The organism is Streptomyces sp. NBC_00568 (assembly GCF_026341855.1).
Classification (GTDB): domain Bacteria; phylum Actinomycetota; class Actinomycetes; order Streptomycetales; family Streptomycetaceae; genus Streptomyces.
In genome coordinates, this window is record NZ_JAPENW010000003.1 from 1 (window position 1) to 40984 (window position 40984).

Sequence of the window (40984 nt, forward strand, 5' to 3'; positions counted from 1 at the left end):
CGACCCCGAGGCCGCGCACTGGCGTCGCGGCGTCGAGGCCGCAACGCGGTGGCCGCGCGAGACCGCAGCGTCGAGCCGCGGATACCTTACGTCTTCGTAGTCCGGAGGAGTGGGACAGCGCGGTGGGCGGGTTTCCGCTGGAGCGCCGGCTGGCAGACGTACGGCGCTACTACGCACGTTGGAGGCCAAGCGCGTCGTCGAACTTGAGGGCCGGGCTACCCCGCCTGCGCGGTTTCCCCGACCGGGCGCAGCGTGCTCTCCCGCAGCTGGTCGCGGAGCCACATCGCCGGTGAGGGACTGGGGCGGCACGGCATCCGCGGACCCGCGATCCTCAAGGGCTTCGAGCACGGCAACAGTGCAACTGTCCGTTGAACGGCATCAGGGTGCCCGGGGTGCGGCCACCAGCTAGCTCGCGCCGGAGCAGATACCGGACGGTGCAGGGGCTCGTTGGCCGTGTGTATCGACACCAGACAGGAAACCAAGTGGGAGCGATACGGGTGCCGCCGTTCCTGGGGCGGACCGTGAGCGGGAGGCGGGCGCGGTGCCGGTGTTGCGGGTGGTGCCGCTGGCGGGTGAGACGACGTGGTCGTTTCTGCACCGTGTCGCGGATGCCTACGGGCTGCAGGTCAGCAACCTGAGAGCGTGGTGGCGGTGGGAGAACCCGGTGCCGCAGGGCTGCGGCGTGCGCCCGGACGGTGAAGTGCTGCTCGATGCGGCCGCACAGACGCAGGTGGCCGCGTGGTGCCGGATCCCGGCGGGGCATCTGGCGCGGGCGCTGCCCTCGTGGGCAACCGGACCCGAAACGGTAGCTGGCCGGGACGCGGTCGGAGGCGGGGATGGGCGGGGGTGGGCGCGATGGCGGATGGGGGCGCTGGAGTGGGGTCCGGTGGCCTTCGCCTGCCGGCTCTGCGCCGCCCGGCGCGGGACCAATGGCAGGCCGGTGTGGGCGTACCGGCAGCCGTGGCGACGCCGGTGTGGGCGCCACGGCCGGTGACTGTCCGCAGTCAGTGACGGACATCCGCTGGAGTTCGCCGATGTGAGCTTGCTGGGTGGCGAGTTGGCGCGGGCGCAGCGTCGGTGGGGGCGGGTGGAGACGGCTGCGCGGGCGGCGGATGCGGCGCCGGGTGAGGTGTTCGCGGCTGGCGCGGTCGGTGGTGTGCCAGTGGTGGGAGTCGCAGGAGTTCTGGGCGCGGGAGGTCGTGTGGGGGCCGCGGCTGGACCGCGTCGTCGAGGCGACGCGTGGGCGGTGCGGGGGTGTGGCGGGATGGGGTGATGCGCAGTGGCGTCTGCTGGCCAGGGACGTGGTGGTGTTCCCGGAGGTCGTGGCCGTGGCGGCAGCTCTGGTCGATGCGCGGCTGGTAGGGCAGGTGGGCCGGCAGATGAAGGGTCTACTGCGGGATCGGGCCGGGGTGGAGCCGTTCGCGAAGGTGCTGGGCGAGCGGCTGGACCGGCCCTGGCTGGCCACGGTGGAGACGGCCGGTGCTCCGGGGCCGTTGGCACGGTGGGTGGCCGTGACGGCCCGCGAGCAGCGAAAGCCCGACGGGGCGCCGGCACTGCGCGGGTTCAAGGGGAAGTGGTCGGTGCGTGCCCCTCATCAGCCGGTGGAAGTGGGAGCAGGTCTGCTTGAGCTGGCCGCCGGGTCCTCCCCGGCCGATGACGGCGGGCCGGGTGAGGCTGCGGCGGAAGAACGCTCGAACAGGCAGCCGTCTGGCGGGCCTGGCTGGGCGTTGCGGCAGCGGGAGGCGGAGCTGTTCGCCGACGGGGTGGAGCGGGCGCGGCGTCATGTGGAGCGGTTCGGGCATCTGGCTTTGGCGCACACCGAGAAGGGGATGGTGGACGGGTTCGATCTGGGACGGTGGCTGGCCCGCCGGCGTGCCGAGGCCGTTTCCCTGACCGCCGACCAGACGGCGCAGCTTGCGCAGTTGGATCCGTGGTGGAATCCGCCGTGGCCGGTGGGCTGGCAGCGCTTTTGGCACCGAGTCCGGCGGTATGCGGGCGAGCACGGGCCGGTACACGGCGGGGACAACCTGGACGGGCTGCCGCAAGGCTTGCAGACCTGGCTGCGCCGCCAGATCCTGCAGTACGAAAAACTGCATCCCGGCCAGCAAGGCCTGCTGGCCGAACTCGGCCTCACCGCACGGGAGGTCGAGCGGTTCCGGACCTGGCCCGCAAGGCGCCGTCACCCCGGCGAAGCCCTCGCCGCGGCCCAGACCTATGCGGCGCGATTCGGGCATCTCGCGGTGACCGGGGCCACCGTCATCGACGGAATCGCACTGGACGCCTGGCTCAGCAGCGCACGCCGACGCCAGCGCACCACCGGCCGGCCCACCCGGCTCGGAACCCGCTTGAGTGCACTCGATCCTTGGTGGAACCCGCCGTGGGCGCTGTCCTGGCAGCGGATGTGGTGGGCCGTCCACCACCACCTCAACGGCCTCCCGGACGGGTCGCAGTGGTGGCCCGACGCACCCGGCAGGGAAGGCGCTGTGGCGTGGCTGCGCGAGCAGCACGCCCGCGCCTCGCTGCTGCCCGGCCAGCAGCAGCTCGTCGCCGACCTGACGCCCGTAGCCGGTGACGGGCCGGTGTGGCGGCCGCGGATCAGCGACCAGGCCTGGCACACCCTCGCAGACCTGCTGCCCTCCCGGCCGGCCGGCGATCGCCGGTACCGCAGTGAACGGGAGATCCTCGAAGCCATCATCCACATCGCCCGCACCGGACGGACGTGGCCCCACATCCCCGAAGAGCTCGGGAGTTTCGCGACCTGCCGGATCACGTTCAAACGCTGGCGCGCCGACGGCACCCTCACCCGAATCTGCGAAGCGAGCCTGCCCGAAACCGACGCCCCCTGGCAGCAGCAGCTCACCGCCTACATCGACCGGCCGGGACCATGAAAACGCCCGGCCCCGGGCCGGAGCTTGTCCGGTGAGGGAGCCGGACACCGGCCGGGCGGCGGCAGGGACAGCCCGCGACGTGCGGGCGGGTGAGGTTCCCGGCGATCGGGCGTGCCGGCCTCGCAGGGCGTGCCACATTGCTCTGGTCGGAGGGCGGGCGAGGGGTGTCGGGGAGAGCTGTGGAAGCAGGGGCGTTGCGGACCGTGCCGCTGGCCGGGGAGCTGACCTCTGACAGCGGGGATTGCCGTGGAGGAGGTCGCCCGGTGGACGGGGATGCCCGCTGACGCCGTGATGGACATGCTGGCCAACAACCAGGAGGACGGTGGCGGCTGACGTCCGGCCGGTCGCATCACGCGGCTGGTGCTGGGCCGCCTGTCAACCGTGTAGCTCACGCGTTCCCCGTTGGGATCCAAAATCCGGGAAATGCCCCTGCCAGCGGACGGATGCGGCTTGGGTGAAACAGGTGAACGAGGCGGGGACGACCGGGCCCGGGGGCCGGGTGAAGCGAGCGAGGACAGACGGGGTGACAGGGTTCGAGGCCTGCTTCCTCGACCCTGTGGGGCAGAGCGTGCAGCAGCGGTGGGCCGATGCGGTGCTGACGGTGGCCTTCGAGGACCTGCCGCCCGTCTCCGCGTTCCCGTCGGTGCCGGGACGGCGGTGGGGGCCCGGCCTGTGGTGGTCTGCCACGACCGGCCGCCACGTGGCCGCCGGCTCCAACGCGATGCGCACCCAGCTGATGCTCCTGGACCGCGACCCGGAGGTGGTCGCACTGGCTGGGTGCCCGGTGCGGCTGCTGTGGCACACGCCCCGCGGGCAGGCCCGCTCCTGGACCCCGCAGCTCTTCGCCCGCTACCGCGATGGCACCGCACTGCTGGCCGACTGCCCCAGCCATGTCGACGCCATCGGCGAACGCGCCCTGAAAGCCGGCGAAGCGATGGAAGCGGCGTGTACGGACGTCGGCTGGACCTACCGGCGCCTTCAACCACCAGACGAGGTCTTCACCGCCAACCTGAAATGGCTGGCCGGCTACCGCCACCCCCGCAACGCCGGCCAGCCCGGTCAGAGGGCCGCTGTGCTCGAGGCATTTTGCCGGCCGCGGCCGCTGATGGAGGGCACCGAAGCGGTTGGTGACCCGATCAAAGTCCTGCCCACTGTTTTCCATGCTCTGTGGCACGGACAGCTGACGACATCACTGGAGAGGCCGCTGCACGAGCGGGCCGTCGTCACCACCAGGCGGCTGGGTGGGAGCACTGACACCAACCCACCGGCTACGGCAGGACACCTGCCCCCGGGCAGGAGCGAGGGCGGGGGTGAGGCGAGTCGGGACAGCGGTGCGGCCACCTTGGCCGCGGCCACACGCCCGGGGCCGGCGCCGGACACTGCCCGGGGCGTGCCCCAGGTCAGGGCGTTGGGCTGTGGAGAGGTCTCGTGAAGGGCGAGCGGCCGGTGGTGGCCCTCGGAGCCCACGTCCGCTTCCGCGGCAACCAGTGGCACGTCGTCGCCCTGGCGGAAGGGCGCCTCCACGCCTCCACCTCGTGAGCGAGGACGGTAGCGAACAGGCAGTGCTCGCCAGTCATCTCTTCGCCGACTCCGACTTCGCGGTCATCGGCGCCGCCCCACCCCAGGCGGTCCCGCGGTGGGGCCTGTTCGAGACCGCACCAGCCGCGGCACGCGAGAAGGCCTTGGCCTGGCAGCGGCACGTGAGGGAAGTCGAATGCGGACTGCCCGACGGGCCCGCGAGCAGCAAACCCGTGCGGCCCCCGTACGACCCGGCACGGTTCACCCTCGCCGAGCGGGAACAGGCCAAAGCCAAAGAGCTGACCGCGGCCGGCTTCGGCCGCGTCTCACGCCACCACGGTGCAGCGGATGCGGCTCGCCTACCGCAAGCAGGGTCTGTGGGGGCTGGTCGACCACCGGTCCACGCGCAGCCCAAGCGCCACGGGGCGGCAGGACGAGAGAGTGGTCGCCGCGGTGAAGGAGGCACTGCACCAGCGGCGCGGCCGGTCCAAAGGCACCATCAGCGCCCTGTTCCACCTCATTCACCACATTCTTGAGGACATGCACGGAAAGGGCGTCGTGCCGGTGCCCTCCCCGGCCACGCTGTACCGGCTTATCGACCAGCTCGCCGGGCCCGCCGACCATCCTGCCCGGCGGGTACGGACCGGGCCCATCACCGAGGACGGACGCGGCCTGACTCCGGCTGTCGCGTTTGGCCCGGTGAGCAGGTCCAGATCGACACCACCCGACTCGACGTCCTCGCCCGCTACGAGGATGGCACCCTCGCCCGGCCCGAACTCACCATCGCCGTCGACGTCGCCACCCGCGCCATCCTCGCCGCCGTCCTGTGCCCCGGCGCCACGCAGGCCGTGGATGCGGCCCTGCTGCTCGCGGAGATGGCCGTTCCTCATCCGGTCCGGCCCGCCTGGCCGAACGTTCTGCGCTTCGCCCACAGCCGGCTCCTGCCGAGCGAGCGGCTCCTCGCTCTGGACCAGCGTCTTGAGAGCGCGGCCGCCCGCCCGGTCGTCATCCCCGAGACGATCGTCGTCGACCGCGGCAAAATCTTCTGCTCCAAAACGTTCAACGCCGCCTGCGAAAGCCTCGGGATCAGCGTGCAGCCGGCCCCGCCGCACGCGCCCACCGCCAAAGGAATCGTCGAGCGGACCTTCGGCTCCATCAACACCCTTTTCTGCCAGCACCTGCCCGGCTACACCGGATCCGACGTCACCCGCCGCGGCCGCACCGTCGAACGCGAGGCCTGCTTCACCCTGACCGAGCTGCAGGACCTCCTCGACGAATGGCTCGTCCACTACCACCACCGCCCCCACGACGGACTGCGCCACCCCGTCCTGCCCAGGACCGCGCTGCCCCCCCACCAGATGTGGGGAGCGCTGGTGTCGGTCGCCGGGTATGTCCCCGTGCCCCTGACCCGCGACGACTACCTCGAACTCCTGCCCGTGCGCTGGCAGGCCATCACCGAACACGGCATCCGCATCAACCACCGCACCTACGACCACGACGTCCTCGCCCCCTACCGCGGACAGCCCTCCCCCCACGCCGGGCGGGGCGGGAAATGGGAGATCCACACCCATCCCCACGACATCCGCCAGATCTGGCTGCGCCTGCCCGACCACACGTTCGCCGAGATCCCCTGGATCCACCGCGACCACCTCCACCGCCCGTTCAACGAGCAGACCTTCCACCACGTCCGCAGCCACCTCACCCCGCACGGCGACCCCGACCAACATCAGGCCGACCTCGCCGACGCCCTCGACCAGCTCATGCGCCGCGCCCGCACCGGCCACGCCATACCAGCCGAAACCCGCCTGATCACCCGCATCCCGAACGCCCGGACCCCCCTGCCCCCACCGCGCCCGGACACCGGCAGCCTCGACCACACCGACGTGGACCCGGACCCGGACCCGGGCGCGGACTGCGGCCCGGGCGCGGACGCGGAAGAGGGAGAAGAGCACGGTGCCGGCGGCGCCGCCGGCATGCCCTATACCGGACTCGGTCTCTACGACGCCGAAGCGGAGGCCCTGAAATGGTGAACACCCACAGACCGCCCGCAACCAGCAGCCTCAACGCCGACCGCGTCAGCACAGGACCCCGCACCGGATCGGCCGAGCTGCCCAGGCTGCAGGAACCGTACGGCGAGGGCACGGCAGCGGGGTGGCCGGTGACCACCTGGCAGGGCTGGCAGCACTTCGCCACCACCCCCCTGCCCCAACCGCCCCGGCCCGGCGAGGCACCCCGCAGCCGCGAGACGCGGCTCGCCTACCACTCCGCGTTCGTCACCGTGAGAACACCGGCCATCGACACCCTCGCCCACCAGGTCCGCACCCTGATGATCCTCGGCCGCCACCAGCAGATCACCGCACGCCCCTCACTGATCGTCACCGGCCCCCCAGCAGCCGGGAAAACCACCGCCCTGCTGCACGTCGGACGCACCTGCCACCTCGCCCACACCCTGCGCACCCCACCACCACCCGGCACCGCCCACACCGCCGTGCCCGTGGCCTACGTCCTCGTCCCGCCCGGCGCCACCGCGAAAACCCTCGTCACCGAATTCGCCCGCTACCTCGGCATCCCCATCCACACCCGCATGACCCAGGCCCAGATCACCGACGCCGTCTGCCACACCTACAACAGCGCCCAAATCCAACTCGTCCTCATCGACGAAATCCACCGCCTCAACCCCCGCACCACCACCGGAGCCCAAGCAGCCGACCTCCTCAAAGACCTCACCGAACGCATCCGCGCCACCTTCGTCTACGCCGGCATCGACGTCACCACCACACCCCTGTTCACCGGCGTGCGCGGCGCCCAACTCGCCGCCCGCGCCACCCTCATCAGCTGCGGACCCCTCCCCGCCCGCACGGGCACCCGCCGCCCCTTCACCGACACCCTCACCGACCTCGAAAACGCCCTCGACCTCACCCACCACACCCCCGGCACCCTCCCCCGCCACACCACCTACCTCCACCAGCGCACCGCCGGCCGCATCGGCTCCCTCACCCGCCTCATCCGCCAAGCAGCCATCACCGCCATCCACAACGGCACCGAAAAAAATCACCAAAACCACACTGGACGCCGTCCAACTCGACCACCTCGCCGAAACCCACCACCACCCCCACACCACCCGCTGAAACAACCCACCCCGCACCAGCCACAACACCCCGGAAAACAAAAAAGAGGGGCCCCCGCGCGCACGCGAAACCCCCAGACAGCCGGACCTCACACCACCCGGTACCGCCCCACCAGACGAAGCCTTGCAGGCCGCCCACAGCACGCCCAGGCCAACACCCCAACCACCAAGGCAACACCGCTCCCCGGCACCACCGCTACACGCGACAGCCCCCAGATCCACTGAGAAACCACACAATCCGCTGAGAAAACACCCCACACGACTGCAGCAGAATCACCTCAAAATCCACAAAAACCCAGCCGGCCGACCAGCTAAAACACCACTCACCAGCCCAAACACACGCCAGCCCTTTACAACCGGACACACGCCCCGACCAGACCGCCGCACCCCCGGCCAGGCCCCAAAGCCCCAGCTCAACCAGCCCGGACCCTCCCCCACCCACCCCCGGCCTGACTCTCAACGAACAAACAACACACCAGGTCAGAAGCATCCGCACGCCAAACACTCCTCCCTGGAACAGACCTCGAGCACAGCCTGCCCATCGGGGAGCCGTGGCTGCCCGGGTCCCACTGCGATCACCTGCTGGTCAGCCTTCCCTACCTCCACGGACCTGACCTCGAGCAGTGCCCACTGCCGGACGGTGATGCCCGCATCCTCTGGGTTCTGCCGGTCACCGCAGCCGAGATGGCATACCGCCGCGAGCACGGCCACGAAGCCCTTGAACAGCTCTTCGGCGAGCACGCGATCGTCCCGACCGACCCAAGGCGTCCATCCGTCGTCTGACCTAGCGAGCTTCTGGGACGCAAACGGCAGCCACGGAGTCCTCCAGTGCCGTCAAAACTCGTCGACATGTCGAGGCACAGTGATCACCGACTGCCGCCCAAAGCCATCAATAGTCGCTGTCCGTTTTCATCAGCGAAGCCAGCGGGCTGATCGCGTTAGGCGCGGCCGGGGTCGGTGTGGCCGGAACACTGCTGGCAACGGTGGTGTCGCAGCGGATGCTGGCACGGGTGCAGGCGCAGCAGTTCGACCGGGAACAGCGCGACGCTCACGCGCGGTGGCTGCGGGACCAGGAGCTGACGGAGTTGTCCCGTCGGCGCGACTGCTACACGGCGGCCAACGCCGCGTACCGCCGTTACCGGATTGCCTTAATGAACTTCCTATGGGCAGTCCACCGCGCGCAGGCCACCCCAGCGGACCGGACGGCAGTCGAGGAGGCCAGGAGTGGTCACCACACCGCCTTCGCGGAGGCGCAGATGATCGCCTCCGCTGACGTGCTCGCGGAACTGGACCTGATGACAAAGGTCCTCGCAGGCGCCCACGCCCGCACGATGCGGCTTGCAGACGGGGTTCCAGAGCCCGACGGCTCGTTCGAGCAGATCCATGCAGAACTGGTCAGGATCACACAGCGCTGGGTGGGCATGCGCGGCGCAATGCGGTCCGACCTCGGCCTGGCCCCCGCCCCGAACGGCACCAACCCCGATCCTGCCGACTGCCTGCCTCCGGCGCCGACGTCGGGACCGCTCCCCGCGCCGCACACCGTATCCGGTCCCGCCTCGAACGGGCCGACGGGTCCGTAGGCCGGGGAGTCCCTCCCCAGTCGGCCTGGCATCATTCTTCGGCGCGGGTCGCGCAACGGTCACTCGCGGCCCCGAGCTTGTGGTCGACCGAGACGCCAGGTCACCTCGTCCCGACGGCTCCGCGGGCGCGGGCCAGCTGGCGCAGCTCAGAGCGCCCCGCCGGCAACCGCCCACACGGACCTGCTCAGCACCCCCTGGCCTTACCCGCCTGGTAACCCGCCGTCAGGTACGAAAGCGGGACAACCAGCCGTCGGCCTTCCGCGCAGACTCCACTGCTTCCTGCTCTTGACGGCGAAGCTTCTGCTCCTGCTCCTGACGCTCGCGTTCATCAGCTTCGACCCGCTGCTCGGCTGCGACGTCCGGGTTCTGGCAGTCCACGCACCTATGCGGGTACGACGGGCGGCTGCTTTAGCCCCGGGGGTTGGCGATCACTTCCCACCGGTCGTCGGTGAACTTTCTTCCGCAGTCCGCACACACCGGCCGCCGCGCCTCCCGATCCGCGGCTTCCCGCTCCTGACGGCGCTGCTCTTCTTGTCGGGCTGCCTGGCTGCGGCAGGCGAGGTAGGCGTCCCGACGGGGATTGCCGACCGCGTCCAGCAGCGGCTGGCGGTGCTCGCGCCCGAAGCGCCAGAAAGCGGGCCCGGCCGGGCTGTGTTCGCGCAGCGACTCCAGTGTGGTCGCCACTATCGGGATGCAGCGGTCGTAGGAGTGGTAGGAGTGGTAGCAGCCCGCCGTGCCACCGGCCCTGCCAGTGGTGGCGGGTCAGGTCGCCCTTCACCGGCAGCGCGACCTCGGTGGCATAGGAGGGCAGGGTGCCGATCGCCCGGGGCACGGGCAGCGGCCCGGGCGGCAGCGACAGCTTCGGCCGGGCCCCCGCGACCAAGTCCAGGTTCGGCTTCGGACGGCAGCGCGATGACCATCTCGTTCACCGTCATCGCGTGCGAGGCACCGAGCAAGCACAGCCCCAGCCCACGGCTGCAACGCCTACGTCGGACTCCCCCCACCCCCGACGACTCCCCCTGCAACAGCAGTCCCGCCACGTCCGCCTGCCGGCGGCCAGCAGTCGGGGCCGATCCTGAGCGTGCTGGGGACCGTGCAGATCAACGGCATCAGCGGCAGCAGTCACCGTCCACGCGAAGCGCAACTGGCCGCGCTCCTCCACTCCAAGCCCGGCCGCAGCGCGGACACACTGTGCTCCGACATGGACCCACTGGCCCCTTGGACGAAACGCACCCTGAACAGCCGCACGGGAGATCTGTGTCGGGCTCTCAGTGACGACCCCCACGGCAATCCCTACGTACCCCGCCGCTCAGCCATCGACGACCCCTACGTCATCAGCGAGCACGTCCTGTGCGACTGGGACAAATTCCAGGCGCTCGCCGAGCAGACGCTCCTCAACGGCCCATCCGACGTAGCCGTGCTGGAGACTGCTTTGGGCCTGGTCCGCGGCCGACCGTTCGGAGCGCACCTGCTGCCCTGGATAGAAGCCCACGCACAGGAGATGATCACCCGCATCATCGACGTCGCCCACACCGTCGCCCAGTGGCGCACAGTCCCCGGCCCCGACCGCGACCTAGTGGCCGCCCGACAGACCGTGTCTGTTGACCTCAAGGTCGACAACAGTGCCAAGCTGACTGGTTCAGGATCGAGCACGCCAGCGGAAACCGCTCGGGCCTGCACACCGGCATCTCACGACTCCAGCAAGACAACCGGACCATCGACGCATCCCAGGAACTGGAGACTCAGCACCTCATCCAGAAGCTGCTGGACTCCCCCTCCGAGCTCGCTGGCGCCAGGTAAGTGACACCAGCGCCCCCTCAACACCCCACCCGCACAGGAGAAATCCACGGGAGCTTGCTGTCGTCTCTTTCGGGGTGAGGATTGAAGCGCCCCCCGGTTTGTCCGCAGCAGTTCGGATCGGACGTCACTACAGACCCTTCCGCCTCGACCAGCAACCCGGTGCACGTGTGCGGTCAGAGCACCGCCCGGGCGAGTGTGAGGGCCAGGGCAAATCTGGGGTCAGTGCTGCCCGATGTGGGGCAGGAAGGGGGGCCGGCGGCCAAGGATGCGGTCATCGCCGCATCCCAGCCTGCCGGTCTGGCAGCGCAATCCAGCACTGGGCCGACCGATCGGACGGCCACAGGGATGCGCTACGCCATGTGGTGCGCGGACCGCGCGGTGGAATGCATGAGATCCACACAAACACGTCGTCAAATCATCGATGGAACCAGAAAAACACAACACTCCCCACTGGAGAGGAATTCAAATGAGCACTCACAGCGATTCCCTTGCCATCATCGTGGTACACGAGGATTTCCTCTTGCGGCAGCGGCTCGTCAAACAGATCAGCGAATGGTGCGACGCGAGCATTTGGGTGGTAGGAGTGGGTGAGCGAAAATTCCGAACTTATATCACACCTGAGGAGCTCGCAATGAAACATGAATCAGGAGGAGATCAGAAGTCTAAGAAAATCATCGCCGTCCTTCATAGTAGCAACCTAAATAGATGGAGTCACCGTAAATACAGAAGACTACTTAAAAAGGCTGGACAACTGGAAACTAAATTTGCACCCCTGCCTGACCGTGGCGACCTAAAGCGGTATCCGGCAGAGAGTGAAAACGTTTTTAGAGATGAGCGCGCCGCGAGAAAGTTTCAGCAGGTCGTCGAAGGCTTGTTCCGAGACTGGAATCCGGACGATGCAGAAGTCACCCTAACAGGAGCGAACGGACCCAAAGCTAGGTATTTGCAGCGATTTATGTTCCTGCACGGAATCCCCTACCGCTGGGTTACGGATGAAATCCCAGAGACCAGAGCATGCTTGAGGGACGGCACTGAATTTCCGGCGACGGTGGGCGAACTATACACGCGCCTGATCCTTGGGAAGCCGCCCTACGATCCAGAGCGACGATACGATCTCGTGATCGTGGGGGCCGGTCCGGCCGGCTTGTCGGCCGGAATCAGCGCAGGCGCAGTAGGTCTAAGCGCCCTCGTGATCGAGCCAAACCGTCCCGGCGGAAGTGCGGCAATGTCCATCAACAGAATCGAGAACTATCTCGGCTTCCCCGGCGGTGTAACCGGAACGAAATTGGCCAAACTTGCAGTCAAGCAGCTCCAGGACGTAAAAGTAGACCTTTGCCCGACAATCACGGCGAGAGAAATCCAGAAGGACAAAGAGAACGATTCCCGCTACATCGTCGTAGGGGTCACCGCAGATGGCGAAGTTGTTCGCCTATCGACCGGAATGATCCTCATCGCTTGCGGACAGAAGCCGGGAACTCTTAGGCACCCCGACACCAGCGAGGATCTGGAAATTCCCCAAGATGTAGAAATCGGGTATGACATGGAGCCGCACGTAGCAAACGACGCTCAAGGAAAGAGCATCCTAATCGTGGGCGGCGGTGACACTGCAGGGCAGGCTGCCCTCCTCTACCTGGAGCACAACTGCGCATCGGTACGACTGGTGACCTACGATTATCCCGACATGGGAGGCGCCCTCTACGAAAAACTGGAAAAGAAAATCAAAATTGATTACAAATCCACCGCGGTCGGGTTCAATCATGAAGACGATGGCCGAATTAGGACGACAATTAGAAGCCTGGGAGACAGAAAAAAAGAACACTCTCATCTAGCCGACAGGGTTCACGTGCTAATCGGAGGCCGACCGAATACCGATTGGCTGGAAATTAGTCCGGTGAAGGTAGACATGGAAGACGGATTTATTCTGACCGACGTCCACACCAAGGACTTTAGGCAGGCTGAGGCCGGGGCCAGTCATGGGGAGCGCCTGGTCTTGCCACATCCCTTCCACACGAGCCAGAAGGGAATCTTCGCCGTAGGCGACGTACGGCGACTCACCCGCCGGCGAGTGGGTCAAGCCGTAGGACAGGGTGCGGCCGCCGTAGGGTCTATGGAGAAATACCTTCTATCAAAGGACGAGAGGAACGGCGGTTACGTATGGCAGCGTGTCCTGTCCTCCGACCCGCCAAGTCTTTGGCGTCGATGGCGCGAGGCCATTTCGGAGGCCGAAAGCAAGAGCTGCTCAGGCACATCGGAGGAGGCCTAGCGGCCGCCCACCGCAGCTCCAACCTCACAGGGCAACACTAAAACCCAAACCGCAGGTTCTCAGCGCAACGGCATTTGCAGCTCGGTTACTGAGGTTGAACTCGGGTTGTCGTAGCCGCTGACAGGGCTTGATCCTCGCGGTACTCCGTTGTCATGAGGTACGCGCAGGGTGGCGGTCTGTCCGACGAACGCCGGCAGTTTCGCGAGGGCATCCGCATGATGGCCGCCGAGCGGTTCGCCGCGGGCGAGCCGAGTTCGGCGATCGCGAAGGAGTTACGGGTCAGCGTCCGGTCCGTCCAGCGGTGGCGGCAGGCGTGGGACAAGAACGGCCCGCAGGCCTTGCGATCAGCGGGATGTGCCTCTCTGCCCCGCTTGAGCGAGGCCCAGTTCGCCCGGCTGGACGCGGAATTGGCGAGGGGACCGGTCGCGCACGGCTGGCCGGACCAGCGGTGGACGCTGTCCCGCATCAAGACAGTGATCGGCCGTCGCTTCCACAAGAGCTACACCCTGCAAGGGGTGCGCAAGCTGCTGATCCGGCACGGCTTTTCCTGCCAGGTGCCGGCCAGACGGGCCCTCGAACGCGACGAGGAGCAGGTCACCGGCTGGGTGAAGGAGACCTGGCCGCACGTGGAAGGACCGCGGCGGCGCTCGACGCCTGGATCGTCTTCGAGGACGAGGCCGGCTTCTCGATGACGCCGCCGGTTGCCCGCACGTGGGCCAGGCGCGGGCAGACCCCCGTGATCCGGGTTCGCGGCCGTTCCCGCCGCCGCATCTCAATCGCCGCGCTGACCTGCTACAAGCCCGGCGAGCGATCCCGGCTGATCTACCGGCCCCGCCGCGACGACGGCCGCCGTGACGCACGCAAGAGTTTCGCCTGGACCGACTACCGCGACCTGCTCATCACCGCTCACGCCCAACTCGGCGGCCCGATCGTGCTCGTCTGGGACAACCTCAACGTCCATCTGGCGTATGGAATGCGGCAGTTCATCGCCAGACAGGACTGGCTGACCGTCTACCAGCTGCCCTCCTACGCACCCGACCTCAACCCGGTCGAGGGCATCTGGTCGCTGCTGCGACGCGGCTGGCTGTCCAACACCGCCTTCACCACCCCCGAACACCTCATCCAGACCATCCGCCACGGGATGAGAAAGATCCAGTACCGCCCCCACCTCATCGACGGATGCCTCGCCGGAACCGGACTGCCCCTCACTCCAACGACTTCATGAGTTCAAGCTCAGTAGTCTTCGCACAGATCTTGCCAGGGTAGGAACGGCACGGGGGTCTCGGGGTCGAGCAGGGAGCGCGGCCCGCCGTCGCATAGAAACGGCGGCAGGCTGCGCGACTGTCCGGAGAGGGGCCGTACGCCATCGGATGCGCGGCGTGATTGCGCAGCCAGAACGTAATGCCGGGGTCCCCTCCCGCCTCACACCCGCTCTGCACCCGGTACAGGTCCTTGCCCGGAGGCAGGTAGCCCGGGCTCGGCGACGGCTTCCTTGCTGACTGCTTGCCATCCGGCGGCGCCGCGGACGAACAGCCGGCTGGGTCGGCGAAGAGCAGGACCGGGGCCACGGCCCCGAAGCGGTATCTCACCCGGTCAGCGGGCCAGACCCAGGCCATCGCCACCTCACGTTCCCTGCCGGCCGACGTCAACGCGTCGGCGGATGCGGCAGTCAGACGCAGTCCCCATGAGCATCCCAGCCCTCAGACCCCACGATCAGGGGGGGGCAAACAGCCTCCAAACCCCGTACACAGGACGACCGTTCGCGTCGAGCGAGCTGGCGTCGTCACCTTCTATTCCTACAAGGAACCAGGGAGTAACAAAGGAACCGGAGAGACACCGCAGAGATCCCCTACCGCCCCTACTACGCCTACGAGGCGACCAACACCGCACACACGGCTCAGACCCCGGCACCTGCGTCATGGGCCTAGGAAAACCAGCGGGCCCACAATCCCGAGCCCGCCGGTCGCACCGAACCGCCAGAGCCGCCCGATCAGCTCCCGCAGCGGCACGCTCCCAAGGGCGAGCCGCTGCATGAGCGGCGTCGGCAAGAGCGCTTTGGGGCGATGAACGGTGCCTCGGCTGCCTCGTCCTGCCCGGTCTCAGCCGCCGGCGCTGCCTCACCGTTCCCCGCCTCGCACCGAGCACCGTAAAACGACTCACGGACCGGCCACGTCGCCGTCTTCGTCCGGGATCAGGGCAAGCAGCTGCGGAGTCTGCGGCGAGAGCCGGCGGAGCAGCAGACAGACAGGAAGTTCGAGGAGCTGGACCGGCGCAGGTGACGGCGTGCAGCTGCCAGGCCGGCCCGCGCGGTGTACCCGATCCGACGTGCCGAACGCCGGAAGGCCCCGTCCCGGACTGATCCAGGACGGGGCCGGAAAGAAAAGGGTGTGGTCGTGAAGGGGCGGTCGCCTACGCGGCGAAAGGCTCCATGAGGCTTCAGCCGAACGATCTTCCTCATGGGCTAGAGGTGAGGCCCGGGGACACTGTCCCCTTCACAACCACGCCCTCCACAACACAGACCACCCCGCAGCCATTCCCGCACCCGGCACGACCCCCAGGACTCGCCTCCGCGGCAGACACGGCCTCGCAGAGGTGCGGAGTCCGTCCCCGGATCCGGGCCCGACGGTGCTGACTCTTCCGGGTGCACGGGGCGGAACGCGGCGTGGAATAGGTGGCTGCCGGGTGGCATGCGATGCGAGCTGCCTTCAAGGACTGCGGTCCTCGGTCGGTCCGGACGGCTGTCTGACGAGAGCTACGAGACGGCCGCCCGACCCCACCGGAGGACCACAGCCGCTCACAGGTCTCGTCGCCTGCGCGACGACCCACTCTTCACCGTCCATCCACCCGTCACCCAGGCCGCTTAACAGACCCGCGCATCCCGCCACCCGTCGATATCCTGCCGGGCCAAGCAGGAAGGCGGGTCCAGTGGGCTTCGAAACAGAACGATCAGCACGCATCATCGCCTTGCGGGAAACCGCCCGGCCCGTCTGGCAGGCCACCGGCGACACGGACGCACTCCAGCAGTACCTCAGCGACAACGGGTGTCACGGAGTCGAAGCCGTATTCGTGACCATGGACCTGCTGATCCGCGATCTCGCCGAAGCCCAACGAGCCTTCCTCAACGCCCCCTGCCGTAACGCCGAACGCAACTTCCACAACGACGCCGTGAACGCACTCGCAGAGGCTGCCGACCACGACGCCTGACAGCACCGCCGGCCGGCAGAGCCTCTCGACTCAGCCATTAGGACTCCACCGACCGCGTGGGCCTGTGTGTGCTCAGGGGCCTTCTGGATGTCGTTTAACCCGCCGTCTGGACCTCAGCGGGCGCTATCGCGGAGGCGCGTTCCAGCCTGCGCATGAGCTGCCACATGACGACGATCGACAGCCCCGCGGCGCAGATGTCCAGACCGTCGCTGAACATGATCTGCCGCAGGGCATGACGAGCCTGGGCAGCACTGACAGCCTTCTTCAGATCCGCGGAGGCACCGCCGTACGCATTAGCCGCGATGAGGACGGACAGCCACCATGCCGTGAGCAGAGGATGCCCTCGACGACGCTGCGGTTCCGGTCGGCTGGCAGCCCACAGGTCGTTGACGAACATCTTGGGTACGAAGAGCTGCGCCACCGGTATCACCCACCCGAAAACCAGCCACGCCCTGCGCCGGCGCTGCCCCTTGCGCCAGAGCACATCCGCGACGTCGCGCATGGTGGCGAGCCAAAGGCTGAACTGGAGCAGAGCCATAACGAGCAGAGCGGTCCGCCAGCCCGTCAGGTTTCTGAAATACGTATCGACCTCGACCAACGGGTTGTCGACGTAAGGCCCCGACGCCAGGGGCCCGGCCAGCAGTTGGTACTTCTGCCACGCTGCCAGCAAGGCCGCGAGGGTCACCAGCGCGAACGCGGCGAGGGCGCCGGAGGCGAACCGGGCCTGCCCGCGCGGCACCCTGATCGATCCGGACACTTCACACCTCCTGGAGACCGCCCGTTCGGACTTCCCGCAGGTCGGCAGCGGATCTTAACCCTCGGGGAAGCGCATGCAACAGCGTCTTTGCAGGTCAAGACCGCAACAAGGAGCTGACATCAACGGCTGACACAACAGGCACGAACGTTGGCGGGCAACGCCGAATCCTTACGACCGCCCATCCCGCGACCACCAGGAGAAGACGAAGGCAATCGAGTCGTCGTAGCAGCCAAAAGCCGTCAGCGCGATACGCGTGCACGTCCGGGCACCGCGCAGAGCACGGCCGCGCCGGGCACGGCGGGTCCGCATGCACTGGCGGGCGCGCTGGCGGCGCTGCAGCACCCGTACGTCCGCCTCGATCACCGCGATCTGGTGCCGCTTGATGTCAAGGACGGCCTCGGCCACGGCTGCCTCGCCGCGACAGCCAGCCAGCCAGCTCCAGCTCTGCCTCGGTGAGGAGCTCCTAGCAGAGTTCCGCTCACCGACGGGCCGGCCCTGTGGCGTCGGCGTGGGGGCTGGCGTTTCAAGGGCCGTACGGCCACTCACCCGTTGAGGCGCTGAGGAACGAAGCTCCGCTTCTTACCCGCGTTCGATGGCTGTGTCCCGGTAGGGGCGGGTGTAGCGGGTGGCGGCGTGAAGGTGAGGCCGAACAGCTCGCATATGATCCGTGCGTCTGCGCTGGTCTGGGCTTCGTCGATGATGCGGTCGTCACGCAGGAGGTGGCTGGAGGCGGGGTAATGCCGGTACAGCCAGGGGCGGCTGACCGGCCCGGTGGACAGGGCGCTGCGGTGGGTGACGAAGAAGTACGGGTTGGCGGTGTGCGGCCAGCGCTGGCTGCGGTGGGTGAGGTAGGCGGCCAGGCGTACACGCACCGGTTGGGCCAGGCGGACGGTGCGGCCCGGCAGGGACAGCAGGCCGTCGCCGAGACTGCGGCGGGCGTCGTCAAGGGTCAGCCCACGGATCTCGCTCGCCCGCACGGCATGGAAGGCCAGCAGCGCGGTGACGGCGGCGCGCGCAGGGTCGGGAGAGGTCAACGCCTGGCGGATCGGGGCGAGGTCGGCGGGCAGGGGGATGGTCGGAGCGGGGGTACCGACGCGGAGGTGGACGGCCGGGTTGGAGGCGATGATGCGCTGCGCTGCCAGGGCGGTGAACACCGCGCGCAGGCCCGAGGCGGTGTGGGTGTGGTCGCTGCCCGTCAGGCGGCAGGCAGCCAGCCGCGTGCGGAGCTGGCCAGCCGTGACGTCGGCGAGGTCGCGGATGCCGGAGTCGGCGAGGCGGGTCAGGACGGGCAGCGCGAAAAGCAGCTGGTGGCGCACCGTGATCGCGGAGCGGGGCCGGCTGCGCGGGGGCCGGGAGTTGTTGCCGTGCAGGCGTAGGGCCAGCCAGTGGGCGAGCTGGCCGGCCATCGGCTCGGGCAGGTGGGCCGTGTTCCGGGTGAACCAGGCGTCGATGGCGGGGGTGCGGTCGTCCTCGGTGAAGCCGCGGGCGGTCAGGAACTCCTGCAGCAGCCGGGTGGGTACGTCGGTCGCGGCCAACTGGTCGATCAGGGTCACCGGGACCGGGGCGCCGGGAGTGTCCTGCACCGCCAGCAGGATCCGCAGGCCCCGCCGGGCCCGGGCCAGGGTGGAACGGGACCAGCCGCGTGATGACGCCCAGGCCGCCAGTTCCTGGTCCAGCCATGCGGCCAGGACCAGATCACGCGGGAGACCACCCGCGGCGGCGAACCTGCGGGGCGGAGGCTCGAACAGAATCAGCTGCCGGTGGCCGAACGGCACCAAGGCTGCCGGCGACGCCGCGGTGGACGGCTCTGCGGTGGACGACTCTGCAGGACGGCCTCCCAGGGGCGGCCGGGATCCGGCTCGGGCGGGACGGCGTTCCTGCGGGCGGGTGTTGGCGAAAGACAGCTGCACCCAGCCGTCCTCGAGGGCGGCGGCGTAGGACAGGTGCAGGTTGCCGGTCGCGCGGCGCAGCCGAGCTCGCTGCAGCCAGCACATCCGGCACACCCGGTCCTGGTTGACGGCGACCGGGCGCTGGCACCACGTACAGGGGCCGCCTGGTCCCTTCCGGGAGAACTTGCGGTGCCAGGCCAGACATCCCCAGCACCGCCATCGCGAGGCGGCGCTGGTCCCCCAGGCGTAGCAGTCCGGGCACGCATCCCGCCGCTCGGGCGAGCAGGGATGGCAGGCGGTGCACAGACCCTGGTGGAAGAAGAAGCCGCTGCGGCCGCAGACCGTGCACGGGGGCGGGGTGTGCGGGCCGCCAGGCAGACAGACGAAGCAGACGTCCATCCTCGGCACGGTGAAGGCCACCGGCCGCACCCCGCAGCCGGGACACAATCGGGGGCGGCCACGGCTGCGCACGAATTCCTTCAACTCCTTTGCCTGGGAGCGGCCTTTGCGGCCCGCCTGCCCGCGCCCAGTGGGCGGGCCTGCGGAGGCGGGGCCCGGGTTTGCGGGCATCACAGCAGCGGCAGCGACGACCGCACTGTCCCCGCCTGCCCGCTCCACCCGGCGTCTTCCGTGCCGGGCGGTGCGCCTTCACCGGCCGGATGCGGGCCGGCCATATCGGGAGGGGCGGCGGCGGTGATCCAGCCGCCCGCCAACGGGTCGGGTGGCTGCTCCAGGACCAGGAGTCCGGCCGGATCGCAGCGCAGCACACGGCACAACACCTCGAGGTCGTCCAGCCGTATCGACACCGGTGCCACGGTGGTGGACCACAGGGCCGACATCTTGCCCGCGCTGATACGCAGCCCTGCCTGCGCCAGCAGACGGCGCATCTCGACCGCCTTGAACACGCCCCGCTCGGCCGCCCGCAGCCGCAACTCCCACCGCACCCTGCCGCCCTCTCCCTCTCCCTCGCCTCTTCGATCCCGCCCCGCCACCCGCCGTCTGCGGCCTACGGGCCGGGGCCCAGCAGGCGATCGGTGAGGCGGTCGTTGGCCTGCTGCCAGCACCGCTCGATCCGCTCGGCGGGCACGTGCACGTACTGGGCCGTCGTCGACAGCCACCGATGTCCCAGCAACGCCCCCACCGCCTCCAGACCCACCCCACTGGCATACAGATGGGAGGCGCAGAAGTGTCTGAGCGGGTGCGGGGTCAGCCGGCCCTGCCAGGCCGGCAGCCACTGTGCGACCGCCCTCGCCAGCCCGTCGCGCAGGGTGACCGCGCAGGCCGGACGCCGCCCGCCATCGAGGGTGTGCAGGCGGCTGGGCAGCAGCACGGCCTGCCCGCCGGCGGGCTCGTCACCGAACTGCGGACGCACCTGCGTCAGCCACCACCCCAGCAGCCGGTCCACTCCGTCGATGGCCGGCACCAGCCGCTGCCGGGGTCCGCTGCCCCGCGCCCCTTTCCCGCACCGCACATGCAGGACCCCGTACGCACCCGAGCCTGGATACCAGTCCCCCACCCGCAGCTGGACCGTCTCGTTGATCCGCAGGCCCACACGCCGCCACAACGACGCCGCCACATAGTCCCGCGCCGCCGCCAAAAACCCGGCACCGGCCGTGCGCGGGAGCTGGGCCCGCCATGCCTGGAAGAGGGACTCGATCTCGCCGGGAGAGGGCGGGATACGGACTCCGACCCGGGCCAGGCGCCGGGGACGGTTGAACTCATCGACCGGACACACCACCGGCCAGCCCGCCGTCTCACGGATCCACCCGCCGTAGCGGGTCTCGACGAACGCGTAGAACCGGTACACGGCCTGGGCCATCTGCCCCCGCGTCTGCGGTCCTGTCCCCCGCTCGCGGGCCGCGACGAGCCAGCCGTCCACGTCCCCGGGCTGGACCTCCCACACCGGACAGGCGGCGAAAGCCAGCAGCTGCTCGACCCACACCCGCTGCTGAACAATCCACCGGTCCGTCACCCCCCGCGCCGCCAGCGCCAGCACGAACTCATCCACCCACGGCATCCCGCCCGCCCGCAGATCAGCGCTCATCCACCCAGCGTGAAACCCCACCGGCCCAGTTCCCGAGGGAAGTTCACAGATGCTGAAGAACCGACCACATCACTGACCTGCGGGACCCGTGCTCTGACCAGCAGCGACCACACCCGAGCGAACCGGACCGATTACGTAGCCGACACCAGCCGAAAGCTCGGGGCTATTGCCGCCCACGCCGGCCTTATCCCTGAGCAGATCCTGGCCCAGCTCGCTGACAAGGCCCGTATGAATGACGACGGCACGGTCACCGTCGAGTCCTTCACCCACGCTGAACAGCGATCGCACGAGCTGGGGTTCTGTGGTGCGCTTGGCGTCGCTCACTCTCGGGCATGTCCGACCCAGGCCTGATGGCGGGACGCGACGTTCAATCCATCGCGCAGGCCGCCCCGCAGGACACCGACGCGTTCTGCCTTCCACAACCTGCAGCCCGTGTTGGTCTCGAACGCCCGCGCGAGGCGGATCGAACTTATATAGAACAGCGCACCTCGCTGCAGGAACTAGGCGTGCAGGGGGCGTAGCGGCTTGCGGGTGGGGTTCGGTGAGACTGAGGATGGTTGTGCGCTGGACGCTCTAGGATGAGTCGGCTGGGGTTGGGGACAAAGCGCCAGGCATCTTTGGCAGAGGCTGTGGGCTCGCAAAGGGGCATCGGCGCGGAAGTTGGAGCGATCGCGCAGTGCACTTGAACAGCTTTAGCGTGAGTGGTTTTCGCTCGTTGACCGAGGTCGCAGACATCCCAGTCCGGAAGCCCACGATCCTTGCCGGGCACAACGATGGGGGCAAGAGCGCCTTGCTGGACGCTCTGGCCTTCCTGCTCGGTAAGCATCCGCTAGCGGAGGACGACCGTACCTATCTGACCATCGACGGAGACGAGGATTCGGCTCCGGTGCGGTGCGAGGAGAGCAGTGTCGAGGGGGCGTTCACTCTGGACGCCTGGGAGCAGGAACAGTTCGATCTGCCCGCACAGGTACGGCTGCGACGCTGTTCCGGTGAAGACCTGGCTTCTCGTCTGGAGGTCTGGGAGCGGATTCCGGCTGATGAGCGGCTGCTCGACCTGTCTCAGTGTCTCGCGCCAGCGTTGAAAGACCTGGTGAAGGAGTTCGGGCTTTCACCCAGTTCCATGCGCAAGCCGGACCTGGAGCGGGCTCTGCGTCAATACGGGCGTGACCATTCCGACTCGGACGGGTGGGTGGGTGCGCCGGCCGGTCTCGACAAGCGCATGCCTCGATATCTGCCGTTCGACAGCAAGAAGCCGGATGATGCCGTCAAGACTGTGTTGGTCGGCCGATTCCAGAATTACATGGCCGATCCAGAGCTCAAGGGCAGGCTCGCCGCAATCGAGGGCGAGGTCCAGGACCGGTTGCGTATCGATGCGAAGTCCTTGTGCGAGCACATCGAAATGCGCTGTCCGGACCTGCAGAAGGTTTCCGTCGAGCCTGACGTCTCCTTCCAGCAGGGGTTCCGGGCTGCGCCACTGCGTGTGGCACGACGTGCTGGCGAAGCGGTGGGGCTGGATCGCACCGGGCTGGGCAGCAACCGTCGTATCTCGCTGGCCATCTGGGAATGGACGAGCGAACTGCTGGCAGAAGAACAAGGCACCACCCCCACGGCGAGCACGGGTGACAAGGCGCCCGAACCGCCGCCGGTCCAAACGATCGTGGTGTACGACGAACCGGACACCCATCTCGACTACACCCATCAGCGCAAGATCATGCAACTGATCCGGACGCAGAGCGATATCCCCAACGTCAGCGTGCTGGTGGCAACCCACTCGATGAACCTCATCGACGGCGTCGACATCTCCGACGTGGTGCACCTGAAGCTGGAGAAGCACCGCACCGTGGTGGAACGGCTCGGCACCGGGCTTCTCGGCGATGCGATCGACGAACACCTGGGGAAGATTGCAGCCGCGGTCGGGCTGCGGAACTCGGTACTGCTGCACGAACGCTGCTTCCTGGCAGTGGAAGGCGAGACCGAACAGCGCGCCTTCCCGCTGCTGTTCCGGCTGTGCGAGGGACTGTCGCTACAGGCAGCCGGCATCGCCCTGTGGGCCTGCTTCAACAACGAAGGCGCCCTGCACCTGGCCCGCTACCTCGCCAAGCAGGGGCGCACGATCATGCTGGTGGTCGACGCCGACAGCCGCAACGTGCGCAAGGGAATCTTCAAGACTCCCAAGCTCACCGAGTTCTTCGGTGCCTATGCCAGCCGCTACGTGAAGTTCCTCGGTGAACCGGAGGATGACGACCCGCAGCAGGAGAGGTACAACGAGCTCGAAGAACTCTTCCTCGACGACGTGTGGGCCCGTGTCGGCAACAAGATCTGGGCCAAGACCGATGGCATCTGGCAGCCTGACGATTTCGCTGCCCTTCGAGGCGAGGGCAAGTTCAGCGAATCAGTCCAGGAAATGCTGCAAGCGCACAGCGAGACCGGTCCCGGCGGCAAGCCCGAGATGATGTACGAGCTGGCCATGGCCCTGGACGACAAGAACGATGTGCCGGACCAGCTGCGAGGTGTCTTCGAACAACTCAGACAGCTAGCAGCCTGAGACGTCCTCGCATGGCCTGGCCGCCGCCAGCCCCGGAAGGGCGCTGGCGGCGACGCGCCCGCATTCGCTCCTTGCGTTGCTCCAATGTCGGAGCTACCCACTCGTGCCACCCCACCGGCGGCTTCCACCGCTGCATATGCTCGCGTTCATCAACCCCGCACCAGCGGCAACCGCTGGGCGCAGGTATCCGCAGGTCAGACCCCTTAGTGGACATTGCCACTCCTTCCCCTGAACACATTCTGCCCGCCACCACTGACATCACCCCGCCGCCTGGTCTCCCTACCGCAACGACGTAGCGACGAGCCCGGAGACGGCCAGTGACTCCCCACTCTCCGACATCTCCCCGAGGGCCGCTCTTCAGGCGTGCTCCCGTTCACTCACGGGTCAAGGCCCTGGCTTGCGTGTCTGGGACTTGGGGCGCTGCTCTGGGTGGGGGGCCGACGGTCGTCGATCGGTCTTCTCTTATCCCCATTACTCGATGGACCGACAAACCGTTCAAGTCTGTCGAACGTGCGTCATGGGGTCGCGTAGCGGGGCTACTCGTCAGGAGCGCAGCGCGGACACGGCGTGAGGGTTCGAAGGTGCACAGGTCGAGGACGCTGGGAGCGGAGCCGGTCGAGGCGGCAAAGATGGGTGGCGACACAGGTGTCGCCGATTCCGAGCGGACCGTGGACGGGAGTCGGGCGGAGTCGCGGTATTGCGGGTGGTACCGCTGGCGGGTGAGGTGGTCGTTTCTGCACCGCGTTGCGGACCAGTTCAAGGCCAGCACCGTCACCGGCATCATGACCGTCCGCACGACACGGGCCGCAGCGGCGCTTGCATCTGGCCTACACCGACCTGCCCCACCCCACCGGCAGCGGAGGACCTCGTGTGTCACTACGGCCCTTTAGGCTGGAATCTGATGCGCCCGTGGGGCGGCAGAACGGTCAGAGGGCGGCAGTGACAGCGAACAACAGCAGGGCCCACAACTGGCAGAGCATCCGGGAATGGGACGGAAGCCAGCATCGTGCCTTTGAAGAACTGTGCTTCCAGCTCCGCACGCCGGCGCCTCCGGGCTGGGAGACGATCAAGACCGCTGCTCCGGACGGCGGCGTCGAATGGTACGACCAGGCCCCCGACGGCAGCGCCGCGCACGGCTACCAGGTCAAGTTCGTCCACAGCATCGAAGACTTGATCCCTCAGGCAAAGAAGAGCGCCGCGACGGTGGGCGAGAACATCGCGAACAGGAAGATCGTCCGACTTGAGTTCCTGACGCCCTTCGACCTTTCCGACCCCACCCCTGTCACCCCGCGTGGAAGGCCACGCACCGGCGCAAGGGAGCGGTGGAACAAAAACGTCGCCACGTGGAAGGAGAAGCTGCCCGGTCTCGCCGACGTCGACATCTGCTACGTCGGTGGTGGTGAGCTGCTGGAACGGCTGACCCGGCCTGGAAATGAGGGACGTCAGTGGTTCTTCTTCGAAAGGCGCGCGCTGGGCAGCGAGTGGTTCCGGGAACAGGTCACGCTCGCTGAGCGTCTGGCCGAGTCGCGGTACACACCCGAGCATCATGTGGCATTGCCGCTTGCTCAGGTGGCGGATGCGTGCGCCCTGCCGCAGGAATTCTTGCGCCAGGGCGTCCAGCGGGCCCGGGATCTGCGGGCCGCCGTTGAGACTTTCCTCGTCGAGATGACGTCGTGGCATAGCCGCTATCCCGCGCCGGACAGCTGCCCGACGCACCAGGCGCTGTCGCAGTGGGTGCTCTCGTGGACGCTTCCGTTGCGGGAGGGCGTGCAGACTTTGGTCCAAGACCTGTCCGCGGTATCGGCGACGTCCGGTTTCCCGGCCGAGCAGGCGGCTGCTGTGGCTGGGGACATGCTGGAGCGGCTGGGTGAATTCAGGAACCTGGTCGATCGGTTCGCCGGGGAACTGCCCGAAAACGCCGAGGTTTCTGCAGCACCTGTGCCGCAGCCGGGCAGGGGTGGCCCGGTGACGGCATCGCAGAGCGTGGCGGCGTTGTGCGAGGGTGCTCTGTCTCGTGCCCGCAGAGCCTGTGAGCGGGTGGAGGACCTGATGCAGGGCGTGGCTGCGAAGGCAGCGCAGGAGCGAGCGTGGCTGCTGCTGGGGGAAGCCGGGCAGGGCAAGACGCACTTGTTGGTCGACGCCGCGCGAAGGGCCGTGGACGATGGCAGGCCGGCGCTGGTGGTGTTCGGGCAGGAGCTCAGCGGGCACAACACGTTGAGTGAGATCGCGCAGAAACGCGGGCTGGGCCCCCTTCCCGAGCGGGACTTCCTTCAGGCGATGGACGCCGCTGGCGCGGCCAGCGGCTGCCGCTTCCTGTTGATCATTGACGCCCTCAACGACTCCGACGATGCCGGGAACTGGAAGAGTGAGCTGCTCGCTCTTCAGGGGCATCTGGCCGGCTACCGGCACATCGCTTTGGTGGTGTCCTGCCGCTCGACCTTCAGGTCTTTGGTGGTACCTGATCGATTCGATGGGCCGGCTTCGGTGCATTCCGGCTTCGCCGGACGGGAGATGGAAGGTCTCGAGAGCTACCTTCGGGGCAATCCGGCTGCTCTTCCTAACACTCCCCTGCTTGCCTCGGTCTTCACCAATCCGCTGTTCGTGAAGTTGTATGCGGACAGTCTGAGCAAGAGCCAGGAGCGGGGCGCGGCTGGCTCGGGCGGCCATCCGCGTGACCGCAGCGCGGTGTTCGATGCCTATGTGGATCATCGGGCAGAGACAATCTGCAGCCGTCTTGGGCTGGATCCTCTCGATCGGCCCGTGCACCGTGCGGTGGACGCCCTTGCCTCACGCATGGCCGCCGCGCGGCTTTCCGTGCTTCCGCGTGATGAAGCCCGTGCCCTTGTCGACGCCTACGCTCCAGCGGCCACGGCGTGGCCGGACACCATGCTCGGTCAAGTCCTCGCTCAGGGCATCGTGTCCAACGAGCGGACCTACAAGGCCGCGGAAGGCATCGGCATCGGTTTCCCGTACCAGGCGTTCGGCGACGACCGCGTCGTGCGGTCCGTCTTCGCTGCCCACCAGGACGAGATCGACTCGCTGCGTGAGGGCCGACCGCTGGACGCCGACTCCCCTTTGCGGAGCTGGCTGCGCGGGGCCGCCCCGAACTATCAGGAAGCCGCATCGATTCTCCTGCCCGAGCAGGCCGGCACAGAACTCATCGACCTGCTGGCGTGCCCTCCCCTGCCGGCCACGGGCACCGCCGGGCCCGGCCGCCGCGCGGACACGCAGGGCTACCGGCTGGCCCGGAGCTTCTTGGAAACGCTTCCTCTGCGCAGCACACGAAGCGTCAACGAACGCACCATCGCGCTCCTCAACGAGACGGCCGCCCGTCACGGACGCACTGCCGACGTACTGGAGGCCGTTTTGGCGGTCACCGCGGAGCCGGGACATCTGCTGAACGCCGACCGTCTCCACCGAGTGCTGGTGCGAAGGCCGCGGCCCGAACGCGACGCGTGGTGGGGCGTCGAGACCTACGCGATGCTGTGGGACGTCACGGCGCTGCACCGGCTGCTGCGCTGGGCCGAGCAGTACCCAACCCCGCATGCTCTGCACCCGGCGTCCCGTCCGGGTCGGCTGCGACTCGGGGACCGCACGCGCTGGCCTGTGACAGCGCGTGGCGCCACCGATAAGGAAGTCGTCCGGTTGGCGGCGACGACGCTGGTGTGGACCCTCACGTCTTCCAACCGGTTCCTGCGGGACCGGGCGACCAAAGCCCTCGTGCAATTGCTCCTGGGCCACGGGGACGTTCTGGTGTCCCTCCTGGACAGATTCCTGCACGAGGACGTCGAGAAGGTCGCCGATCCCTACCTCTTCGAGCGCCTGGTGTGGGTCGCCTACGGGGTGGTGGCCCGGCGCGGCATGGGCGAGGAGCAGCACGACCTCCTCGGACAGGTCGCGCGGCGGCTCCTCGAGTACCTCTACGGTGACATCGCCTCGCCTGCACACGCCTCACGGAACGCGCTGCTGTGCGACGCGGCCACCCGCATCGTGACCATGGCGCACGGCACTGGGGCCATCACCGGCGACGAAGCAGGCGCGGTCAGGCATCCGCACGCCTGTCCCGAGGTCGGGCAGGCTCCTGCGAAGGAGGATCTCGACGTCCTCTTCCCCCGGCGGGAGCAGAACGAGTCACTGTGGGGATCGGTTCGCTCGTCCCTGTCATCACTGGGAGACTTCGCGGACTACGAGGTCCGGCCGGCCGTCCACCACTTCAGCATGTTGCCGCTCGCGTCCGAATATCCCCAGCGGCCATCGTGGCAACGCCGCAATGATCCTGTCGTGGTGGACCCGGCCCGCATCCCGGCCTTCGCGGAAAGTCTCCCGGAGTCCGTCCGGCCAGTTCTGAGCACGCCGGCCGCCGTCGAGCAGCTCCTCACCGGGTGGAAGGCGAGGCAAGTCCTCGACCAGGACCAGTACGCGCTGCTGCAGGACTGCCGGGTGCCGCCGACCATGGACGAACGCCTCGCCGATGCCCAAGTGGACGCGGAGTGGGCCGCCAGGTGGGTGCTCGCCCGTGTCGCCAGCTTGGGCTGGTCGCCCGAACTCTTCGCAGAATTCGACAATTCCCAGGGACGCTTGTCCGGCTCCCGCCAGTCCCACAAGGGCGAACGGATCGGCAAGAAGTACCAGTGGATGGCTCTCCACGAATTGATGGAGCGGCTGGCGAACCACCGACACCCCCATCGGACCGGTGAGCACGACCCGGCCGAATACCCGGGAGCAGCACGACTGTCGTTGCTCGACATCGATCCTTCCCTTCCCCCGGCCCGGCACCCGTTCGCCGGTGCTGACGACGAAATCGGGAACACCGAAGCCGACAACGCCACCTTTGCGCCCGCCGACCCTTCGCATCCTCTGGCACCGCCCGTCCCGGCGCTACCTGACGCAGACGGCATCGACGAGTGGATCAGCCATCGTGGCAGCCTGCCCGACCTCGATGAACTGGGTGTACGAACCGACAGCCAGGGCAAGGAATGGGTCGTGCTCTACGAACAGGCCACCGATGACCACGACGGCCGCGGATGGAGCGCCACCCACGGACAAGCTCAGCAGTGGCACCGCATCCACAGCTGGATCGTGTCCGACGATCAGTTCACCAGTCTGCTCACCTGGCTTGAAGGCCGTGCCCTCACGCACCGGATGATGCCCGACGGTCCCGACCGCCATAGTCTCCTCTTCGCCGACTTCCCCACCGTGCCCGGTCCATGGACCGACCCCGAACCGGACTCCTGGCACGTCAGCACATTCGAGCATGAAGAGTATGAAACCGCTCAGGACTACCCCGATGCCTCGGACGATGACGACGACCTGGCCTCGCCAGAGACAGCCCCTGGACCGGCTGCCGACACCGAGACCGTCAACGCTCTCGCCAGGTGGCGGAAGAAGAGGGAAAAGAGGCAGGCCGAGTCGCTCGTCGACCTCGCAGAGCAGTGGGCAGATGGACCGGCCGACGGCAAGGACGACTGGCTCGAACGCGCCCTCGCCGCACAGCCGCAGGGCCGGATCGACCGCGCTACGGACCCCGCCGGACAACCCGTCACAGCCATCCCGACTGATCAGACTTACAGCTGGAGTGGGCAGAGCTCCGACTGCTCCCTCGACGCGCCCGTCTCCGTGACGCTGCTCAATGACCCACTCCTGAGAGACAGCGGACTGCGACGCGACCCTGACCGCCCCTGCTGGTACGACGCCGACGGGCACCTCCAGGTGCAGTACCTGACGTGGGACCGTCCAAGCGGCACGGCCCACAGCCTCCTCGCCTCCAGAGAATGGCTCGACCAGCAACTCCAGCGCATCGGCCACTGCCTGATCCAGGGAATGCTCGGCGAACGACAGACCGTGGCCGCCGAACACCCCTTCACCTGGCGAGAATTCAGCCAGAGCGCAGGCCACACCGCGCAGGGGCGGCGGACCTCGGGAACAACCGTCACCGCACTGCGGAGAAGCCTCCGATAACCGTCAGCACTGCACGGGAAGGCTCTTCACACAGCTTCAACTGCCTACGGGCAGCTTCCTGGCGGCAAGATCACTTCGTTGTGACCCCACCCGATCATCCAAAGCGCGGCGGCAGCGGCCGGATTCATGAGCCGCGGCTCAGGAATGCTTGCCCAGAGTGGGCAGCCCGGCCGAGGCGGCCCGCACGCTCCGACCGCGACGGGCGGCGAGGCCGTCCCTGAGCATCCGGCAGGCCCGGGCGCGCCACGGCTGCGTCTCTCTCCCCACGGTGCACCTCGGCGACACGCAGCACGGCACCTCGGGTCCGGGCGCCCAGTACTTCGCGGCCCGAGGTATCTGACCTGTGGTTCGGAAAGCTCAGGCCGAATCCGGTCGTGTTCAGCCAGGCTGGGGAGACAGAATCGCTGCCATGTCAGAAACCTCCTGGGTCGCCCTAGGCTCGATCGGCACCATCTTGGCATTCGGCGTCGTCGCATGGCAGGGATACCTCACCCGCCAATCGCTCAAGGTCAGCCAGCTCATGACCGTCGACGCCATCCGCAGCCGACTCGACTCCCAGGCCCCGAAAGTCACCCTCAAGCTCAGCCCCCCTCCGTGGGAGCCGCTCGCGGCAACCAGCATGGGGATGCCGATCAATCCCTGGCCGACAGGACACACCTGGCACTTCCCTGCAGAGCAGGAGGGCTCCAACCGCCTCGTCCTGCAGCAGATCCTGGTCCTGGAGAACCTCAGCGACCGGCGCGTGCAGGCCCGATTCGACGGAGACCTGGTCGTGGCCGATGCGGACCGGCGGCCCGCTGCCGCCGGCGTCATCCTCCTGGAGCCTGACGAGGTGAGCCGGGACGTTTACCTGCAGCGCGAGTTCACCATCAAGGAGCTCTCGGAGAACTACGCAGCGAAGCAGGCCGGCCAGGAGCTGGCGCACAGGGTGGTCGGTACGGTGACCGTGGAGGACGACCGGGACAACGGCTGCACAGACCGCTGGGACCTGTTGCTGACCGGCTGCCCGGTCGAACCGGTACCGGACCGGGAGGGCCTGTGGATGATCGCGCCCTTCCACCTGACTGAAGGCTCCGGACTGCGCGCCCTGGAATACAACCTGCTGCCGCCGCGTCAACGCATCCACTGGATCTCACGGACAAGGGGGATCCAGCTTCCCTCTCCGGAAGCCACATGATCCCGGGAGATGAGTGGGAGTGAATCTCGACGGCCTCGCGTCCTCAACTCAGTTCCGCAATAACGGAATTACTTTTGAAGAGTTCCGCTCGAATCCAGTGATCGCCTCACTCCATTGGCCAGACGATGTCCTCGAACAGTTCCTCTACGACCACGGCGACTACGGACACTTCGTGCGCGACTACAAGAGCGTCGACTTGCGCCGGGTCGTATGGGGGATTGAAGAGATCAGCTCAGAAGAACTGAGCAAGATGCCGACCGGCGCATCCGAGACCGGCTGCATCGAGGAGTACGCCGCCAACCCGGATCACTGGCTAAGCGTCCGCCGCCCGGAGATCACCCGGCACTGGGAAACGCGCGGAACCTGGATGCGCCCGCCCATCCTGATCGACCGCCGGCTGCTCGACCCGCCAGCGAGCGGCTTGCAGGTACTGGAGGGCAGGACACGCGTCGGCATCATCAGAGGCCGCCGCAACCAACGATCGCTTGTCGCCCCCCTTCACCAGGCCTGGGTCGGACGCTCGCCAGGCTGACAGGCCCAGGAGCTGTCCGGGCTCATGCGTCCCATTAGAGTGGCCCGGCGGACGGACGGAGTGAGTGCTGTGGAGATGAGTCGTGCGGAAGCCATCGCACTCGTGCAGCTGATCATGCAGGCGGACTACGACTCGGACGACGAGCTGGACGGCTGGCTGGACAGGCTTGGCAGAGCCCTGGCATGCCCGTCCGGTCATGTGAGCGACTTGATCTTCTGGCCGCCGGAGCGAGAGCTGTCGGCTGATGAGGTAGTCGATCAGGCTCTGGCATATCGGCCCGTCGCGTTGTGAGGTCGGGATTCAACTCCGAAGCCAGGCAAGCAGAGCCGCGGTGGCTGCAGTGCCGAGGAAGACGTAGCCGCGCCTGTCATAGCGAGTGGCCACGGCCCGGGACTGCTGCAGCGAGTTGATCGCTCGCTCGACGGTGTTGCGCTTCTTGTACCGCGCCTGGTCGAAGCCGGGTGGCCGTCCACCGCGGGAGCGTTTACGCAGGCGGACGGCCTGACCGTCGGCCTTCTCCATAGCCGCATCCCGGCACGGCAAGCTCAGCGCGGAGCAGCTGGACGCGTTGCGGAAGCTCGGCTTGAGCAGCACAGGATCTGATCAAGGGGTGTTGCATCTAGTTACACACAGCTACGCTGACGGATCTGTGCGCAAGGGGGGTTCATGCGGTTTGAGCAGCGGATGTATGCACACGTCAAGTTCCTCGAGTTGATGGCGGAGCTCTACGAGAACGAGTTCGAGGACTTCTTCCATCGGCTGATGTGTTTGCGCTATCCAGACTTCCTCGACGTGCGCACGGCTGGCAGTCTGGGTGACAGGTCGGCCGATGGCCTCAGCCTGCATTCGCGAAAGCTGTACGCCTGCTACGCACCGCAGACCGTGAAGCCGGACAAGATCCGCAAGAAGTTCGACGGAGACCTCTCTGGAGCGGTCTCCAAGCGAAATGGCGAATTCGACATCTTTGTCTTCGTTCACAACGACAGGCGGGGTGTGCATCCGGAAGTGACATCTCTGCTGGCAAGCGCGCGGGACAGCATGCCTTCGCTGCGATTCGAGCAGATGGGCACCCGGCGGCTGTGGCACGAGTGCATGCAGCTTGATCAGATGGCGGCCGAGGACGTCCTCCGCTGCGAGATCCCCATCAAGGACACGACTTTCGGCATCGGGATGGAGGACCTGGCCCCGTTGCTGAAGCAGCTGCAGGACATCCGCACCGAGTCCAACCCTCTGATGTCCCTGCCTGACGTGCCAGTGGGGAAGCTGGACTTCAACCGGATCGAAGGAGGAGACCGGGAGGACCTCCTGCGGGGCATGCGTCAGAGCTACCTAATAGACGCGTTCTACGCCGGCACCAGAAGCGAGCTGGAGCACGACGAGGTGGCGGAGGGCTTCCGCCTGTACTACCAGCAGGTGCGTCGCGACTACAGCGACGCCGACGACGTCCTTTGGCAGCTCAAGATGTACTTCCTGGGGAACGCCCAGCCGCGACCGAAGGTGCTGCGCGCCGCCCTTGTTGTCCTGGCGCACTTCTTCGAGCGATGCGACATCTTCGAGACGCCGCCCGCCGGCTGGCAGCCGGGCATCGGGTTGACCGCATGATCACTCCGACGAAGGGGCTCGCTCCTGACCGCTGCCTGCTCGCTGTCGGCGCGCAGGTTCTCCTCCAGCTCGATGAACCGCGGACCGTCAGTCAGGCGTGGGCGAGGCTGAAGAGCTGGCGCGCTGATCATGCCCATACCTCGCCGGTATCGTTCGAGTGGTTCGTTCTGGCCCTGGACATCCTCTTCGCCATGGGTGCGGTGGAGCTGGCCCAGGACGTTCTCGTCGCAAGGAGTAGGGATGCTGCGCCGTCTGAGCGCTGACGACGCGCGGTTCAAAACGGTGGAGTTCTCGCCGGGGCTGAACCTGCTGGTCGCGGACACCACCTCGTCGTCGGCCGAGACCGACAGCCGGAACAGTGCCGGCAAGTCGAGCGTGATCGAACTCGTTCACTTCCTGCTGGGAGGCCAATCCTCCAAGTCGCTGGCCACGAACAGGGCCCTGCGCCACATCACCTTCAGCCTGGCTATGGACTGGCCAGGACAGGACAGTCCGCTTGAGGTACGACGGCGCGGAGACAGTCCCAAGGTCGTGTCGCTGAGCCGGGATGTATCCGGCGTGGCGGCCGACACTCTCTTCTTCGACGACCAGGACGTCGAGCTGTCTGTTGATCAGTGGAATCGCGTCATCGAGCGTGAACTCTTCGGGCTGCAGGGCGACCATCCCGGGGTGAGCGGTCGGACGCTCCTGTCGTTCCTCATCCGCCGGGTCTCCGCTCACGGCTTCAACGAGCCGACCCGGACGTTCTCCCGGCAGCCCGCTGCGGAGGCGTCGTCGAACCTGGCCTACCTCCTGGGGCTCGACTGGCAACTGGTCAACGGGTACCGCGAGCTCAATGCCCGCAAGGCGACCAGAGACCAGCTGAGGAAGGCCGTCAACGATCCCGTATGGGGACGGATCGTGGGGTCCACGGCCGATCTGCGGGGCCAGATCACTCTTGCCGAGGCACAGGTCGAACGGCTGCGGGCGCAGGTCGCCGCCTTCCAGGTGGTGCCTGAGTACGAGCGCCTCAAAGAGCGCGCAGACCAGGTAAGCCGCCGGATCAAGCAGCTCGCCCAGGACGACGTGATCGACCAGCACAACCTTGAAGAACTCCGGGGCGCGGTCACCGAGACCACCGACGTCGAGGTGTCCTACCTCGAACCGGCCTACCGCGAGCTCGGGGTCATCCTCAATGACCAGGTCCGGCGTCGCTTCGAGGACGTCAAGGCGTTCCACCACTCCGTCGTACGCAACCGGCGCAGGTTCCTGGAGGAGGAGATCCAGGAACTCACCGAACGCCTGGCCGCCCGGCGTCAGGAACGTGCCGACCTGGGCGAGGACCAGGCCCGCCTCCTGCGCGAGCTGGCGGACGGTGGAGCGCTGGAAGCGCTGACCGCTCTACAGACGGCCCTGGGCCGAGAAGAGGCCGCTCTCGGTGCCCTTCGCCACCGCTTCGACGCAGCGCAGGCCCTTGAAGCCAGCGCCCGGCAGATCACCGCCAAGAGCGTTGAACTGCAACAGGCCGTCGACCTCGACCTCCGAGAACGCCGGCAGCAGACAGGCGAGGCGATCCTGCTGTTCTCCCAGTACGCCCAGCGCCTGTACGGCGAGGGCCGCGAAGCCTACCTCGCGATCGAGGCCGGCCGCAGCAGCCTGAGCATCACGCCCCGGATCGACGCCGACGACAGCCGCGGCATCAACAACATGGTCATCTTCTGCTTCGACCTCACCCTGGCCGTCCTCGCACACCGCCACGAGCGCGGCCCTGACTTCCTCATCCACGACAGCCACCTCTACGACGGCGTCGACGAACGACAGGTCGCACGAGCCCTCGCACTCGCAGCCGAAGTGACAGACCAAGAGCGCATGCAATACATCGTCACCCTCAACACCGACACCCTCAGCACCGCAGCCCAACGAGGATTCAACCCCGAACGACACATCCGCAGCCCCCGCCTCACCGACGACGAAGAGGGCGGCCTCTTCGGCTTCCGCTTCAAAGCCGCAGGCAAGGCATAGCGCCTAGTCGTCGCGTACGGCGGCTTCTGGATCCAGTCGCGCTGACAGCGGACAGCGGGGCCGGGCAGGGTGATCCTGTCTAGCCTCGCTGTCGTCGGGTCAGCCGAAGTCGAGCGCCTCCTGTGCGAAGTCGGCCGGGACCGGGCGGGGCGGGGACGGTAGTGCCCCATCCTGACGTGCGGCCTGCCAGCGCTCGGTCAGCTCGTCCTTCCACCCGTTGGGCGGGGGCCACGGGACACCCCAGGCGGCGAGCTGGTCGCGCTTCCAACCGCCGGCGGGCGTGCGGGCGGCTTCGATCTCTTCGGGCGAAGGCAGGTCGGGCATGTCTAGCAGCCTCCCATGAGAAGCAAGACGCGGCGGGTTGGGGCAGGCTCCTCGCCAGTTTCTCTCCTATGGAGCGCCTTCCAGGTACTGCTGGACACGGCGGCGGGCCGTCTGCACTGGGTTTCCGCCGTCTTCGCCTTGCAAGATCCAAGTCCGGGAGAGGTAGTAGTCGGGATGGCGGATGGTGGTGAGCGTCCTGCCGTCTGGCTGAAGACGATGCTCGGTAAAGCCATCCAGGGCACCGGCTGCGACGGGTGTGCGGGTCCACGGATTATGCAGTACGTGGAAGCCCTCGCTGAAAGTCTCGTGGTCCTGTGGCCCGTAGTCACCGATGACATAGCCGAAAGGCACGGCCACGGACGCATTCGGGTCAGGGTCGTACGCAAGACCGACGCGGGCCATGGCCACGTCTTCCGGTCCGTAGCCGCGTTCGGTTCCCATGCGGGAGAACTTCGACACGGTGGCGCTGTTGGTGAAGATCACGGCGGCCAGGTGCTCGGATTCGGGCTGGGCGAACAGACCGCTCGGGATGCTCTTGTGCTTGTACCGGTGTTCTATGACGACTTGGGAGTTCAGCACGAGCGAGCCGCGGCTGTCGCGGGTGGGGATGTCCCGGATCCCGTAGAGGTAGGTCGCCAGGGAGCTGACGGTATGGATCAGGGCACTGGGGTTATGGAAGGACTGCACGGCGATCACGAAGGGGACGCCGTCGATGTGCGGCTTCTCCCAGTAGGCGTGGCCCTGCGCATCGCGGTGTTCGAGCTTGCGGCGCAGGGCTTTGCCGATCTGCATGGTGAACTCCGCCTGTGATTCCTCCATGTCGTCGGGGATGAGCCGGCGTACTGCAGCGGCAATGTCTTCGTCGTCGGCCGTCTCACCCTGGGGCGGGTTGGTGGTCGTCGCTTCGATGGCCACAGGAGTGTCGCCGGTCGTCAGGAAGTCTGGTGCGGGGCTGGAGCGGTCCAGTTCCTTGCCCTGTTCGCGCAAGGCGGCAAAGAGGGCAAGCTCGAAGACGCGAGCGGAGAAGCCTGCGGTCTGGAACTCGCGGACGAAGCTGTGGTCGACGTCGGGAAAGTCGGCAAACGTCTCGTCCATGAGGCGGCGCGCGGCAGTGTACGCGTGGGCTCCGCTGAAGTCGCGGAACTCGCGGCTGACCTTTTCCGGCGTCATCTTCCGGGCGAGGTCGAACAGGCTTCGGATCATCATCGGCCTCCAACACGCCGGTCAGGCAAGAGTGGGGGGAGCGGGTGCTGTCGGTATCGGCCAGCTGGGGGCGCAGCCGCACTGGTGGCATTGGACCAGCCAAGCGGAGCCGGGTGGAGCCTCGTGCGTCCCTGGGGCGTTACGGCAGTTCTTCCAGCCGGGCGAGCAGGCTGGCGGCGGTGGCGACGGCCGCGATGGCGTCGGCGCGAGTCCAGGTGAAGTTCTCGGTGGTGCCGAAGTCGTCGTGCGGTGCGCCGCTAAAGAGCGCGTAGGCGCTCTGGGTGAGCATCGCCCAGCGTTCCTCCTGGTCCCGTTCCCCGGCCTTCTTCTGCACCGCCTGGTCGTGGACCCTCCGGGTGTTGCAGGCCTCACGTACGGGATCGAGGGCCGCTCGGGCGAGGGCAACGGCGTGCTCGTACCGTCCGTCACGGATCGCGGTCTTCGCCTCGCGGATCCGTCGCGCGCCGGTGGCCCGGGCCTCCACGGTGGTGACCGGGATGAGGACGTCGACGAACGCGCCGGCATCGAGCTGGGTGAGGGCGTTGCTCCACGTCGCGTGCGGGATACGGACGATCTCCTGGTCCTGGGCGACAGGCCAATGCTTCGTCTCTGCCAGGGCAGTCAGGGAGAGTTCGGCGCGCAGGACCAGGTCGGCACCCGCGCGCAGCTTCTCCAGACCGCGCAGCTGCCGGTCCGTCACGGTCGTCTCCAGCGTGAGCTGCATCTTGAACGGCTTCAGCCCGACAGGGCCCTTCGGGACGTGGAGGCCGCCGATGTAGCTGGCAGGGTTGGGCATCTCGTGTACCCAGAGGTCGCCGGAGGCGAGGAAGGGCGCATCCACGGTGTAGTTGCCGCGGGCAGTCACCTCGAAGGTCAGGGCGAGACGGTGTACGTCCCAGCCCGGGGTGAAGGTCACGTTGTGCTGCGCCTGGACGTCGACACTGTAGTCGTTCATGCCGAACTGGAAATTCGCCATCGTTTCCTCGCCTGGTTGAGCCGTTGCCCGATGCTCGCAGGCCAAACGCCGGAAGGGCAGCGGTTTTCATAGGCTCACGGCGGCGTGAGCTGCCCATGACTGCGTCTACGCCGGGACGGGCCGCAGCGATGGTCAGGTCACGGTGCGCCGCCGCCCCGACTGCAAGATCGACCCGATCCAGCATGAGCAACCACAGGTCAGCGAAACCCGGAGACGGCCGCGCGATCTGAGACCTACTCTTTGCCGCATGACAGAGAGTGAGTCACTGCCTACCGTCAGCGCTTCCGGAGAAGTCGTCCGACGTGAGCCCCGCCAAACCGCGCTTGACGGCCTCCGAGACTTCCAGGACCTGATCCTGGCCCGCCTCGGTGACCTGGGACTGCCGACCGAGGACGTCCTGGTGACCCTCAACCAGCGGCATGCCCTGCTGCAGAGCACCGAGCATGCCCTGGCTGGCCTGGACGATGAGCAGCTTGCCCGCTCGGCATACATCGCCAAGATGATCATGGCTGGCTCCGTCGGGCTGTTCGACGCGGCGCTCAACTACCTCTGGGACGAAACGGTCATTGAGCTGCGGAAGCGCGTGATCGGCTACGACCTTTCGTACTTCTATGCCGTCGCGGAAAAGAGCGAGAACCGCCGCAAGGAGCTGAAGACAGCCGAAGACCTGATAAAGCTCGACGACGCGAAACTCCTCAACGGAGCCCGGGAGATCGGGCTCATCAGCGATGTCGGCTATCACCAGGTCGACCACATCCGGTTCATGCGCAACTACGCCAGCGCGGCGCACCCCAACCAGGTGGCACTGACCGGTCTTCAGCTCGCTGACTGGCTGGAGACATGCATCCGCGAGGTGATCACGCTTCCGCATAACAACGTCGTCGCCGAGATCAAGAAGCTCGTGGTCAACGTCCAGGCCGCGAAACTGGACAGCACCTACCTGGCGCAGACGGCCGTCTTCTTCAAGGAACTCCCGGCCGAGAAGGCCGACACCCTGGCCTACGGACTCTTCGGGGTCTACACCACCATCGGCACCGAGCCGCACACTCTCGACAACATCCGTGACCTCTGGCCGAAGCTCTGGCCTTACGTCTCCGAGGACGCCCGCTTTTGGGCCGGCACTCGACTCGCACGCTTCCTGGCCGATGCTGACCATGCGCAGGCCGTCCTCGCCCGCCAACTCATCGACCTTGCCCAGGGCGGCAGCTACCTCCCCGAGGCGGTCAAGGTCTCGGAGATGGCCGAAGCGCTCGACGAGCTCATGGACGTGCACCTCGCCCTGAACAACTTCTACAACGAACCGCGAGTAGCACGTCGCCTCGCCGAACTCGTGGGACAGCACGGGTCCGTCCCGGAAAACCTCGTCCGGCAGTACGTGAAGACGCTGGTCACGGTGTTCCTCACCAACGGCAACGGCGAAGTATTCGCGGCCGACCCGATCTACTTGGACCTGATCGGCCGGTTCGACCCGTATCAGGCGTCTCTCGCCCTCCGAGCATTCGCCTACCCTGAGATCTCAAGCCAGCTGCAGCGTCCCCTGTCCCGGACGAAATGGACCGAGCTCCTGAGCGTGATCGACGTCAAGATCACTGGTCGGCCCGAGCGGGAACTCCTCGAGGCTGTCCGCGAGTTCCCGGGCACCCCGGACAAGCTACGCCTCGACTCCGGCATCAGGCGCTACCTCGACGCATTGCCACGCTGATCTCACGCGTGATCCATTTCAGAGCCTGGTCACTCAGCGCGGCTGGGCTCGCGTCGTGCGGCGGCGCGGCTGTACCGCAGCGGCCGCGCCGCCCGGGCCGCCTGCTGGCAGCGCAGGAGTCGCCAGCAGGCGGCCGACGTAGCAGGGGCGCAGGCTGATGGGGTGGAGTGGCCCGTAGATGTCGCCCTGCCCCGCCCAGTGACGCAGCTTCCGACGCGACCATGGGCCTATGAGATCAAGGTCGATGGTTCTCCAGACACCTCGTGATGTCTCATTCGGGTCCGCCCGCAGCGGCCGGGGAAGGGCGGCAAGTCGGGCTTCCAGGAAGAGGCGCGACGCGTGCCACTCAGCGGCAGCCCGGCACTGTCCAGGAGAGCACTGTGGTCACGGCTGCTGCTTTGTGCGGCCGGCTGAGGCTTGTTGGGCGTCCGCGCCGGAGCTGACGTGTCGTTGGGTCTCCTGGGGGCCGTGCCAGTCCAGGCACATCACGGTGGCATCGTCTTCGAGCCGGCCGCCGGCAGCGTCACGGACTGCGGACGTCAGCATCACCGCGGTCTCCCGCGGGTGCAGGCCCCGGGTGCGCTCCAGCAGGGCGGGCAGGTCGACCTGCTCCCCGTGCCGTTCGACCATGCCGTCGGTGAACATGAGCAGACGGTCACCATGGCGCAGATCGAGGTCCTGAACGCGGTAGGGGAGGGTCGCGAACTCGGACAGCCCGAAGGGATGGTCCACCTCGCAGTTGATCACCTCCACAGCGCCCTCGCGCATGCGCAGTGGCCAGGGGTGTCCCGCGTTGACGAGCTGGGCCCGCCCGGTGCGGAGATTGATGCGCAGCAGTTGCCCCGTGGCGTGCCCTTGGCCGTGCTCGACCAGGGCCTGGTCGGCGCGGTGGGCCTGTTCGGCCAGGTCGGCTCCGGCGCGGCGGGCGCCGCGCAGGGCACTCACCAGGACCGTGGCGGCGAGGGCGGCGTCGATGTCGTGGCCCATGGGATCGGTCACCGACACGTGCAGCGCGTCCCGGTCCAGGGTGTAGTCGAAGGTGTCGCCGCTGAGGTTTTCGGACGGCTCCAGGCTCCCGCACAGGGTGAACTGCGCGGCCTCGCACGACAGTGACAGGGGGAGCAGCTGGTACTGGATCTCTGCCGCGAGGGTGGGCGGCCTGGAGCGTTTCCCCCAGGTGTAGAAATCAGTGAAACGCCCGTTGGCGATCACGATATAGGCCAGGACATGGGCGGCTTCCCCGACCTCATCAAGGATGTCCTCGCCGGGGGCGGCAGGCAGGAGCAGTTCCAGCAGCCCGATCGCATCCCCCCGGTTGGTGACCGGCACGATCACCCGCTGACCCTGACCGGTCGCCTCCTGATACAGCCGCTGGGTACGGATCACCTCCTCGTAGACACTGCCGAACAAAGGGATCCGCTCCGCCTCCCGCCCGTCCTCCGCTGGGGCGGTCGACAGCCGCGCCACCGCCTTCCCCGTCAGGTCGACGATGAGGAATGAGACCTTCGTGGCCTCGAAACGCCGCCGCAGGTCCTCCGCGATCACGTCCACCGCCTCCACCGGCGCCGCTGTCTCCGCTGCCGTCAGCAACCGGGGAAGTCCACTCTGCCCAACACTCACGACCGCAGTTCCTTCCACCCGCCCCGCCTACCAGCAAGAGAATCACCACGGCGAGCGTCAAAACATGAAAAGTAACAATAAGTGCAGATCATTGCGTTATGTGTTCACGGAAGTGAGTTTGTTTCCTGGCGTCCACTCGCTGACGCGGCCGTCGCGAATGCTCCAGTCGCGAACTCGACGAAGGGGTGGCCGCCTCTGCCCCGCTGTTGGGCAGCACAGCCGAGACGCTCACAGGTGCCCCAGTCCATATCAAGGGGTCCATGGCTCATGAGAC

The 40984-nt window shown here is 67.5% G+C and carries 32 protein-coding genes and 1 pseudogene; 20 read left to right on the forward strand and 13 right to left on the reverse strand.

What is annotated here, in order from left to right; translation table 11 throughout:
• The first annotated feature begins 1256 nt into the window (after nucleotides 1–1256).
• From OOK38_RS34290 to OOK38_RS34315, 6 genes are all read left to right on the forward strand, one after another.
• The gene (locus tag OOK38_RS34290) at nucleotides 1257–2888 is read left to right on the forward strand and encodes a Helicase associated domain protein (protein WP_266850037.1); all 1632 of its coding nucleotides are present in this window, start codon (nucleotides 1257–1259) and stop codon (nucleotides 2886–2888) included.
• Nucleotides 2889–3411: 523 nt separating this feature from the next.
• Nucleotides 3412–4320, forward strand: coding sequence for a TnsA-like heteromeric transposase endonuclease subunit (locus OOK38_RS34295; RefSeq protein WP_323178870.1), 909 nt, complete (start codon nucleotides 3412–3414; stop codon nucleotides 4318–4320).
• Between the two features lie 934 nt (nucleotides 4321–5254).
• Nucleotides 5255–6436 (forward strand): Mu transposase C-terminal domain-containing protein, encoded by a 1182-nt coding sequence (locus OOK38_RS34300; RefSeq protein ID WP_323178871.1) that lies wholly within the window; start codon nucleotides 5255–5257, stop codon nucleotides 6434–6436.
• On the forward strand, nucleotides 6430–7758 hold the full coding sequence (locus OOK38_RS34305; protein ID WP_266850039.1) for an ATP-binding protein: 1329 nt from the start codon (nucleotides 6430–6432) through the stop codon (nucleotides 7756–7758). The genes OOK38_RS34300 and OOK38_RS34305 overlap by 7 nt, the downstream gene beginning before the upstream one ends.
• Before the next feature lie 357 nt (nucleotides 7759–8115).
• The gene (locus OOK38_RS34310) at nucleotides 8116–8316 is read left to right on the forward strand and encodes a suppressor of fused domain protein (protein WP_266850092.1); all 201 of its coding nucleotides are present in this window, start codon (nucleotides 8116–8118) and stop codon (nucleotides 8314–8316) included.
• Between the two features lie 176 nt (nucleotides 8317–8492).
• Nucleotides 8493–9113 (forward strand): hypothetical protein, encoded by a 621-nt coding sequence (locus tag OOK38_RS34315; RefSeq protein ID WP_266850041.1) that lies wholly within the window; start codon nucleotides 8493–8495, stop codon nucleotides 9111–9113.
• A 222-nt stretch (nucleotides 9114–9335) separates the two neighbouring features.
• On the opposite strand, the gene OOK38_RS34320 is transcribed toward OOK38_RS34315, so the two are convergent.
• Together OOK38_RS34320 and OOK38_RS34325 are read right to left on the reverse strand one after the other, a co-directional pair.
• Complete coding sequence (locus OOK38_RS34320) at nucleotides 9336–9491, reverse strand: hypothetical protein (protein ID WP_266850043.1); 156 nt, start codon at nucleotides 9489–9491, stop codon at nucleotides 9336–9338.
• 30 nt (nucleotides 9492–9521) lie between these two features.
• On the reverse strand, nucleotides 9522–9797 hold the full coding sequence (locus OOK38_RS34325) for a hypothetical protein (protein WP_266850045.1): 276 nt from the start codon (nucleotides 9795–9797) through the stop codon (nucleotides 9522–9524).
• A gap of 397 nt (nucleotides 9798–10194) precedes the next feature.
• Here OOK38_RS34325 and OOK38_RS34330 point away from each other — a divergent pair, with 397 nt between their 5' ends.
• From OOK38_RS34330 to OOK38_RS34350, 5 genes are all read left to right on the forward strand, one after another.
• Nucleotides 10195–10917, forward strand: coding sequence for a bacterial transcriptional activator domain-containing protein (locus OOK38_RS34330; protein WP_266850047.1), 723 nt, complete (start codon nucleotides 10195–10197; stop codon nucleotides 10915–10917).
• A 462-nt stretch (nucleotides 10918–11379) separates the two neighbouring features.
• The gene (locus tag OOK38_RS34335) at nucleotides 11380–13176 is read left to right on the forward strand and encodes an NAD(P)/FAD-dependent oxidoreductase (protein WP_266850049.1); all 1797 of its coding nucleotides are present in this window, start codon (nucleotides 11380–11382) and stop codon (nucleotides 13174–13176) included.
• Between the two features lie 152 nt (nucleotides 13177–13328).
• The gene (locus OOK38_RS34340; protein ID WP_266850051.1) at nucleotides 13329–13868 is read left to right on the forward strand and encodes a winged helix-turn-helix domain-containing protein; all 540 of its coding nucleotides are present in this window, start codon (nucleotides 13329–13331) and stop codon (nucleotides 13866–13868) included.
• The gene (locus tag OOK38_RS34345) at nucleotides 13865–14401 is read left to right on the forward strand and encodes a transposase (RefSeq protein WP_266850053.1); all 537 of its coding nucleotides are present in this window, start codon (nucleotides 13865–13867) and stop codon (nucleotides 14399–14401) included. Before OOK38_RS34340 ends, OOK38_RS34345 begins: the two co-directional genes overlap by 4 nt.
• A 1739-nt stretch (nucleotides 14402–16140) precedes the next feature.
• Nucleotides 16141–16380, forward strand: a complete 240-nt coding sequence (locus OOK38_RS34350; protein ID WP_266850055.1) for a hypothetical protein — start codon at nucleotides 16141–16143, stop codon at nucleotides 16378–16380.
• A 94-nt stretch (nucleotides 16381–16474) separates the two neighbouring features.
• On the opposite strand, the gene OOK38_RS34355 is transcribed toward OOK38_RS34350, so the two are convergent.
• The 6 genes from OOK38_RS34355 to OOK38_RS34380 form a co-directional block, all read right to left on the reverse strand.
• Nucleotides 16475–17137 carry a DUF4328 domain-containing protein gene (locus OOK38_RS34355; protein ID WP_266850057.1) on the reverse strand — a complete coding sequence of 221 codons (663 nt, stop codon included), beginning with the start codon at nucleotides 17135–17137 and terminating at the stop codon, nucleotides 16475–16477.
• A 168-nt stretch (nucleotides 17138–17305) separates the two neighbouring features.
• Complete coding sequence (locus tag OOK38_RS34360) at nucleotides 17306–17542, reverse strand: hypothetical protein (protein WP_266850059.1); 237 nt, start codon at nucleotides 17540–17542, stop codon at nucleotides 17306–17308.
• Between the two features lie 137 nt (nucleotides 17543–17679).
• Complete coding sequence (locus OOK38_RS34365) at nucleotides 17680–19446, reverse strand: hypothetical protein (RefSeq protein WP_266850060.1); 1767 nt, start codon at nucleotides 19444–19446, stop codon at nucleotides 17680–17682.
• A 149-nt stretch (nucleotides 19447–19595) separates the two neighbouring features.
• Nucleotides 19596–19970: a helix-turn-helix transcriptional regulator gene (locus tag OOK38_RS34370; RefSeq protein ID WP_266850062.1), complete on the reverse strand. Its 375-nt coding sequence runs from the start codon at nucleotides 19968–19970 to the stop codon at nucleotides 19596–19598.
• A gap of 62 nt (nucleotides 19971–20032) precedes the next feature.
• Nucleotides 20033–21070 carry a tyrosine-type recombinase/integrase gene (locus OOK38_RS34375; RefSeq protein WP_266850064.1) on the reverse strand — a complete coding sequence of 346 codons (1038 nt, stop codon included), beginning with the start codon at nucleotides 21068–21070 and terminating at the stop codon, nucleotides 20033–20035.
• 69 nt (nucleotides 21071–21139) lie between these two features.
• Nucleotides 21140–21394, reverse strand: coding sequence for a hypothetical protein (locus OOK38_RS34380; protein ID WP_266850066.1), 255 nt, complete (start codon nucleotides 21392–21394; stop codon nucleotides 21140–21142).
• Between the two features lie 352 nt (nucleotides 21395–21746).
• Between OOK38_RS34380 and OOK38_RS34385 the strand changes: the two genes are divergently transcribed.
• The 5 genes from OOK38_RS34385 (at nucleotide 21747) to OOK38_RS34405 (ending at nucleotide 31573) form a co-directional block, all read left to right on the forward strand.
• Complete coding sequence (locus OOK38_RS34385) at nucleotides 21747–23615, forward strand: ATP-dependent endonuclease (protein WP_266850068.1); 1869 nt, start codon at nucleotides 21747–21749, stop codon at nucleotides 23613–23615.
• 939 nt (nucleotides 23616–24554) lie between these two features.
• Nucleotides 24555–29573, forward strand: coding sequence for a hypothetical protein (locus OOK38_RS34390; RefSeq protein ID WP_266850070.1), 5019 nt, complete (start codon nucleotides 24555–24557; stop codon nucleotides 29571–29573).
• A gap of 409 nt (nucleotides 29574–29982) precedes the next feature.
• Nucleotides 29983–30750 (forward strand): hypothetical protein, encoded by a 768-nt coding sequence (locus OOK38_RS34395; RefSeq protein WP_266850072.1) that lies wholly within the window; start codon nucleotides 29983–29985, stop codon nucleotides 30748–30750.
• A 19-nt stretch (nucleotides 30751–30769) separates the two neighbouring features.
• Complete coding sequence (locus OOK38_RS34400; RefSeq protein ID WP_266850073.1) at nucleotides 30770–31282, forward strand: hypothetical protein; 513 nt, start codon at nucleotides 30770–30772, stop codon at nucleotides 31280–31282.
• Nucleotides 31283–31357: 75 nt separating this feature from the next.
• Nucleotides 31358–31573 (forward strand): e9imm peptide, encoded by a 216-nt coding sequence (locus OOK38_RS34405; RefSeq protein ID WP_266850094.1) that lies wholly within the window; start codon nucleotides 31358–31360, stop codon nucleotides 31571–31573.
• Nucleotides 31574–31582: 9 nt separating this feature from the next.
• On the opposite strand, the pseudogene OOK38_RS34410 reads toward OOK38_RS34405, so the two are convergent.
• Nucleotides 31583–31768 (reverse strand): annotated as a pseudogene (locus OOK38_RS34410) (IS5/IS1182 family transposase); the annotation flags it as partial.
• Between the two features lie 180 nt (nucleotides 31769–31948).
• Here OOK38_RS34410 and OOK38_RS34415 point away from each other — a divergent pair.
• The 3 genes from OOK38_RS34415 to OOK38_RS34425 are packed head-to-tail and all read left to right on the forward strand — an operon-like array spanning nucleotide 31949 to nucleotide 34885.
• Nucleotides 31949–32884 (forward strand): ABC-three component system protein, encoded by a 936-nt coding sequence (locus tag OOK38_RS34415; protein ID WP_266850075.1) that lies wholly within the window; start codon nucleotides 31949–31951, stop codon nucleotides 32882–32884.
• Entirely contained in the window at nucleotides 32881–33147 is a 267-nt protein-coding gene (locus OOK38_RS34420; RefSeq protein WP_266850077.1) for an ABC-three component system middle component 6, read from the forward strand. The genes OOK38_RS34415 and OOK38_RS34420 overlap by 4 nt, the downstream gene beginning before the upstream one ends.
• Nucleotides 33125–34885, forward strand: a complete 1761-nt coding sequence (locus tag OOK38_RS34425) for an ABC-three component system protein (protein WP_266850078.1) — start codon at nucleotides 33125–33127, stop codon at nucleotides 34883–34885. The genes OOK38_RS34420 and OOK38_RS34425 overlap by 23 nt, the downstream gene beginning before the upstream one ends.
• 99 nt (nucleotides 34886–34984) lie before the next feature.
• On the opposite strand, the gene OOK38_RS34430 is transcribed toward OOK38_RS34425, so the two are convergent.
• The 3 genes from OOK38_RS34430 to OOK38_RS34440 form a co-directional block, all read right to left on the reverse strand.
• Entirely contained in the window at nucleotides 34985–35209 is a 225-nt protein-coding gene (locus tag OOK38_RS34430) for a hypothetical protein (RefSeq protein WP_266850080.1), read from the reverse strand.
• A 66-nt stretch (nucleotides 35210–35275) separates the two neighbouring features.
• The gene (locus OOK38_RS34435) at nucleotides 35276–36415 is read right to left on the reverse strand and encodes a hypothetical protein (protein ID WP_266850081.1); all 1140 of its coding nucleotides are present in this window, start codon (nucleotides 36413–36415) and stop codon (nucleotides 35276–35278) included.
• Nucleotides 36416–36551: 136 nt separating this feature from the next.
• Complete coding sequence (locus OOK38_RS34440; RefSeq protein ID WP_266850082.1) at nucleotides 36552–37388, reverse strand: hypothetical protein; 837 nt, start codon at nucleotides 37386–37388, stop codon at nucleotides 36552–36554.
• A 247-nt stretch (nucleotides 37389–37635) separates the two neighbouring features.
• Between OOK38_RS34440 and OOK38_RS34445 the strand changes: the two genes are divergently transcribed.
• Entirely contained in the window at nucleotides 37636–39090 is a 1455-nt protein-coding gene (locus OOK38_RS34445; protein WP_266850084.1) for a hypothetical protein, read from the forward strand.
• Between the two features lie 384 nt (nucleotides 39091–39474).
• Here the strand turns inward: OOK38_RS34445 and OOK38_RS34450 are convergent, their stop codons facing one another.
• On the reverse strand, nucleotides 39475–40710 hold the full coding sequence (locus OOK38_RS34450) for a PP2C family protein-serine/threonine phosphatase (RefSeq protein WP_266850086.1): 1236 nt from the start codon (nucleotides 40708–40710) through the stop codon (nucleotides 39475–39477).
• Nucleotides 40711–40984 lie beyond the last annotated feature (274 nt).

Coding starts and splice junctions, on each gene's coding strand:
- OOK38_RS34305 (WP_266850039.1), top strand. CDS start 6,430: ATGGTGAACACCCACAGACCGCCCGCAACCAGCAGCCTCAACGCCGAC.
- OOK38_RS34335 (WP_266850049.1), top strand. CDS start 11,380: ATGAGCACTCACAGCGATTCCCTTGCCATCATCGTGGTACACGAGGAT.
- OOK38_RS34340 (WP_266850051.1), top strand. CDS start 13,329: ATGAGGTACGCGCAGGGTGGCGGTCTGTCCGACGAACGCCGGCAGTTT.
- OOK38_RS34345 (WP_266850053.1), top strand. CDS start 13,865: ATGACGCCGCCGGTTGCCCGCACGTGGGCCAGGCGCGGGCAGACCCCC.
- OOK38_RS34375 (WP_266850064.1), bottom strand. CDS start 21,070: ATGAGCGCTGATCTGCGGGCGGGCGGGATGCCGTGGGTGGATGAGTTC.
- OOK38_RS34395 (WP_266850072.1), top strand. CDS start 29,983: ATGTCAGAAACCTCCTGGGTCGCCCTAGGCTCGATCGGCACCATCTTG.
- OOK38_RS34405 (WP_266850094.1), top strand. CDS start 31,358: ATGAGTCGTGCGGAAGCCATCGCACTCGTGCAGCTGATCATGCAGGCG.
- OOK38_RS34415 (WP_266850075.1), top strand. CDS start 31,949: ATGCGGTTTGAGCAGCGGATGTATGCACACGTCAAGTTCCTCGAGTTG.
- OOK38_RS34420 (WP_266850077.1), top strand. CDS start 32,881: ATGATCACTCCGACGAAGGGGCTCGCTCCTGACCGCTGCCTGCTCGCT.
- OOK38_RS34425 (WP_266850078.1), top strand. CDS start 33,125: ATGCTGCGCCGTCTGAGCGCTGACGACGCGCGGTTCAAAACGGTGGAG.
- OOK38_RS34430 (WP_266850080.1), bottom strand. CDS start 35,209: ATGCCCGACCTGCCTTCGCCCGAAGAGATCGAAGCCGCCCGCACGCCC.
- OOK38_RS34435 (WP_266850081.1), bottom strand. CDS start 36,415: ATGATGATCCGAAGCCTGTTCGACCTCGCCCGGAAGATGACGCCGGAA.
- OOK38_RS34440 (WP_266850082.1), bottom strand. CDS start 37,388: ATGGCGAATTTCCAGTTCGGCATGAACGACTACAGTGTCGACGTCCAG.
- OOK38_RS34445 (WP_266850084.1), top strand. CDS start 37,636: ATGACAGAGAGTGAGTCACTGCCTACCGTCAGCGCTTCCGGAGAAGTC.